This window comes from Chengkuizengella sediminis (assembly GCF_010078385.1).
Lineage (GTDB): Bacteria > Bacillota > Bacilli > Paenibacillales > KCTC-33759 > Chengkuizengella > Chengkuizengella sediminis.
Genome location: NZ_SIJC01000006.1, coordinates 1 through 57,671, shown reverse-complemented (window position 1 = coordinate 57,671; position 57,671 = coordinate 1). Strand labels below are relative to the sequence as shown.

Sequence of the window (57,671 nt, the reverse complement as noted above, 5' to 3'; positions counted from 1 at the left end):
TATTAATGGAAATTATCCTAATTTATTCCATGTTAAGTTATAAATATATTAATCAATGAATAGATTATAAGTATACAGGCAAAGTTTCCTTCGTCACGTAAAACGACAATACAAATTTTTCTAAAGATAGACCGAGTACTTTAATAAAAAAGTACGGTCTATTTTTATATGATTAAAAAAGACCTGTTGATAATAATTGGATAAGACAAATCCATACCTATTTTTTGTTTAAAATGATATTTTATCTTAATACATTCTTTATTCTATTTTGTTTTGAATATCAGTGTAGATTTGGAACATCACGCCAAATTTATCTGTTACAATACCATAAAAAGGGCTAATAGGAGTTTTTTGCAGTGGCATAATGACTTGCCCGTTATCCTGCAATGCTTCAAAAACTTGTTTAGTCTTTTCATTGTTTTCAGTCCTAATACAGATTGTAACTTGATTTCCAACTTGATGGGGTTGACCTGGATGTGAATCAGAAAGCATAAGGTTTGAATCTCCAAGTTTAAGCAAAGCGAATCCAACAGAATCCTTAGCTTCTGCTGGTATAGGATAATCGGAGTTTTCACACCTCTCTCCCAAAATTTTGTTGGAAATAATTTCAGCATTTAATGCTTTTTCATAAAATTGAATGACTTCTTTTCCATTTCCATTCATCATCAAATAAGGGGGATAGTTGCATTCTCATAAAAAAATCAGCTCCTTAAATATATTATTTTCATTTTTATAATGAAATAGCTCACCATATTTTAATTATACATTTCAGAACGTATGTTTGTAAATATGTGTTAAGAAATAATGAAGGTTCTCCCGTTAAAAATCACTTTATATCGTTATTTACCATAGTTATATATCGCTTTAACTAGGTATGGACTTCATCAACATTATCTTAGGTTATTATCGTGTCAATAGATAATGCTTCTTTCTTTTCTTCAGAAGTATTTACTGATAGAATTATTGTAAAATACATACATAAAACGGTAAATAAAATAGTGATTTTTTTAAGCATTGAATAGCCCCTTCTTGACTAAAGAGCAACAAGCAAGGATGTCTACGATTTATTTGAAAAGAGGTGTTTTACGCAGTTATGGAAATAATAAAACTAGGGTTTCTTTTCGTAATATATATACTAATAATCTCATTATTTTTTAGTTTATTTCGGGTTCTAGTTAACAAATATCTAAGTGATTTCTATCGAGAATCTTTTAAAAAATTTGGGAATCTTTTTAATTTTTTCAAAAGGATTTTTCGAGTTAAAGAATAATGTGATACTTCCATCTTCCGTACTTCTAATTTGGTATAACTTTCCTTTTTCTTTGAGGAGCCTTTAACACAAAAAGATTAAAAAAATCTTCTCGACAATTGAGCGCAATTGTTGGAGAAGATAGATAATATAATGATCAAACTTTTTTATAAAAATCAAGTAGTCAATCTCAAATCTAGAATCCATTTTGATCAATTTTTTTCAAAATGGATTCTTTTTATTTGCCAAAGAATATGGGTTTGGTCGTAGGAAAGATGATTGATGGTAATTTTGTGTCAATAGACGTTCAAGATACTTACTGAGAGAATAATATTATCTATATTCTTGAATAATCATCTTGCTAGAGCGAGCATTTTCTGGTCCAACATCCACTGCATAAATAACTTGTTTAGGTACATACATGTAAGAAGGTGCAACACCTTTAACTAGAATGTAACCACGTTCATCATTAGCATTTTTAAAATAAGTTTCATAACCATAATAATGATCTACTGTAAATTCATAGGTATCATATCCTGTGCCATTATAGTAATCTCTTCTTGAATTTGGGGAATCAGGCCCTTGAAACGTAACAGTCTTCGTATTTGTTATAGACCATGATCCCGTTTCTGTAACACTACCACCTAACGATAAATTTAAAAGCTTAAACAATTCAGCACCAATATTGAAATCAGCCTTCACAGTAGTGCTACCTGAGTTGGTTATTGTTACTGTTTTACTTATAGTTTGGCCCAGCGCTGCAGAGAAGAGAAATTGATTATTCGTTGTAGATTTGGAATTGTACTCTGTAATCCTTTTGGACAAGACAACTGGATCTTTCCAAAAGTACGGATCAGGTTTAATCAATTTCCTTTTCAATAGATCTTCATAATAACAGTCCATTTCTATTTTTGTAAAATTAAATTTACCCTGAGATAAAATGTCATCTCGAAATTCTCTTATGGTTGGTCCAACTGGACATGAAGAATCGGATGATTGAATACGATCATCTAATGAATAAGAAGGAATATCCTTCCAATAAGGATCTTCAAACCAATCGTCGGGATCACCGTCACCAGGTGGAGGTGCTTTAGCATAACCAGGATTTAAAGAAGTAAATAGTAGTATTAATGCAAACATGATTGATAAAATTTTTTTCATGAATTCTCATCTCCTAATTTAGATTTAAAACAAAAATAAGTAGTTTTGATAAAATAGAAAAAAAGTAGTTTAAATAACTTTTATTCATTGGCATAACTGATATGTATGTACTTAGTTATGCGTTTCCTATTTCAAGTTTTTCACCTCCATTTCTAGCTTATCTTTGCTCCTTGTAATTCTTTTCCCTTCTTGCTGAATTAATAACTTGTTGTTTTGTATTTATAGTTTGATCGATGACTGATATTATTGTATAAATAACCACCATAATTAAAAATGATGAGAATTCACATGATTTTAATCACTTTTATGAAATAGTATTCTTTATCTCTTTACTACTAGGGGGAGCAGAAATGAAGCTAATCGAACATTATCTTATCTTACGAGCAGCTTATAAAAATCAAAAAAATGGTGTTGATATTGAAACTACTCTTAGTGAAATTGTCGATATCCTCCATTGTAGTCAGCCAAATGCAAGGTGGGTACTCAATCAATTAAAAGAACAAGGTTGGATCCAGTGGAATTCAGGACGTGGAAGAGGTAACAGATCCACTATCAATTTCCAACTTTCCCTGATGGATGGGATCAAGAGGTATGCATCGGGAAAATTAGTACAAGATTTCAAAGTAGGGATGGAATTTCTCAACTCGTTGTCCATTCCTAAACAAATTCACAGTATCTTAGGGGAGTATCTTAAAGAATGGTTTGGTTTTCAAACGGAGGGGGATAAAGATATAAAGCACATCTTACGTATTCCTATTCATAGAGATCTCATTTCGTTGGATCCAGCGAAAATCTCTACAGCATACGAATACCATTTTGTTGGTCATATTTTTGATACATTACTTCGGATGGATTCCAACAAAAAACAGATTCATCCTCATCTCGTTCTTGATTGGGATTCATTAGACGATAAGTCTTGGATTTTTTATCTGCGTAAAGGAGTTCTCTTTCATAACGGAAGGCTGTTAACAGCAGAAGACGTGATTTATACTTTCCAGCGTCTCTTTCATTCTACTGAAAGTGTTTTTTTCTGGCTTAGTCACTACTTGAGTAAGATAGAATCATCGGGAAATCATACTGTGATTTTTCATTTCAGTCGACCTCTTCCCTTTTTTCCTAACATTCTATGCTCAAACAAAGCTTCTATCGTTCCATATGATGTGGATATGAAACAACAAATTATTGGAACTGGACCTTATTCCGTACAGTCATTTTCTAAAGAAAAATTAATCATGGAAGCTTTTGATCATTATTTTAATAAACGGGCTTGGTTAGATCGAGTAGAAATTTTTCGTTTTCCAGAGGAACTAAAAAGTAGATTTCTTTATGAGATGATGACTGAAAATGTAGATTCAATAGAGGGGCAAGACGAAACAATTACGCAGGATATGAACATTACACAATTCATTATTTTTCATACAAAAAAATTAGGTCCACAACAACATCCTGCATTTCGAAGAGCTATACGCCTTGCTTTAGATCGAAATACGATGATTGAAGAGTTAAATCTAGAGGAAGTTCAACTTGCGGACAGTTTTTTACTTGCTCATAGCAAAAAGAAAATTTTTCCATCCAATACACTTTCAGAAGCTCAAGAAGCACTTAAAGAAAGTGACTATTCTGGTGAAACATTAACGATGTTCGTTCATCCTAATCGATGGAGGGAGAATGCACTTTGGATTCAGTCCCGGTGTAATCAAATTGGCATATCTATACAACTACGACCTCTTGACTATAATAAGACCCTTCAGTATTTAGATCAGGCTCATTTGATCATGATAGATGTTGTATTTAAGGATGATTTGGAAATTAATTTAATTGAACCATTAGGCAATAACAGCATATATCGCCAAATGTTTACTTTACAAGAGAATCAACAAATGGATATATTTATGGATCGATTTATTAGTGGGAAAACAATAAATGAACGTCTTAACATCTGGAATGAAATGGTAGAATGGTTTCGCAGAGAAAATCTCATTCTTTTCCTGTTTCATTTAAAAAAACAGTATGCTTTCTCAAGCTCTCTCCAAGGGAACAATTTTGGATTAAAAGGAATGACTGATTTTTATAATATTTGGGTTAAGGATAAATTATAAGTTTAATAAAGAAACGATCTTTATGATCGTTTCTTTACGTTTTCGTATGTAACTTTTAACTCAACAAAAATTTAATTTTCTTTTCTCAATACTTTTACATTTTTACCACGTATTATATCCGTGTGCGTAAGAGTTTCATGAAGAGTTGGTATTATGATTTCACTTTTTCCCTTTATCTCCAATTGTTGAAGAGCTAGTACTTGATTCAATAGAATCACCTCCTTTTTCTACTGTATAAATATTATATTTTTATAAAATGTGATTGTAAATAGAATCTACTTCAATTAGAACTTAGATTAAAAACATACAAATTTGTATATTTTTTTACAACTTATTCTATACCATTTTTGAGTTTTCCTTCAATACCTCTATAAAAATACATAAAAAAATATTTACTTCTTCATATTCTTTCTATCATTTAGATATCTTATAGTAACTATAATTTTTTTTAATTGTACATAAATTGAAAATACCACATAATAATGTTAGATATAATCCACTAACAATCATTTTGGGATCATATTATATTAATAAATGTTGTTGCTTATGAATACCGAGTGGGCAATTTTATAAAAACAAAAATTAATGCATACATAGGATTAAAAAAATAATGAAATATTAATGAAATATTATATCAGATTTCCTCAAATAAGCCCGGTATGTTGAAAAATATATATACAGAAAAGAGATGAATTTATTTGGAGCAGTTGGTTCTATTTGGTATTGTAACTTTCATTGCACTAGGAATTACCTCTCAGTGGCTAGTAAAGATTAGGAACTTAGATTTAGGGCCTATATTGATTCAAGGCCCTTCTGATTACGCCATTCTTCATCATGCTCCCGAATAAAATTAACAAGACTATCTTTTTACCAACGGTAAGTTAATTATAAAAATTTTTATCACAGCATACTATGCGAACAATCATGAATTCTTTATTATTCGTCGTATGTTTTAATCAGAAAATTTGTTTTATCTATGAGATAGTTAAGTGTAAAATTTCCTTCCCCCAATAATGTAGTTGGTGATTCAAATGAAGGCGAAATTAATTCTATCTCATAATTTTCTCTGTCTTGATGCATTTCAAAAATCAAGTCATCGTCATGTTGTATACCTTTAATGTAGACACTATCTAAAACAAAATCAGTTGCTCTAAATATATAATGATTTCCTTCTTCAATGAAGTACCAACTAAATATTGCCTCCGAATAATTTCCAGTGTAATACTGATTAAAAAGATTCATTACTTCAACTTTAGCATCGTTTCCAATATATTTGTCAAGCAAAGCTACATATATTTCAGTTTGCCAGTTTTCTAAATCTACTAACCACTGTATGATTTTATCTTTATCTCCACTTTCTAATAGCTCTTTGGATAATAATTCAGGCTTTCCAATCGCATTTATTATGTTTTTCACTTCATCTAGTGTGTAAATCCCAAGATCATCAGCTATGAATTTTTTAAAATAATCGTCCTCAGTCAATTCTCTTATCGTGACTTCATCAAGAAGTTCATATTCCATCACGTTACCATTCTCATGAAAATAAGAGATGACCTTTTCAATAGTGCCATTATGATCCCAATATAAAAATAATTGCATCTTCATATCTCCATTTTCAAGTCCCTTAAAATCAGCCCTGTCAGTGGAGTCCGTTTTTCTTATATAACCTTCGCTCTTTATGACATCGTATCTCCAAACACCTTTTTTTATATTATAAGATTCTTGACTACTATCCGTCGGTCTACCTATTAAATCAATGATTCCATCTTGAGTCATATTAATATCAATATGGTTCTGGATATTTTCTTGTGTGATTTCTATAGACTCAACTTCTGTTTCATCTTCATTTTGAATTGGATCATTTGCACTTTTATTTGAATTAGACATTTCAAATATTGTGAATCCAGAAAGAATAACGCCTACGATTATCAAACTAGAAAGAAGTATCCATTTCCAAGAACGTTTTTTAAACATAAAAATCCTCTCTATTCTTTATTTGAATTATTCGCATTTTCTAAAATTAATTCATTCTATAACCATTCTAGAGTCATCCTAAAGATCCTCTATAAACAATCATAAAACAATATTTAATCCTCCATATTCTTTCTATCATTTTTTTATCTAATAATAGCTATAATTTTTTTTAATTGTATAATAATATAAAGTACCACATAATAATGTTAGATATAATCCACTAACAATCAATTTGGAAATCATATTACATTCCTCATTGATATAAAGAAAAGAGATGAATACTTTGGAGCAGTTAGTTCTATTTGGTATTGTAGCCTTCATTGCACTAGGAATTACCTCTCAATGGTTAGCGTGGCGTTTCCAGTTACCAGCGATTGTTATTATGTCTATTGCAGGTTTGTTGATCGGACCCTTTTTAGGCTTATTAAATCCTGAGCAAGCATTAGGAGATTATTATGTTCCAATCATTTCTTTAGCCGTAGCTCTCATCCTGTTTGAAGGAAGCTCTAGCCTTGATATTCGAGAACTAAGAGGTATATCTAAATCAGTACTTAGAATTGTGACTATAGGAGCGTTTCTTGCGTGGATTGGTGGTTCGTTAGCCGCTCACTACGTAGTAGGGCTTAATTGGGAAATCTCTTTTGTTATCGGTGGATTATTCATAGTCACAGGTCCAACGGTGATTATTCCACTATTAAGACAAGCTAAGCTAAAACCACGAACTGCCGCTGTATTAAAGTGGGAAGGTATCATCGTTGATCCATTTGGTGCTTTAGTCGCATTATTTGCTTATCAGATTGTTAAGGTAATAACCAATGATTCTATTGGCATAAGTTATATATTCTCTTTCTTTATAGGGGCTATATTTGCTGCTTTATTAGGGTATATTTTTGCATTTACGATCAGTATGATGATCGGAAAAGGAAAAATCCCTGAATATTTAAAGGCCCCTATTATTTTGTCGTACGTGTTGCTTTGCTTTGGTATTTCAGAAATGATTATGCATGAAACCGGTTTGCTAGCCGTAACGGTAATGGGACTGACTATTGCACATAAGAGTAAATATATATCCTCTTTAGGCGATATTCGTCATTTTAATGAAAATATATCTGTATTACTAACGTCAACTATTTTCATTATGTTAACAGCATCATTACCAATGACGACCATTATGGAAATATTTAGTTTTCCCATCATTAGCTTTATACTCATTATGTTGTTTTTAGTTAGACCCGCTTCAATTTGGATATCAACTATTGGTACAGAATTATCACTAGCAGAGAGAACATTAATTGGCTGGATTGCGCCTAGAGGAATAGTTGCTTTAACCGTTGCTGGTTATTTTGCTTCAATTCTTTCTGAAGATGGTTACTCAGATGCTAAGATTTTTACTACAATTACTTTTGCACTCGTTATTGTTACGGTATGTGCACATGGTTTTTCCATTGGATTCCTATCCAGGAAGCTAGGATTAGCAAACAAACATTCACCAGGTGTATTATTGGCAGGGGCTAGTAAGTTTTCCATAGAACTAGCGTTATTTTTCCGTAAAGTAGGTATTCCGACATTAATTGTTGATAGAGCTTTTGATAATATAGATGAAGTTAAAAACAGGGGTATAGATACTCACTACGGTGAAATTTTGTCTAAAAATACGCAATACGACATTGATATGAGCTCTTACGAATATCTTCTTGCGGTAAATGATTCTGTACCTTACAACGCTTTAATTCGAAATATGTACGTACCGATATTTGGACACCAAAATTGTCTGGGACTTACGATAAATGCTGAAGAACATGTCTTGGATCAACTATATTCTCCAGCTGTAAAATCATACTTATTATTCGGTGAAAAAGAAACCTACAAAGAATTAAATCGTAAAATAGAGACCGGTCATACCTTTAAAAGCATAGAAATTAAAGAAAATAAAATCATCAAACGTGAGGATAGAACTCCTCATGAGCTCATCATTTGTGTTCTCAAAAAAAGTGGGAAGATCACTTTTGCAACTTTAAAAAAAGATCTGGTTACAGAGGCAGGAGATCAGTTAGTAATATTAAGTAAAAATTAATTTTGTGGGGTCACTGCGTTTTGATATCTGGCATTAAATTCTTGTAAAAATTGATTTGCAATCTCATCGTTATGAATAATTAACATATTTTCATCATTCACGTTATTGCCATTTTCACTCCAGTTCGTTGAGCCCACAATAACTGTAGGATCACTAGTTGTATTCACGTCTATTATCATTGTTTTGCTGTGAATTTTCCTTGATTCATTGCCTTGGAATACAGGCGCAGGGTTTGCCCATCGAATATTAGGGTTACCTGCACTTGACTGTGATGATGTTCTACCTGTCATATCAACACTCGCTGACCACCATAGATTCCAAAAACTAGAATCAAAAACACCTTTTACATCAAATCCAGTTAATGTGCCTTCTAAATCAGTATATGATCCTTCCCATTTATTTTTAAGCTCATCTAACATTTGCTGATCACTCCATGCGAAAATAGTAAAATAAGTACTATGATTAGCATCATTCTTTATAATGTCTGCAACACGTCCTAACGCATTATCTCCAGATGAAAAATATACTTCTACAGTGGTTCCATTAATATCAATACTGTGAGTCGTGTTATCCGTTTTTCGAGTATTAAAGTTAGAATTCACTGGATCAGGAATAAGTGTATTACTCCCCCACATTTCTGTAAATTCAGTTTCATAGATCGATGCAAGTTCCGGACTGTTTATTTCAACTACATGCTGTTGATTCCCATCCAAAATTCCATTCATCATATTCTCATCAGATCCATATAATCCTGTGACTGTGAAGTTCCAACTTCCTGTAAACACCCATTTATCATCAATAATTGCAAATTTATTGTGCATTTGAGTGCTTGGTGAATAATAAGAAAGATCTCCTTTCTGTTCAGCATTTACAAATAAATGCCCTGTTTTATCTTTATTCCCAACTTCCACTGTGACTTCTGGAATGTCGCTATAATCAACAGGTAATCCATATTCTGTTCTTTTAGAATTGTCTTCCACTATAAACATAGGTGAATCTGAGAAAATATGAATATCATCAGATGTACCAATAACGCCGTCTAGACCTCTGACCATTTTTTCTACATATAATCTCATTAACTCGAACCGTTCTGAGTAGCTTGGATCATCAGCATCTTTAGAGTCTGCAATAAGTCGAACATCAACTCCTTCATCTGCTTTTAATATTAGCGTATCTACAATTTTAGGTAAGTTTATTTCATATGCGGCCATATCTATAGTAGTTGTAGCTTCATTCAGTCGTTGAATTAAACGATCTTCTAAATTGATGTTATAATTTGCTTGATTTTGAGAACTAGCGTCTTCTTCTAAAGCACATTTATTAAAATAAACATTCATTGCACCATCTTCATTAGAAACATTATTTAATCTTTCTTCTGATGTTATACAACCAGTAACTTTATTGTCTGAGTTTGCTTGATTAGGAGTACCATATCCCTCACTATAAGTCTTATTAGATGTATTCCAGTTGGATGCAGTTGAACCAGAATTTGAATCGATTCTCTCCATTGTTGCTTTTGTTTCATTATCACCTGCATACCAAGTGTCTACTATATCAATAACGTTATTATTTGAATCTCTTAACTGTAAAATTTCATTTGTATTATTTAAGGCACCAGTGTATATAAGATCTGCATTTACGTCAGGAACCGAGGTATCATCTGTTCGTTCTAATAAAAAGTAGTCATTAGCAGAAATGGTTCCACTTAATTGGATACTAGGTGTGCCGTCAGTAGCATCTAATGTCCATCCATTTAAAGAAATTGGTGAATTCGTATTATTATATAGTTCTATCCACTCATCGTTGCTACTTACATTTGTACCCATCCACGCTATTTCATTAATTACCACCTCCCCTTCAGCAGCATTTACTATTGTTATATGAGGAATGTACATTGATAAAATTAAGGACAGGACCAAAGGTACTGCTGTTAATTTATTAATCATATAAAAACATCTCCTTAAGTTAAAATTAAAAAGAAAACGCTTACAATTTTAGGTTATGATTTCAATGTAGTTTTGATACTTCATAAATAAAAAACAATGTAACCTATTCATTTGGAGGTGATCTTATAAGCACAATTTAATTTTTTACACACAAAAACCCGAATCTCGGACTTAATTAAAGTCTCCAAAATTCGGGTTGTTTTAAATATTTTATTAGAGAAGATAACCATCATATCTTGGACTATCAGGACCGCCTCCTCCTGAACCACAACATACATGACCATTTGGACCGTCACCTTTAAGTTCGTAACCATAATTGATTAATTCATATGAATTGAAACTACTAAAATTGAAAATAACTGAAGCAATAAATAATACCTTTAAAATTCTCTTCAACAAAAACACCTCCTTTTTTCCCTTCCTCTTTTATATAATACACTAAACAATTTAAAATTTAACAATAATGTTATAATCATGTAAAAAACACAAAAAAAGCTCTTATGTATTAAGTTCTCTCCTCCTGAGCCACAACATATCCATATATAACCATTTTAAAAAATTATTGAACCTCTTTCTATTAATAAATTTATATACTCTTTTATTTTAAAATACTAAATTATATAATTATTAACAATAACTTTTAATTAAATATTGTAACTATTATTTGTTCATTATGGATTAATACTCTCATATATTGTTTTGGAGGTTATAAAATGAAAAATGAATATATCAACATTGGTCAAAAAATAAGAGAGATCAGATTAAAGATGAATATAACTCAAAAACAAATGTGTGATGGTATTTGTACACAAGCTAATCTAAGCCGTATTGAAAACGGATTATGCTTACCTTCTAGTTATATTATTCAACAGTTCTCTGAAAGATTAGGAATAGATACTTCTTATTTATTAACGAATAATCAAGAATTACAGCAAGATTATATTGATGAGTTTTATACCGTGATCCGAAGACATTTAACAAGTAGAGATTATGAGTCTGTACTTACAATGGTTCAAAAAGAAGAGAAAAATCCAATCTTTTCAAATATTAAACATCAACAGTACTTTCTTTTATATAAAGGACTTTGTATTTATTATTTACAAAAAAAATACAATGAAGCTGTCCAATTTATTGATGATGCTCTTTCCTTAAGGAATCACAATGGATTTTATAATGAAGATGAAATCGAAATACTTATAACAAAAGCAATGATATTATATGACCATGGTGATCCAAAAGCTTCTATTTCTTTGTATAAAAAAATCATTACCATTATCAATGAAAAAAAAGAATTAAATAACAAACTAATATATAACCGAGTATACTATAACTATACAAGAGTACTTGTTGATGAAAAAGAATTCAGAGAAGGCCTAAAAATTTGCATAAGAGGTATCTCTTTTTGTAAACGTTTTTACAGCATGTATTATTTAGCAGACTTATATTTAAATAAAGCAACCATTCATTGGAATCTCAATGAAAAAGAGTTATGTAGAAAGTCATTATTAAGGGCTCGTGAATTAAGCGATATTTTAGACAACAAATTAATTTTTGATATCTGTCAACAATCTCTTTCAGAATATTTCAACTAACAGTTATCTAAAATAATATGTTATAAACAAGGATGAGTAAGCTTTGAAAACTACCCATCTTTGTTTTAAAATTAATAACTATTTCTTAATTTTTAATCGTTTGATTCGCATCATCAGCTGTTACTATCTTAGCAAACGTTCCTAATATATCAACTGCATGCTGGTGACGAGTTGTTTCATCAAATTGATCTTCGTTGTTAGCTAATGTAATCGCCACTCAACTCTATGTATTTCGTTGAAGTAATAAACATACCATTAGAATTTTTTTCATATAAGCCACATCCTTTTGTTAATTAACTAGATTTATCATTAGAAAATTTAGTTCCAATAGAGAGAAATTTATATTAGACATAATCATACAACAATTTTTTACATTCATAATCTTTGAATATAACCAATTAAATCCCAAATAACCATAATTTTATAGGAAAATCTCCTATTTTCTATTAATAATATACAAATATGTATATTATTTTACATATTATATATGAAATTTTTGGTGAATTAACTTAAGTTTTGTAACAAAGTTAGAAAATAACATATCAATAAAAATAAAATAAAAAAAAGAGTCTTTGCCTTATGCAGAGACTCTAAATACCAAGTAATTATCCATTACTTTTATATTATATTTAATGTATTAGTATACCATCGGTCAATCCAATTACTGATATTTCCTCACAAACTTTTCGATCCGTTCCAAAGCCTCATTTAATTCACTGACAGAAGTTGCATAGGAACAACGAATAAATCCTTCGCCACCCAGTCCAAATACATTTCCAGGTACTGCTGCTACTTTAAATTCCTCCAGTAATTTCTCAGCAAATTGTTCAGAGGTCAACCCAGTAGATTGAATGGATGGAAATGCATAAAATGCTCCCTTAGGCTCATGGCAATCCAATCCTATTTCTCGAAACCCTTTTACTACTAAACGACGACGCTGGTTATAAGAATCTACCATGCGATCTTTTTCTTCCAACCCGTTCGTTAATGCTTCAATTCCCGCTTGTTGAGCCATTACAGGTGCACACATGATCGTATATTGATGTATTTTTAACATCGCTGCTATGAGATCTTGATGTCCACATGCATATCCCAATCGCCACCCCGTCATTGCAAAAGCTTTGGAAAAACCACTAACAACAATCGTGCGATCTTTCATTCCAGGCATAGAAGCAAAACTAAGATGTTTTTGACCATAGGTTAACTCGGCATAAATCTCATCTGAAATTACAATCAAGTCATGCTCTTCTACAAGATTTACAATGGGCATCCAATCCTCATAAGTCATGATTCCACCAGTTGGATTACTTGGATAACATAATATTAAGACTTTAGATTGTGGAGTAATTTGTTCTGCTAATGATTCAGCAGTTAATTTAAAATCATCCTTAGCATAAGTTTCTATTCCCACCGTCTTACCTCCTACAATAGAAGAAATTGGAGAATAAGACACATAACACGGTTCTGGAATAAGAATCTCATCTCCAGGTTGGATTAGGGCGCGGAGAGCCAGATCTATCGCTTCACTGCCTCCAACAGTAATTAGAAGTTCATTAGAAGGTTCATATTTCAATGCAAATTGTTTGTATAAATATGCGGAAATAACCTCTCTTAATTCAGGCAATCCTGCGTTTTGAGTATACGTTGTTTTCCCTTTTTCAAGTGAATAAACACATGCCTCTCTTACATGCCATGGGGTAACAAAATCAGGTTCTCCTACTCCTAAAGAAATGATATCCTTCCTTCCAGAAACTAAATCAAAAAACTTCCGGATACCTGATGGTGGGATGTCCTTTACTAAAGGAGATAAATATTCTGTCATTGATCTATTCGTTTTTAACATACCGCTCTAACCCCTTATGGTGAAATGAGCATTCGATGATCATCTTCATGATCCTCTAAAATAATGCCATCTTGTTTATATTTTTTTAAAATAAAATGTGTTTTCGTTGAGAGTACAGAGTCAATCGTAGATAACTTATTGGAAACAAAGAATGCAACTTCCTTTAAAGTTTTACCCTCTATTTCAATTTGTAAATCATAAGCCCCAGACATCAAATATACCGTTTTCACTTCAGGGTATCGATATATCCGTTCCGCAATGGTATCAAAACCACGACCACGTTCAGGTGTAATTTGCACTTCAATAATACCTGTAACTTTATCATCATGCACTTTACTCCAATTAATCACAGGTGCGTATTTCACGATCACACTATCCTTTTCCATCTCTTCAATTGCTTTGTAAACTTCCCCTTCCGCTGCTCCTAATAAAGTTGCTATCACATCAGCTCCACGGCGGGCATCTTCTTGTAAAAGTTCCAACACTTTTAGTTTAAAATCATTCACTGGGGTTTCCCCTTTCCGATCTTTTTATAAAATCAACAATATACCTCATATTACAACGAAATCCAACTTATGTTAAGACCTATCCGAGATAAAATTCAGAAATTATTATTAACTTGTTTTAATTTATGTTAGAATTTCTTATAAAAATAGGGTATGATAATAATTTGATATGGTTCTCACGGATTGGGGGAAATCACATTTTGTCTATTAGAAAATTAATAACTCAAATGACACCAACTCAGTTTATCGTAACTGGTTATTTAATTTCTATTATCGTTGCAACTTTACTGCTGCTGCTCCCTATTAGCCTAAAAGATGGGGTACAACTTTCATTCGTTGATGCTCTATTTACTGCCACTAGCGGTATCAGTGTTACTGGACTTACTGTTGTCAATGTTTCAGAAACCTTCAGTGTATTTGGTTCCATCGTTTTATTACTGATGTTTCAAATTGGTGGAATTGGAATTATGGCATTAGGAACATTTTTATGGATGATTCTAGGTAGAAATATTAGCTTAACTTATCGAAAACTAATTATGATTGACCAAAATCAAAATCGCTTATCTGGACTTGTACAATTAATTCGGATAGTTCTTGGTTTAGTTTTGTTATTCGAAGCCATTGGAACTTTAATCTTCACTGTATATTTCCATTTTGCTGGATACTATGATACTTGGATAGAATCATTTTACCATGGTTTATTTCACTCCATTTCTTCTTATACAAATGCAGGTTTTGATATTTTTGGAAATTCATTAAAGGACTTTTCACATGACTATTTTGTGCAAATCATAACCATCGCATTAATAATATTAGGCGCAATCGGTTTTCCAGTGCTCATTGAAGTTAAAGAATATTTTTCTCGTAATAATAAAAACTTCCGCTTTTCTTTGTATACTAAACTGACAACTTCAATGTTTTTCATATTGTTATTCATAGGTGCAGTTGGTATCTATCTTGTCGAGAATGAATTATATTATGCTGACAAGAGCTGGCATGAAAAAATATTTTTCTCCTTATTTAATTCGGTAACAGTACGTAGTGGCGGATTATCTACGATGGATGTTTCAGAGTTTGGCGCTGCAACTCAAATGTTTTTGTCTGTATTGATGTTCATTGGCGCTAGTCCTTCTAGTGTAGGAGGCGGGATACGTACAACTACCTTTACGATTGTTATTTTGGCGTTAATTACATATGCGTTAGGCAGAAGCGAAATCAGAATTTTTAGACGCTCATTAAAACAAGATGATGTTACAAAAAGCTTCTTCATTTTCACATTAGCTTCAATGACAGTCGTAGCCAGTATCATCTTATTAATAAGTATAGAAAGTAGTCACTTTTCATTAATGGCTATCATTTTTGAAATTACTTCAGCATTTGGTACTTGTGGTTTATCGATGGGAATAACAAGTGAATTATCCACGCTTGGAAAATTCATCATCATGGTGCTTATGTTTACAGGAAGAATTGGAGTGCTATCGATGTTGTATATATTTCAAGTTAAAAAAAGAAAAGAAAACTTTCACTATCCGAAAGAAGATATTATTATTGGATAATGGAATACTAAAAGGGGACTTACTCATGCTAATAATTAGCACAGATAAGTTCCCTTTTATTTTATTAAATTAAATGGGAAGCGTACTTAAAAGAGGTTCATGCTTAGGTATCTTTCGCCGTTATCAGGCGCTATACAGCAAATCCTTTTGCCCTTTCCCCATTTTTTTGCAAGCTGCATGGCTGTCCACACGGAAGCTCCTGCTGAAGGACCCACTAATATACCTTCCTTTGCAGCTAAATCACGTATCGTTTGTATCGCATCTTGATCTGATACTTGTACAATTTCATCATACACTTCTGTATTTAAGATTTTCGGGATAAATCCTGGGCTTGTTCCTACTAATTTGTGCTTACCAGGTTTTCCACCTGAAAGAACAGGTGAGCCTTGAGGTTCAACAACAAGAATTTTAATATTTGGGATTTTTTCACGTAATACTTCCCCTGTTCCTGTAACGGTACCACCAGTTCCTGCTGTTGCTACAAAAGCGTCAATTTCACCATCCATTTGTTCAATAATCTCTAATGCTGTTGTCGTTCGATGTATTGCAGGATTTGCCTCATTTTCAAACTGCTGTGGAATATAACTATTAGGTATTTTACCTTGTAGCTCCATCGCTTTTTTTATTGCACCCGGCATACGTTCTTCTGCAGGTGTTAGTACTACTTCAGCACCATAAGCTTTTAAAATATTGATACGCTCTTTGGTCATATTATCAGGCATAATAAATATAGCTTTATAACCCTTTGCAGCTGCATTCATAGCCAATCCAATCCCTGTATTTCCACTAGTAGGTTCTATAATCGTTCCTCCAGGAGATAACAGTCCGTCTTTTTCTGCTTGTAGTATCAAATTATAGGCTGCTCTATCTTTTACACTTCGACTTGGATTAAAATATTCCAATTTCACGTATACTTCCGCATCATTTTCACTTAATAATCTATTTATTTTTACTATTGGTGTATCACCAATTAGTTCTATAATACTTGAAACTACTTTGACAGACATCATCAACCACTCCTCTTCATGTATGTAAAGTAACTTAGATCTATTTTACATATGAACTATTACTTACATATTCTAACTGAGTGGACTCGTATAAGCAAAGTCTTCAAAATGTTATTTTTGCTTACTATTCACGGTTTGGGGTCTTGTAGGCATCAGTTCTCTCATGAAATACCATGCAAGTAAAGGTGAGCTTCCAATACATAATAAAAATACATTTAAAACAATTGGTTTATTACTCCATGTAATAATAAGAATAAAAATTAAAGTCCCTAATATGCGTCCTGCATTTAAACCCGCTTCTCTTAATACGACATACTCTACCCTTTGTTGTGCGCTTTCATCATCTCTCCCTATAATATCAAACACTGTTGAGGTCATTGGAATCGTAAATAACGGTAAAAATATGGAAGTTCCAATTCCAAAGATTAGCAGTGTCATGTAACTGATATCCCAGAAGAAAGGAAATATAACCACGATCATAAATATAGTTCCAATGAACATTGCTCTATTACGATGCCAAGGTTTTAAGTATTTGCCCATGAACATATAACTGACTAAAGCTACAGCAGATACTATTAATGAATAGTTACCAAGTTTCATCTCATTTTTAGTAGCAATATATACAAGCAAACCGATTATAAAAGTAAAAACGCCTTCCCTAATTCCCTGTGCCATCAAAGCCAGAAATGCCTTTCTCCAAGGATTCCTTTTCTCCTTCAAACGTTGAAATGCAGCAAACCATTGATAAGTGCCTTTAGGCTCCCTTTTCTTTAGAAAAAAACTTACAATAACTCCAATCACAAAAACAATAAGTGATATAGAGAATATGATTTTGTATCCGCTTGTTGCTTTCATTTGTGTAATCACTAAACCAGAGATCCATGGTGCGAACATTCCAGCACCTGAACCTAATAATCCTGCGTAACCATTAAATTTGTCTCGATCATTTGGACCTGTAATTTCAAAATAAACAACATTAAATGCCAACCAAAAAAAACCCGCCGCCATCCCCTGAACTGCGCCTAACAATAACACATAATCAACGGCTTGCTTCTGAAGCAAGAGCACAAATAAATAAAACACAGCAGATAACCCAACACCCAGACGTAAACTGTTCATTTTATTATGCTCTTTAACCCATTTCCCCGCTAACCAAAATGTTAAGATATTAACAACTTGATGAGATAAAGAGAACCAACCAATTAAAGATAGATCATTGCTGACTTTCCATAGATACACATTTACAAATGTACCTGACAACGCATTTGCAGCTGCAAATAAACCATGAACTGCTAATAGTAGTATCGCTTGTTTAGTTAATTTCCCTTCTTTGTGATTTTGGTGGTTTTCTGGTTCATGATTCTGAAAATAAGAATGTTCTTGTTGATCTTTTGTTTTAATCCATCTGTTTGGAAAATAATGCTTTTCATGCGACATCGGCATATAAGTCTCACCCAATTTAATAATTTCGTATCTATCTATGTAACAACATATTTTAACTTTCCCCAAAAAGTCATTTTGGAAACAAAAAAATTGGCATTTATTTATTGACAATTAAATACCCTAATGTTAGGATATATTTATGCTAATTATAGAATATATAATATTAGGACATTGAGGGGAATAGGTGTTTTAAATATTAAAATAAGGAGAGTTCAATTATGAAATGGGTTAGTCGTATTATTCAAAGTTTGCTTGCAGTTGCTTTTACTCTTTCTGGTGTAACAAAGATATTTGGGGGAGCAGTTGATATGGCTGAAGTTCTTGGTTATCCTGTTGGATTTATGTACTTTATTGGTATATGTGAAATTCTCGGAGGTATCGGGTTATTAGTTGGATTTTGGAAGTCTAAGATCGCTTTACTTGCTTCAGGTGGATTAGGGATACTTATGGCAGGTGCCGTATTCACTCACTTAAGTCTTGGTCAAGGATTTGGAGCTGCAATGCCTTCATTCGTTCTTCTAATTTTAGGAGTAATCATATTCTTTGATAAGATAAGAAGTACTCGGAGATCATATTTAAACGTTAATTAATAATATGAGGGTACAGGTAAAGTAAATACCAAAGAGAGTGGCCATTTTTTTATGGTCACTCTCTTACTTTTTAAAATGCATTATGAATTGTCTTGTTGAGTTTTCAAAACATTCATCATACTTATCCGATCCTGCTCAGATAAAACAGCTTTCATTTCAAAACAAGATGGACAAATATATAAATTCATTTTGTAAGGTGCTTGTAAAACTCCCTGTACCTGACTAACTGGAACATACGGAATAAAATCGTCTTTTTTAACCTCATGATCTCCAACTAATAACATAAAATCATGACAGTTTGAACACTCAAAAGACTCTTCTTGTTTTCTTCGATAGTGATATACTCCTTGCTCATATTGTAATAAATCTTCTGTTTTAGGCTCTGTTTCCATTTGAGAAATGAAGGAATCTAATATAGGAGTACTTCTGTCTTCTTTTTCTTCATCTTGTTTTATGTTTTTAGTTTTATTTTTCACCTCATTCTCTTCGTCTTCTTGATCAAGTTCAACACTCATTGTACGGTAATTTCCCAATTCATTTAAACAATGAGGACATTGTTCTTCTTTTCCTATTTCCTCGTCCCAAACGATCTCTGTATCACACCATGGACATACTGTGTTGTTCTCTTCCATTTGCGTACCCTCCTATGTATTTTGTATGAAAAAGTAAATTCCAAATATAAAAAATAAAAGTGCTAAGATGAATAAACTACCCCATAAGTATTTCAATTTAAATTGAATCCTCCTATTCTCAAGTAATACAAGCACCAATCACATAAGATAAAGAAATGGAAATGATCATTGCAATGAGTCCGACAGCACGATTATCTTTCTGTATTTCTTTATCTACTTTAATATAAGGTGTTAAAAACTCGAATAAAAAATAAGCAAGGATGAGTAAAACGAATCCAAAACTAGCCATCACAAAAGATATATAAATCGATTCATGATTATTTTCAGCAAAACGAAAAATATTGCATATCGCAATGATTTTCCCTCCAATGGTTAACGCAACTGCGATATTGCCATTTAATATTTCATCCCATGAACGATAAGATGTAACAAATTCAAAAATAGCTAAAAACAATATTAATGCTAATGCAGCAACAGAAAAATAAGCAACTGTCTCCATAAATGGGTGTTCTAATAATGCATCAATTTCTTGATTCATTCTGTTCCCTCTTCTTTCTTCACCTTATTTTAACTCTGCAACGGTGACTCCAGTCCCGCCTTCTCCCATATTGCCCAAGCGATGCTGCTTGACATGTTTATGTTTCCCCAGAAATTCTTGAATCCCTGTCCTTAATACACCTGTACCCTTGCCATGAATAATGTATACTTGTCCTACATTCGCTAGAATCCCCTCATCTAAAAACCGATCAACTTCCATAATAGAATCCTCTAGGTTCATACCTCTTAAATCTAATTCGGATTTAAATTGTTGATCTTTGGAACGCTTAAGGCTCGTAATTTGCTTTTTTACTTGTTTTTCAGCACTGGATACAAGCTCAAGTTCTGTTTTTTTCACTTTCATTTTCATAATCCCTAATTGTACTACTACCTCTTTCGCATTGGCTTCCTCTACAACATAACCTTTCTGTGCAAAGCTTGCGACATAAACTTCGTCTCCAGGGTTTACTTTTTTTACACCTTTGATCTTTTTAACCGATTTGGATGGTTTATTTTTTGTTAGTTGTGGTTCCGCTTGTTCTAACTGTCGTTTTGCTTCAATTAATTTATGTTCCTTAATTGACGTTTTTTCATTCATGGCTAGTTTACGAAGGTCTGAAATAATTTGGTCTGCTTCTTTACGTGCTTTAGTAACAGCTTCTCTCGCTTCTTCTTCTGCCTTTTCCATCATCTTTTCCCGTTGTTCTTCAAATTTTATCTGTTGATCCTTCACTTTTCTTTGCAATTGCTCTACTTCTTTTCTTAGTTTTCCAGCAGCAATTCGGTCATTTTCAGCACTAATTCGATTTTCCTCCAAGGAGGCAATCATATTCTCAACCTGCTGATCCTGTTCGTTCACTTGACCCTTAGCATGTTTAAGAATAGTCATTGGTAAACCTAATCTTTCTGAGATAGCAAAAGCGTTACTGCGTCCAGGGACACCAACTAATAAACGATATGTAGGACTTAATGTTTTTACATCAAATTCCATACTTGCATTGATCACTCCCTTGCGATCATATGCAAAGGCTTTTAATTCACTATAATGTGTTGTTGCAACCAACCGACATCCTAATTGATGAATATATTCAATAATCGAAATGGCTAACGCTGATCCTTCTGTTGGGTCTGTGCCCGCTCCTAGTTCATCAAGTAAAATTAAACTTTTTGGAGTTACTTCTTTTAATATTGTAATGATATTAGTCATATGACTTGAAAATGTGCTTAAGTTTTGCTCAATACTTTGCTCATCCCCAATGTCAGCATAAATCCCATCAAATATACACATCTGACTATGGTCCTCAGCAGGTACAAATAACCCTGACATCGCCATTAGATGCAATAAACCAATCGTTTTTAATGAAACGGTTTTTCCACCCGTGTTTGGTCCAGTGACTATAATACTGTCATATTGGTCTCCTAGTTTCACATCAATAGGTACGATCTGTTCCTCTGGGATTAATGGGTGTCTTGCTTTTTTGAGATTCATAAACACACGATCGTTCAAACGAGGTAGAGTCGCTTTCATTTCATTCGCTAATCCGGCTTTGGCAAAAATAAAATCAATTTCAGCAAGTTGTTGAATATTCACAAGTAATTCTTCATGAATTTCGGTAACCTGTTCGGTTAGCATTCGAAGTATTTTTTCAATTTCTCGTTCTTCTTTTAATTTTAATTCACGAAGTTTATTATTTAAATTAACAATCGATTCAGGTTCAATAAATAAAGTTGCACCAGATGCAGATTGATCATGTGTCATCCCACCAAAAAAGGAGCGATATTCTTGTTTTACAGGCAACACATAACGGTCATTACGTAAGGTTACTATTGGATCCTGCAGCTTTTTTTGCACAGATTGTGAACGAATCATACGTTCTAACTGTTCACGAATTGAGGTTTCCCCTTTTTTAAGTTGCTGTCGGATACGGGAGAGTTCGGGGCTAGCACTATCCATCATTTCTGCTTGTTCGTTAATACACATTTTAATGGCATTTTCTACTGTTTTATGATCCGAAATTTGTTTTACTAAAAAGAATAACAGTGGCACTGAAAACTCATCATGAAATCGATGTATAAATTTCTTTAATCTTCCTGCACCATATATCGTATTTGCAATATCCAATAGCTCTTGGATATTCAACATCCCACCAATTCTTGATCGATGTATTGCTGCTGAAATATCTCTTATTCCTCCAAACGGTGCACTTCCTTTTAAGCGTTGTACTTTTACCGCTTCATCGGTAGCCTTTAGTAATTCAATGACTTCACTATATTGAGTAGAGGGTGATAATCCTTCAACTCTATTTTTTCCAAGTGTTGTCGCAGCATGCCGACTTAATTTATTTAAAATTTTATCAAATTCCATTGTTCTCAAAATTCTACTATTCAAATCCCTAGTCCTCCTGAATTAAGCTCAATCTTATTATAGCGAAATCAGATGTTTTAAGCGAATATTCACAAAATGTTGTAGTAAAACATAATTTGTCAGCATTATGTTAATAATAGGTTCACCGTTATAAATTTTTTATAAGGAGGAACAACCTGAATGAATAATTTTTTAGGACATGTAATTAGATTTATCGTCTCTGCTTTTGTTCTATTGTTTGTAGGATGGGTTACCCCTCAATTCTCAGTAGGTGGTTTTTGGAGTGCTTTATTTCTAGCCCTTGCTATTGCCGTAATTGGCTGGATTATTGAAGGCATATTTGGAAATCGAGTTACTCCATTTAGTAGAGGTATTGTGGGGTTTTTAACGAGTGCAGTAGTGATTTGGGTAGCACAGTTCTTCGTTGGAAACGTATCAGTGACAGTTATAGGTGCGATTTTAGCTGCCTTAGTCATTGGGATCATTGATTTGTTTATTCCGATTTCCAGTCCATTTGAAGCTGGAAAACGTAAAGGTAATGCTACCTAATTTATCCCAAAAAGTGTAGTCAAAAAAACAATCCATCAATTTGGATTGTTTTTTTATTTTTGATTTTTTAAATAAATAATACGTTATTCTCAAGTCCGAAAATATTATCCTGAGTTTGATCTTTGATATCAGCATCAATCGTATTGGTTGTACTTATAAAATTATTTGTTCTCGGTAAGTCCCCTGAATTACCACTACCAGAGCCTATATAATTCTTTTGATAACTTACTGGTGTGATCTGCACTGTATCTCCAGCACGTACCATCGCAGAACCTGATACATTAATGATTTTTGAAATTCCTAAAATGGATGGCATTCCTTAACATCTCCTTAACATGAACATTCAAATCATTAACTTTAAATAAAAAACACATTATCCTCGAGTCCAAAAATATTATCCTGAGTATCATCTTTTATATCAGCATCAATGGTATTGGTAGTACTTATAAAATTATTTGTTCTTGGTAAGTCCCCTGCATTAGCACTACCAGAGCCTACATAAGCCTTTACATAACTTACTGGTGTAATTTGAACAGTATCTCCTGCTTTTACCTTCGCTGAACCTGAAACATTAATAATTTTTGCAATACCTATAATAGATGGCATATCCTTCACCACTCCTCATAATATTAAAATTCACCCATTAAACAAATAAAAAAGGAAACACATTATCCTCGAGTCCAAAATTATGTTGAGTATCTTTATTTTAGCAATACCTAAAATTGAGGGCATACTTTCCACGTCTTTAAAAAAGATATAATATTTATATATGCCCAGATGAAAGAAGTGTGCCATTCGTTAACCTTTAAATTCATACGATGGAGTTCCTTTTATATTCATTTTTACTGAAAACAAACCGCCAGAATAAGGACATTGTTCCATTTCCTTTGAATCCAAACCTACATTTGCCGTTGTAATATATAAATCGTTTAAATTTTCCCCACCAAATGCACAAGAAGTAACTTGTTTTGCTGGAACACGAACCTCATCTATTTGTTTTCCTTTCTCAGGATCCCATCTTGACACCTTATAACCACCCCAGTGAGCAACCCATAACTTTCCTTCCGCATCCATCGTCATGCCATCAGGTCCACCCTCTTCTAAAGGAATAGTTACTGCTACTTTTTTATTCGTAATCTCTCCTGTTCTCATATTATAATCATAGGCAACTACTTGCTGTGTAGGTGTATCAATATAATACATGGTTTTAAAATCAGGTGACCAAGCTAATCCGTTAGAGACCGATATAGGTTCGAGCATTTTTTTTACAGTTAGGTCTGTATCTAAACAATATAAAGCAGCTTTATCATGTTTTAGATCCAACCTCATTGAACCAGCCCAAAAACGACCAGCAGGATCACATTTTCCATCATTAAAACGATTTTCTGGCAAGTGACTTTCTGGATCTACTATTTTCTCCAGCTTTTGAGTTTGTATATCATAAATGAAAAAACCATCCAACATCGCTAAAACAAGACCTCCACTGCTTCTTTTTACAACTGCTCCTGGCGCTTGATCCAATTGAATTGTTTTGTTTGATTTTTCTTTTGAATTGTATATATGTAATTTTTCTTCTAAAATATCAACCCAATATAAACATTGCTCATCTTCATCCCAACAAGGTCCCTCTCCAAGGCTTGATTTTGAATCAACAATTAATTTTACTTCTTCCATCTTTTATATTCCCCTTCTGTGTATGGCTTGTCTAATCTTCTTCTTGAGAAGATATTATTACGAAAAAGACCTTTTTGCAAACCTTATACTTAACAGGAGGGAATGCCCTAAAGGCTTGAGCATAGATCTCAAGCCTAGAAAATGAGTATGAAAGAAAATAAATATCTAACTATCTTTGATTTATAAACAAGCAAGAGTTAATCTGAGGAACTCTCATTCTCTGAGTTCATTTCTTCATCCCGATCTTTATCTGAAAACATTTCACGAACTTCCCAAGATTCAACAATTTGATGAGAGGTTCGAGCATCAAACCCACTTCCCATTAAATAACTAATTAATGCAACTTCCTCCATAGCTTGTTTATAGTTCTTATTTTCAGCTTTATCTAATCCATGTCGAATCCAGGGAGAAATTTGCATAAATACATTCGTTAAATCTGTCGGAGAGGATGTAGAACGCATATAATATGGTAAATTAGCGGCTTGCTCAGCCACTTTTTCTGGATCCATCTTAGGTAACATATAATGTGACATCATGTTTTCTGTTGGAGCAGCTACATTTGGAGGATACATATTTGGCTGCTGATAATAATTATAGCCTGGAGGTTGCATACTAGGGAAAGCAAACATTGGAGCAACGCCTATTGCATTTGGATATTGTTGCATTTCCTGAGGGTGCATTGGATACATATTTGCTGACATTTCCTTTACTTCCTTTGGATGAAGCTGCTGGTTGCCCTCTGTCATTTCTTCTACTTGTTCTGCTGTAAAAAATTCCGTACTAGGGTTTATTCCTTGTGTATCCGTTGGACTGGTAGTGGATGGAGTTAATTCCTGATTACCCATCGGATAGATGTTTGTATTCATCGCTTGTGTTCCCATAGGATACATCGAGTCCATATTTGCGTTCATTCCTTGTACACCTGTTGGATACATGGGATGCATATTTGTATTCATTCCTTGGGCTCCCATTGAATACATAGATTGTACATTTGAATTCATCTGCTGAGTGCCCATCGGATACATATAAGGTGTCATATCTTGTACTCCCATAGAGTACATTGGCATCATCATGGATTGATCAGCACATGTATTACAAGGATTAGGTTTACATCCAGAACAAGGTGACGAATAAGTTAATGGTTGTGTCATAGAAGAAGGATACTTTTTAGGAGTAGTATTTTCATTTTGTTGTTGAGCGGCTGTATTATTTGATGATGGTTCTGGTAATGATACACTTGGTTGAACCATATTTAAATTATCATTCATATGATCTTGCTCCTTTCTTTACATGTTCCTCTATATATTGTATTAGCGATACATCCTATGCATTCGCCTATCATATTGTGCTTGTTCACACGATTGTCACTAATTTCACGTGTTTGCCATGTTAAATTCAATAAATTACAATTAAAATTTGAATGGGTATAAAATTTTATTAGGGGGTTACATCAATGAAAAAAATCTTATTTCTAGTTACGATATTAGCGATAGTATTAACTGCAGCAGCGTGTGGAGCTTCAGAAGGTACAAGTGACGCAACAAATAATGCTGCTGTTGAAACATCTTCTGCAGATGCTAAGGAATTGAAGCTCACTGCATCTAACTGGGCATTTGATAAAGCAGAATATAAAGTAGCCGTTGGAGAACCTGTTAATTTTTCAATTGAAAATGCGGAAGGATTTCATGCATTTAAGATTAAGGAACTTGGTATTGAAATTGACCAAAGTACACCTAAACAATTTACAATTAATGAAGCAGGAACCTATGAAATTAAATGTTCCATTCAATGTGGTTCTGGACACAAAGACATGATATCTACGTTAGTTGTTGAATAATGTGAAGTAAGGTTTAGCTAAACAAAAAAAGCATCTTAAACCACTATGAAGTGGAATAAGATGCTTTTTTCTATTCTATTTTGAGTTCTTTTTCTGCAAGTTCGATCCACTCATTGTACTCACTCTTTAATTTATGAAAGGCATCCTGTAACTTGCTATACTTCTCTTCAATCTGATCTGATTTATCTTTTGCTTGTTCTTTTTGTTGCCAAGCATCTTTAAGATCCTCTTCTAGTTTCTGTTGGTACTTTTTCAATTGGGACATCTCTTCTATTAATCGCTCTTCTTTTTCACTTTTTTCTTGATTTTGTTTCATATACAATTCGTTTTCTGATTCAAGTTTCTGTATTCCGACATTCAGTATTTCATTTTCCTGTTGAATGTCCTTTACTTGGAAATACTCATTTGAGATATATAAAGCAGATAAAACAGATAAACGGTTTAGATCTAATTTCGTTTGTTCACCAGCTATTGTGCGCATTTTACCATCCACATAGGACGCAATTTCTTTTATATATTCAGGAGTCATATCTGGACTCCCTTTCATTTTATATTGTGTCCCGTAGATGTTGACAGTTACTCTAGTTTTTTCTTCATCAGGCTTCACAGGTCGTCCTCCCTACCAAACAAAAGATCAGTATGTTTCTATGATAACTTATTTCGATATGATTGACCTAATTCCCTGCTTTATTTCCTTAATTCTGCATGAAAAGATTTTCCAATTTCTTCAACTACTTTACCATGTAGGTCCGTAACTTCTTCATCTGTTAATGTACGTTCTAAATGTCTATAAACTAAGGATAACGCCACGCTTTTTTTATTGCTATCCACTTTTTCTCCTGTATAGATATCGAAAACTTGAACGGATTCAAGCAACTCCTTCGCTGTTTCTTTGATCGAATTTACAATTTCTCCAATTTGTAAGGATCGATCTACAACAACTGCAATATCTCTTCCAATCGCCGGATATTTTGGTAACGTAGTATAATGGATATCAAAATTAGCAAGTTTATAAACTTCTTCTAACGTGATTTCTAAAATATAGACTTCGTCTAAATCTTTTTCTTGTTGTATAGAAGGATGCAACTGTCCCAACGATCCAAGTTCAATCACTTTATCTTCCGTTTTGATTTGGATGGAAGCCGTTCTACCAGGGTGGAAACCATCCGGACTAGTCGAAACAAATTGTAAACCCGAAATTCCAATAACCTCAAATAAAGTTTCAATGTGACCTTTTAAGTCATAAAAATCTACGTTATTTTCTTGTACAGACCAATTTGCAGCTTCTCTTTTACCTGTGAGCAATATAGATAGAAGTTCTTTTTCTTCAGGTTGTCTAGATAAAGATTGTTCTTCCGTAAGAAATACATTTCCAATTTCAAAAATATGAACATCAGATTGATTTCTATTTTTATTATAAGATGCTACATCCAAAAGATGAGGTATTAAACTTGTTCTCAAAGTACTTCTATCTTCACTCATCGGCATTGCTAATGAAATGGGCTTTGTTTGAGCATACATACCTTGGAATAGTTTAATTTGACTAGGATGTGTAAAAGAATAGTTCACTGTCTCGTACAAACCTTCATCTGTTAAAATTCGACGGATTGCTCTTCTAATCTTTTGTTCTTTAGATAGTGAACCTGGTGTTGTTGTTCCAACCATTAAGCTCGTTGGAATATGATCATACCCATGTAAACGTGCTACTTCTTCAATTAAATCCACATCTCTTGTAATATCTCCACGTCGAGTTGGTATATGAACAATCACTTCATTTTCATCCGCTTCTGTATAAGAAAATTGTAATCGATCAAACACATTTAATACATCCTGCTTAGTTAAGTCTGTACCCAAATAATCATTTACTTTTTGCAAGCTTATTTGAATGTTAACTGCAGGATTTTGTGTTGAAAGTTCCTCTACAATTCCATCTGCCACTTTTCCATTCGCATATTGTGATAAAAGTGCAGCAGCTCGATTTAAGGCAACTGTAACATTTCCTGGGTTCACTTCTTTTTCAAATCGAAGACTTGATTCGGATCTTAATCCAAGTTTTTTAGAAGTGATACGAACAGCACTTCCTGAGAACTTAGCTGATTCAAGTAAGATATTTTTTGTTTGCGCTTGAACTTCTGAATTGGAACCACCCATCACACCAGCAATAGCAACAGGTTTTGTGCCATCTGTAATTAGTAACATATGATCATCTAATGTTCTTTCTTCATTATCTAAAGTGGTCATTTTTTCATCTTTTTTTGCTAAACGCACTTCAATATGACCCTCGTTTAATTGGTCTGCATCAAATGCATGTAATGGTTGACCATACTCTAACATCACATAGTTCGTAATATCCACAATATTGTTGATCGGGCGAATTCCTGCAGCCATTAATCGGTTTTGCATCCATAAAGGACTTGGCTGGATTGAAACTTCCTCAATATATCTCGCAGAATAATGATGACAATGTTCAGGGCTCAAATTTTTCACACTGATTTTTTCAGATGCTTTTGTATTAGAAGAGCTAACTTCTGTTGCAGGCAGTTTTATTTCTCGTCCTAAAATAGCCCCAACTTCATAAGCTGTACCCGCCATACTTAGACAATCAGAGCGGTTAGGTGTAAGCTCAAGCTCTAATACTTCGTCATTTAAACCAAGCACTTCTAATATATCTTCACCTACATTTGTATCTACCGGAAGGACTAAAATGCCTTCTTGAATTTCTTTAGGCAACAATCGATCGTTCATGCCTAATTCTTTAGCAGAACAGATCATACCATAAGATTCTACACCGCGAAGTTTCGCTTTTTTGATTTTAAAATTCCCTGGTAATACAGCACCTGGTACAGCAACTGGAACCTTTTGACCCGCTGCGATATTTTTCGCTCCGCAAATAATTTGAAGAGCCTCTTCTTGACCAACATCTACAGTACATAAACTTAATTTATCTGCATTCGGATGTTTTTCACACGTTTTTACATATCCGACAACTACATCTGTAATCCCTTTATTTAACTTTTCAACAACATCAACTTCTACTCCGCTGCGTGTTAATTTTTCCGCTAAATCTGAAGCCGTATATCCTGATACATCCACATATTCAGCTAACCATTGATAAGATACTTTCATCTATTTTCACTTCCTTCTCTTCTATATTCGAACAAATTGATTTAAGAAACGTAAGTCATTCGTAAAGAAATGACGGATATCATCTATGCCATATTTCAACATTGCTATTCTTTCTACACCCATTCCAAATGCAAAACCACTATATTCATTTGGATCATAACCTGCCATCTCCAATACACGAGGATGAACCATGCCTGATCCTAATATCTCGATCCAGCCTGTTTGTTTACAAATACGACACCCTTCACCTTTACAACTTGCACAAGTAATATCCACCTCTGCACTTGGTTCCGTAAATGGGAAAAAACTTGGACGTAAACGAATTTGTGTATCTTTGCCGTACATCTCTTGTACGAACTGTAACAACGTACCTTTTAGATCACTCATTCTAACGTTTTTATCAATGACTAATCCTTCGATTTGAGTGAAAACGTGAGAGTGAGTTGCATCATCATCGTCTCTTCGATACACTCGACCCGGACAAATAATTTTTACTGGAACTTCCCCTTTTTTCGCTTCCATCGTTCTGATCTGTACTGGAGAAGTATGAGTTCTCATTAAAAGCTCTTCTGTAAGATAAAAAGTATCTTGCATATCTCTAGCTGGATGGTCTTTTGGTAAGTTTAAAGCTTCAAAATTATAATAATCCTGTTCGACCTCTGGTCCTTCTTCAACGGTATATCCCATACCAACGAAAATATCTTCAATATCTTGAATCACTTTATTAAGTGGATGAATGGCTCCTTGAGATGGCTTTCTTCCTGGTAAAGTGATATCAATCGTTTCTTCTTTTAATCGATTTTCTAATTCTCTTTGTGAAATTTGATCTTGCTTCAACTGAATTCCATTCCCAATCGCTGAACGAACTTCATTGGCAACTTGCCCGATCACGGGTCTCTCCTCATTCGAGAGTTTACCCATGCCTCTTAAAATCTCAGTTAATGGTCCTTTTTTCCCTAGGTATTTCACTCTTAAATCATTTAGTGATTTACTGTCATTAACATTTTCTAGCTCCTTTAGAGCTTCCAGCTTTAACGCTTCTAATTGTTCTTTCATTATTTACCCTCCTTCAAATGTACCGACAAAATTAACTATTCCAAATCCAAAAAGTGAAAAACAACCGCAGATATCATTGCACAAAAAAGACTCCTCCATCCGTAAGGGACGAAAGAGCCGTGGTACCACCCTAATTAGAACATTCGAGATAACAAATATTCTCACTTCATTTAAATAACGGTGTATTCACCGGAATCTCTACTTCCAAAAAGTTGGTTTTTTCAAGTTTCTGCTCTGGGGCGAACTTCAGTAGTCTGTTCAAGTAGAAAGGCTCTCAATCTAGGCATTTCTTCCCTGTAATGAAGTGCTACTTACTTTTCCCCTTCAATGCATTTTTGTATTTAATTTCAATAACGGTATTATATGAAAATAAGTTATAAATTGCAAGTAAATTAAGACTTATTTGTGATTTATTTCAACTATCCCTTCTAATCTCCAGATAAAAATGCATCAATTAACTTCCAAGTAATCTGGTTATTATGATCTACTTCAAACTCATATAATCCTACACCATGAATATGTCCATCTTCAAAATGTGCGTAAACCCATTTATAGTTTATAACTGTTGCTTTGTAAAAAAACATTGTACCACCCAAGACACCATCAAAAGGAATCAATTCTGGATGTTCATATAAATCTGTTATAATGTCCTCAGAATCATCAATGCCAACCCAACTTAATTCTTGAATGGATGCAGAATCTAATATTTCCAAATTTTCAATATCAGTATTCAAATCTGTTATTTCACTTCTTAACTTGTCATTTTCTAATTTAACTTTTAATAATTCCTTTTCAGTTGCTGCTTTCTCATTCATTAATGTATTTTGCTCATCTTCACTTAATTGTAACCGTTTGTTTATATCTTCGTTCAATTCATTTATACTATTGTTCTTAGAATATTGTACAACATTTATAACTAATAATATAACGACTAAACTCACCACTGCTGTGATTTTAGTGAACCTACCTAATGTACTTCTGTCCATCAGCTTCATCCCCATTTCTTAATAATTAAAGCCTTCACAATATATAAAAATCATACATGATTCTTACATTCACTTGCAATACTATTTTAATGCTTGGTACACTTGATAATATAAAAATGTTAATATACAATATATGAATAAGTGTTCATATACAAATGTTTAGAAACAAAAAAACAGAACATTTCTATGCTCTGAATTGATAGTAATATGTAATGGAGCGGGTGATGGGAATCGAACCCACGCGACCAGCTTGGAAGGCTGGAGTTCTACCATTGAACTACACCCGCATGTAAGGTATTAATGGTCGGGACGACACGATTTGAACATGCGACCCCTTGGTCCCAAACCAAGTGCTCTACCAAGCTGAGCTACGTCCCGTTATTGTTCAATACCTTTTGTTGCGACAAGAACTAATATACCATGACTTAATATAAAACGCAAATGTTTTTTTATGGGAAGGCGGTAATTTCGTGAGTGAATCAGTAAAACTCGATGTCATAGTCATAGGAGCGGGACAAGCAGGTTTAGCTTTAGGCTATTATTTAAAGCAATCAAATCTATCTTTTTTATTATTAGATCAAAATTCACAAATAGGAGAAACATGGGTTAAACGTTACGATTCGTTAATCTTATTTTCACCTAGAAAATATAGTAGTTTACCCGGTTTCCCATTTCCAGGAGAACCTAATGGATACCCTAACAAAAATGAAACCGCAGATTATTTAAAACAATATCAAAAACAATTTTCCATCCCTGTTAAACTGAATACCAAGGTTACACAATTAACAAAGGAAACCGATCGATTTATTACTGTAACAAATGATAAAACATATCATTCAAAAATAGTTGTCATTGCAACAGGGCCATTTCAAATTCCTTTTATCCCTAAATTAAATGATTCAGGATTGGATGAACAAATCATACAATTACACTCCTCACAATATAAAAATCCAGAGCAACTTAACAAAGGGAAAACATTAATAGTAGGAGCAGGGAACTCTGGAGCACAAATTGCTGTAGAACTTCATAACACACATGATGTATATCTCTCAACTAGTCAAAAATTAAAATTTTCACCACATAAGTTTGCAGGTAAGAGTGTCTTTTGGTGGTTTGAAACACTCAAAATCTATGATGTATTTCGTTCAGGAACAAAGTTTGGAGAATGGATCAAAAAACAACCTGAACCCATCATGGGGACTGAATTAAAAGAACTTATTCAACATAATAAAGTGAAACTGACTGCAAAAACAACATCTATAAACGGAAATGAGGTTACATTTGAAGATGGAAAAACATTAACTGTAGATAATATCATTTGGGCAACAGGTTTTACACAGAACTTCGAATGGATTAAAATAAATAATGTAATTAACCAAAAAGGAAACCCACTGCACAAAAGAGGAGTTTCTTCAGTTCCAGGGTTGTTTTTTATTGGGTTACCTTGGTTACATAAAAGACCTTCTGCCCTCCTTGGAGGAGTGGGAGAAGATGCAGAATATATCGTGAGTAGTCTAAAAAGTATGTAATTATAATCTTTGTATTTAGAGGAGAGAAAATACATGAAATATCGTCGTCTTGGAAAAACGGATTTAAAAGTATCTATTGTTGGAGTAGGGACATGGCAATTTGGTGGCGAATGGGGTGAAACCTATACAGCGCAAGAAGCAGCTCAAATTTTAGAAAAAGCAAAAGAGGTTGGCATCAATCTCATTGATACAGCCGAATGTTATGGTGATCATTTATCGGAATCATTAATTGGACAATATTTAAAAAATGAAAAACGTGAAGATTGGGTTGTGGCCACTAAATTTGGACATAAGTTTAACGGTTTATTTGAACGTGATCAAGTTTGGAGTGCCGATCAGGTCATTAAACAATTGGAAGACTCTTTAAAGGCTCTTCAAACGGATTATATCGATCTGTATCAATTCCACTCTGGTACCGATGAATACTTCGATAATGATGAATTGTGGACAGCTTTAGATAAACAAGTACAAGCGGGAAAAATTCGTCATCTTGGAATTTCTATCGGTAGCAACGAAAACATACATCAAACCAAAAACGCAACGAAAGTAAACGCAAAAGCGATCCAGGTTGTATACAATCGATTAGATCGAAAACCAGAAAATGAGGTTTTCCCTTCTTGTCAAGAACAAGATCTTGGTGTATTAGCTAGAGTCCCATTAGCCAGCGGTTATTTAAGTGGAAAATATAAACCAGGTGCTGAGTTCGGTCAGACAGACGTAAGACATCGACATACAGATCGAGATGACAGGCTAAAAATCGTTGAGGAAATCAAACAATACGAAGTTCCTGAAAAGATGGATATGGCACAGTGGGCATTAGCATGGTGTCTCAAACATCCAGCAGTCACTACTGTTATCCCAGGTTGTAAAAATGTGAAACAGGTTGAGTCCAATGCAGCGGCTGTTCAATACATAAGTGATAATCATCCACAGACTTGGAAGGATGAAGAGGAAGAGAAATAAAGTAAACATTAAGGTAGACCGCTTTTTTAAATAAAGGCGGTCTATTCTTACGATTAGTCAAGTATAATTTAAAAATTAATATTATGTTTATGTTTTATTAAAATCACTCTTCCCTAATATAACTTCTCACCTTAAATTCAAAAGATATTACCCAAAACCCTTTTTCCGTACAACGTATCGAGTACCCGTAAAAGTAATAGGACCAAATAAAAAAACATCCGTACCATTTATACTAGGTGTACTTACAATCACTTGATAGGTCACATTTTTTTCTAAAGAATCAATGACATCTACAGTTTCTTGTGAAAATATTTGCCCTTCAGAATCGTCCCCCTGAGTATCAATTTCAGTTTTTGCTGTATAAATCTGTTCATTATTCTTTAATATGGCGTGAACTATGAGAAGGTTATTATCCTGATTATTAGTTAAATGAAAAATACTGTTTAACCAGACGCGATCCCCTGGTTTTAAACAGTCAAAAGTAACTTTTGCAACAGCAGTGGGGTTAGTAGAGTTACCAATCTCCGTTACTTCGGTTGGTTCTTTTTCAGGAGTAACGAATTCAAATTGTTTAATCTCTACTTTATTTAAGGGTAAACCCTTTTTCCCATCGACATATCGAGTACCCGTAAACTCAATGGGGCCCAATAAAGAAACATCTGAAGTAATTCCCCCCTCCGTAGATGCACTCACAACTACCTGATAGGTTACATTTTTTTCTAAAGAGTCAATCACATCCACGTATTGTTGTGAAAATATTTGCCCAATAGAATCTCTAGCTACACCTCCATCAATTTCGGTTCTTGCAGTATAAATAGACACATTATTTTTTAATATTCTATGATCTATGATAGGTTCATCATCCGCATTATTAGTTAAATGAAAAATACTGTTTAACCAGATGCGATCCCCTGGTTTTAAACAATCAAAAGTAATTTTTGTCACAACAGTAGGATTATCAAAATCAGTAGAAATCATATCTACTATTGGATCATCAGTCTTCACAGGAGGGGAAAATTCAAATTGTTTGACCTCTAATTTTTGAAACGAAAAACCGTCTTTCCCATCGTCCAAAAGAGTACCTGTAAACGCAATGGGACCCAATAAAGAAACATCTGAAGCAATTCCCCCCTCCGTAGATGCACTCACAACTACCTGATAGGTTACATTTATTTCTAAAGAATCAATGACATCTACAGTTTCTTGTAAAAATATTTGCCCCTCAGAATCGTCCCCCGGAGTATCAATTTCAGTTTTCGCTGTATAAATCTGTTCATTATTTTTTAATATTTTGTGATCTATGATAGGTTCGAAATTCGGACCCGTATTATTAGTTAAATGAAAAATACTGTTTAACCAGATGCGATCTCCTGGTTTTAAACAGTCAAAAGTAATCTTTGTTACTACAGTAGGTTTAGTAGGATCAGTAGAAATCATATCCACTATTATATCAGGAGTATTTACAGGAGTAACAAACTCAAATTGTTTGACCTCTACTTTATTTTTAAATGACATTTGATTATTCACCTCTTTTCTTTGTCAGACTTATTTTTGTATATATTTATATAATGCAAACAAGATTGATTTTGTATGGGTATTTAGAATAAATAGTCTGATGTAGCGTGTTATCAAGGGATTTATTTTAATAAAAACAAAAATCTTAGTTTCCATTTTTCAAAAAAACACAAATTAACCTAGGATAATTCATTTTTTTACACTAGGTTAGTTTATGTTAAAATGAAATGTATAACTATGATGAAGCTGCGAATCTGTAGTCATAGTCTACGCTGTGTGCAACAAAATAGAAGACGGTCTTCAACAATTTGTTAACACATGCGATGGACGCAACTTTATGACATTTGTGATAAGGTTGTGTTTTTAATTTATCGTAATAATCAATCAAATGATTCTGGACAAACCGCCTCAGCCTAATCATATTTTGAATCATAATATATAACAGCTCTTTCCAGATTGAAAACGACGAATGTCAATCCGTGTATACGCATTGAGTAGTAGTACGAACCAATGCCTGTGGTCTGCACTACTACTCTTAGTGTGTTTTCAAAAATAAATTTTTTATCTTTTTGTTGACTCTAACCGTACGTCATAGCTTACGATGAATTTGGAGGTGATACTTCATGTATAAAGTAAAAGAAGTTTCAAGCATTGTAGGTGTAAGTGTGCGCACACTTCACCACTATGATCGCATTGGACTGCTTGAACCTGAAACAACTACTCCGGCCAGATATCGACTTTATACTGATCAAAACCTCGAAAGACTGCAGCAAATCTTATTTTTTAAGGAAATGGATTTTAGTCTGCAGGAAATTAAAGAGATTTTAGATCGAGCTGACTTTGACAGAAAAAAGGCTCTTAAAACTCACAAAGAAGTGTTATTAAAAAAGAAAAACCGCATCGAGGAAATGATCAAAACGGTGAATAAAACGTTAGAGTCAATTGAAGGAGGAATTAAAATGGAAAACAAAGAGATGTTTAACGGGTTTGACATGAAAGAAATTGAAGAACATCAAGTAAAATATGCTGATGAAGCGAAACAAAATTACGGTGAAACCTATAAAAAAACGGCAGAGAAAACGAAAAATTATACGAAAGAAGATTGGAAAAATATCACTGAAGAAGCAAATGGTATATATAAAAAGTTAGCTTCAAGAATGGAATTTGCTCCTGAGGATGAACAAACTCAAGATACGATACACGAATGGAGACAGCATATTACTAAATATTATTACGAATGTACGGTTGACATCTTCAGAGGACTTGGAGATATGTACGTTTCAGATGAACGATTTACGAAAAACATCGATAAACACAAACAAGGTTTAGCTGAATTTATGAAACAAGCTATGTTTGTCTACTGTGACAATCAGACTAATTGATAAAACAATGAATCAGATTCATACAAACCAGTAGAACCAATCCGTGAAAACCATTCGAGAATGAACCCATTTTCGAATGGTTTTTCTTTTATATTCTAAAACTTTTTTAGAAATGTAGTAGTATTTATTATTCATATTATGTATATTAATAATATTAATAATAATTTTTAAGGGAGAAACCATATGATTCCATTCATCATCATGTTTATCAGCTTTTCTGTTTTTTTTATTTTATCTACAATAGGTCTTCTACCTAGAGCTTTAACAATTAGAGAGATAGGGAATTATTCGATGTCTATTATGCTTATTTTTATTGGTATTAGTCATTTTGTGCTAATGGATGATATGCTAAAAATGATCCCCTCTATAATCCCTTTTAAATTAGCCATTGTGTATATGACAGGTGTGTTTGAGATCCTTTTCGGAGTAGGTCTCCTTATTCCACGCTTTAAAAGAATATCGGGGATTCTACTGGTTATTTATTTTATTGCAGTTTTTCCTGCTAATCTAAACAATGCTTTATATGCCACACAATTATCTGGTGCCATTCCAAGTAATCCAACCTACTTGTGGATACGACTCGCTCTACAACCACTGCTTATGATATGGGTTTTATGGTGCACTGGAGTTGAACAGAATCAATCAACTGAATCAATAAAACAATAGATAAAGGAGAACAAAATGCAAGCAAAAGATGTGATTTTAGGATTATTAAAAACAAAGGATATGTCTGGTTATGATATTAAAAAAAAATTCGAAGAGGAGTTTTCCTTTTTTTTTGATTCCAGTTATGGCAGCGTGTATCCTACATTAAAAAAACTAGAAGAAAATGAATATATCTTTAAAAAGACCTTAATTCAAGAAGGTAAACCAAATAAGCATTTATTTTCGATCACAACAAAAGGGGAAGAACTTTTTGAGAATTATCTGCAAAGTGAAGTAAAGAGAGATAATATACGCTCTGATATTTGTATGAGACTGTATTTTGGAGAATTTATGGATAAAAACCAATTATTTAATACCATCGATAATGCCATCTCACAAAATAAAAATACGATAGAACAACTTGAACAAATGCACACTAAGTACTCCGTAAATATGTCAGATACACAAAAGATCAGTCTTGAAATCGGCATTGAATATCACAAAAGCCAGTTAAATGTTTTACTAAGTGGCATAAAAAAGTTAGAAAATAATTAAAATACACATATCTTCAAGATTGATTCATTCATAAGTTAAAAAAGCTGATATTTCATACCTTCATGTATGAATATCAGCTTTTGAGTGTTGCTTAGTTCCATATATTTTAAAATGTATACCATTTTATTTTTTGTATAACCTAAAACAACAAAAGCCCTACCTCTCTTTTGTCCTTGCGGCTCCGATGACCGCGCCAGTGTGAATCAGTAATACTTACAAACTCTATTAGGGTTATGAGAATTTGAATCATATGGTGAGGATTAATACCTAATGAGGAACAATCTGAGGTTTTAAAGCAACAACTTATACAAGTTAACATATCCATCCGTAAAAGTCAACCGATCATTTCTCTTGAAAAATATCTATACCGAATCCCTCTAATACTTCAATCGCTTTTCTCACAGGAAGCTTTGGCAAAGAATATTCTTTATGGATCACACTCTCTATTTCCTCAACGCTGCTCAACTTTATTTCAGTTTCTTTTAAATCTAAAGTTCTAATCGAAAGTTTATTATTATTTAGAGATAGTGTTCGCCCATTTTTTATTTGAAATAGATCTACACGAAGTTTGGACATAAAAAAAGCATCCGTTTTAAAAGAGTTCTTTATAACCTCATTAACATCTTGAGCAGAACAAGTGTTATCTGGATTAAAAATCCAAGCATTATTTACAAAATTGCCATGACGATATCTAGTAAAACGATAATAACCTTCTTGTTCGTCATCTGGAAGTATTTGAATTTCATCTGGTCCATAAGTTGAAGAATTTTTTCTATTTTCAAACCTAACTGGTCTAAAAATTGGCGCGGCCCCACCAAAATCCATATATAATCGTTCAGCTGGAAATTCAGGTAATTTCACTAAAATAGCTGTATGACCTGAACCCAACAGTACTAGATCACAATCATATCCTATACACGATAACAATTTTTGAGCATAAGGATTTAATACGATGCAAGTTCCTCCAAAATCATTAAATAAATTCTCTACATACTTTTCTATTGGGGGAATGTAATACTGGTTTGTTCTATAATCAGAAAAATCAAGCAATTTACTCACATTTTCAAAAGGTAATGTAGAAAGATGCCTCTTGCAAAACAATTCCAGAAACTCATATGAAGGAGATTCCGGTATTGTTAAATGCAACTTTTTTAAATATTGAGAAACCCAATCTGGTGTTTTTTGTATATTCATATCAACCACTCCATAACCAATTTATATAGAATTCAATTTCATGTCATTTCAACATTAAGTTCATTTTTAAGAATTTTAAAAAACATCTTCAAATCGTTTAATCTTTTACAGCAATTCCATGGATTACGTTGTTACCTTTGTTGGACAAGGATTTATTGTTAAAACCTTTCATATTGGCTCCTATAACCCCAACAATGATTAAAATTGTACCGATCATATGATACGTGTAAAAAGCTTCGTTTAATATGAAAACCCCTGCGACAATACTTACAATTGTTGAAAGATTCACAAAGACACCTGATCGAGATGCTCCCATTTTTGCAATCATATAGTTTGTTAAAAATGAAGAGACAACGGATGCAAAAACCCCTAGATACAAAATAGATAAAATAAAGTTTGGTTCAAGAAATAACGAAAAGTCTGCTTTATCAGGAGACACAAATAATATAATATTAAACATGACCATACCTATACCCATCATGGCATAAGTCAACTCTAAGGGGGAAAATTGCTCTGAGTATTTGCGAGCAAGAATAGAGTAAAATGCCATCGATATAACGGATAAAAGAATAAGAATGAATCCAATGAGGTTTGATCCCCCTTCTACCCCACTCATGAAACCGATATATAATACACCACCTGCTGAAAGTAAAATTGAACCTTTTTGGATCAACGACGTACTTTCCTTTAAAAATAACGAAGCAAATACCATAACAAAGATCGGAAGCAAGGCTGTGATAATACCCGCTTCACTTGATGTAGCATACTTCATGCCATAAGTTTGAAAAGAAAAAGCAAGCACAGGCTGAATGAGTGAAAATAAAATAAGCGGAAGTACAGGTTTATTTCGAAAGTTGACTTTAACTATTTTAAATAAAATAAAAACCGTCATTGCCATAAAAGCAATTGTAAAACGATAGGATAATATAGATAATGCTGAAGCTTCGTTTACAATATTTTTTAAAAATAAAAAACTTAAACCTACAATAATAGCTCCTAATAGACCAGCCATAATCGGTAATGTATTGTTTTGTCTCATACTTAATTCCTCCTAATTGATAACTTATACTTAAATCTTACTTTATGTTTGTATCTATCACATCGACTAATAGGATGAACAAAACTACAACTTTAGACTGAGAATTTCCTCTTGTAAAACAGAACATTTTGACGCACAAAAAAACCACAAATAAGTAATCCCTGAATGAAGGTGATTCAATAAATGATCATCATTTTCATATATCATTTCAGCTATGTGGGTTACAAATTTGCGGTTCAGTTAAGTTATTTTTAGTAATGTAAATTTAGATCTATATTTATGAAGGATATCCCCCACCTGGTGGTGGCCAAGCTCCAAAAATTCTACGAATTAATACGATTTCTGCTAAATGGTATGAGTTATGTGAAGCCATATTTCTCAAAATCCCTGCTTTCGGTTCTGTAGGCCATTTTTCTAAAGGTTCATCCAATTGTGTATTCATTGCAAATTCACAGGCTTGATCTACCCCTGACAGTAACTCTTCGATCATTTTATTCCATTCTTCTTCATTGGTAGGTTTATCTTCCTCAGGCCAGGATTCCATTGCAGATTTAGGTAATACTGGTTGCTCTCCTTCAAGATAACCAAGAAACCATCTTTGCCAATACAGCATATGACTTAATAATTGATAAATCGTGTAAGGTAATTCACCAATTTGTTTACCTGCAAGCTCATAATCAATATCAGATAAAGCTCTTTCTATTGGAATATGCCCACGTTCTCCCTTTAACGATTTTACTAATGTTTCTCCAAAAACTTCGTTTGCATTTGTCATGTTATCCCTTCCCTCCATGATTTATGATATCCATTTTATCAGACTAAACGTGAAAAACAAAAACAAGACTGATGCTATCCTTAGACTTTCTACTCACATCTACTGTAAAATAAACAATAAGAGGAATTTTAATTAAATCTATTTTGAATAGGAGTTCAAGATGTCAAATAAACTTTATTACTCAAATCCATTTTTAAAAATGTGGGAAACAAACATAAAAGAGATGAATGAACGAAACAATCAATACATCATACAATTAGAAGAAACTGCTTTTTATCCTGAAGGTGGTGGACAACCTGCCGATAAAGGAACGATCAATGGGATAAAAGTATTAGATGTACAGGAGAGAAACGGAGCCATTTATCATACCTTGGATGAATTACCTGAAGGAGATCTTTTAAAGTGTGAAATTGATTGGAAACGCCGTTTTGAACACATGCAGCACCATACTGGTCAGCACCTTTTATCAGCGGTATGTATTGAATTGTATGATGCACATACCGTCAGTTTCCATCTTGGAGTAGATACCGTCACGATTGACTTAAATGTTCAACATTTATCCAAAGAACAACTAGATCATATCGAACATCAAACGAATTTATACATTTATGAAAATAGACCTGTAAAAACATATATGGTTGGAAAAGAAGATCTCTCAAAACTTCCATTACGAAAAACTCCTGAGGTAGACGAAGCTATTCGAATTGTAGAAATAGATGATATTGACACGTCTGCCTGCTGTGGAACGCATGTAGAATCAACGGGACAAATAGGAATGATTAAAATCTTAAAAACTGAAAAACACCGTGGCGGAATTCGACTTTACTTTAAGTGTGGGTATAGAGCTTTGGCGGATTATGATGCAACTCATCAAGTATTAATGTCAGTAGGAGCTAAATTAAATACAAATCGAGATACGTTGTTAGCAAGACTTGAGCAAATAGAACAGGATCAAAAACAGCTTCAAAAACAACTTATAGAAACAAAAGAGAAATTATTTTCTTCATTAGCAGAACAACTTATCAATGAAAAAAATGATCATTTGATTATTCAGTCCTTTGACGAATATAACATGAAAGATTTACAACTCATTACAAAAACCATATTTTCTAAAAGTGAAAGTATTGTTCTTTTTAGATCTAATAGTGAAAAGCGATTATTACTAGCACAAAGCAGCGGGTTCTCTTTAGATTGTGGAGCTCTCTTTAAAGAGCATTTAGAACAATTTAATGGTAAGGGCGGAGGAAGTAAGGTTCAGGCGCAAGCGATGTTTGAATCTGATGAGAAATTAGTACAATTCGAGGAGTTTATTGTAAATCATTTGCTTATTCAAACTGAGGATTGAAAATCAACATAAACTGGACTACTACGTTCAGGGGTTGACATTAAATTAATTCATTCCCTTCTGATCCTAATTCTATTTCAACATGGCGATTTTCTGAAGTCACTTTTTCTAAGAGTTCATCTAAGGTTGGTTTTTTTGTCACATGAAACACCCCCTCATACAAATATTGTACTCTTCTCATTACACACCCAATCATAAAACATATATATAGTGTACATTATGATTGGGTTTATGTTTAATTACAAGAGATTAAATACATGAGATAAAACCTAACTTCTATAAACTAGATCCTCAAAAGGAAGGAAATACATTGGATAATTTGAAAGTTGCTTAAATCCGAGCTTATTAGCTATTGCAATGGAGTCTTTACGAAAATGCTCAGTCGTCCAATGAGGAATCCCACCTATATTTAGGCATTCTTCAATGAACAAACTAGCCATTACAGTAGCAAGTCCTTTACCTCTATGTTCTGGTTTATATGTGTTGATTCCAATTTCGTACTCATTATTACTCACAAAAGCAGAGATACATGTACCAACCACTTCATCTTTCTTTAGTACACAATATCCTAATCCCTTATTATAAAATGTATCTAGAGACTCCCAAAATTTCTTTATCTCATTCGAAATCATGTTCTCATTGTCTAAATAAATTACACTTGGGTCAATTTTTAATATCCGATATTCATCTGGAACACTTTTTACGTCTAAAGATGAAAAACGTTTCTTTTCAAATTTAAAAGGGACTCTCTCCCCTTTCATTAGCTGGTTTTTAAAGATATTATTTAAATTCCTTTCCCACGACTGAAAGGGGTATAACTCTAAATTTAAACAATCGTCACCAATTGCAAGTGCTTCTAGTTTTAAGCTATGGATAATAAAGCCCTCTATTTGCGAATTAAAAACAGGGTTCTCGCTATTTCCTATCAAATAAAACAATTCCATTTGAGCCCATATTAAAGCAGCAGTCGGAGAGTTTTTATGATCAACAAAAATTCTCCCTACATTGTTTCTATCAATTACACCGTTGATTACAGGATGTTTCTCTAGTCCATTTAATAGTGGTTTCATTTTAGGGTAATCTTTAGGATTTAACTCGTATATCATTTGATCTTCCTCTTTCTGTTTTAAGTTCTTATACCTTGAATTAAGACTTAAAACAGGTAAGCATTTAGGTTATTCGTACCCATTCAACACCTTCCATCGTTACATGTCTTATCAAAATAAATGAAGTGTTTCTTCTTTCCTTATGCAAATTTCATATAAACTAATTAGTTAACTTTAATAAGTAACTTCCCATCACTTGTCCGTCCTAATTTTGTGTTACATTTTGGGCATAAAAATTCATCACTTTCACCTGATGGAACTTGAATGATTTGTCCACAAGCTGGACATTTATCAATTTGCCTTGAACCTATACCTCCATTAAAAACACGCTTTATTTTTAGAGCACCTTTAACAATGTTAAAAATCAAATATAAAACTATAAATATAAACACCCATTTAATAAAAGAAATCATTTGTTATTCTCCATTCTATAATCTTATACTTCTTCATATCTTCCGAATGATTCACTCTATTTTATTGCGCTAATATGTATGCCTTCTTCTTGTAATTTCTTTCTTATCATTTTAACAAAAGTCAGTGCCTCCAATCCATCCCCATGAACACATATGGTATCTGCTTGTATTGATATTTCTTTCCCATATACGGTTTTTACTTTTTGCTGTTGAATCATTGATAATACTTGTACTGTTGCTTCTTCTGCATCCTCAATAAGTGCTTCTTTTTGATTTCGTGGTGTTAAAGCGCAATCATCTTGATAGGTTCGATCAGCAAACACCTCATTTGCGCAACGTAATCCGATCTGTTCTCCTGCTTTGACTAATTCACTTCCAGATAAACCATACAATAATAACTGATTATCAAAATCATAAACAGCTCTAGCGATAGAATCAGCTAATGATCTATTTTTAGCTGCCATATTGTATAACGCCCCATGTGGTTTAACATGATGTAATCGCCCGCCCTCTGCTTTTACGAATGCATTTAAAGCGCCAATCTGATATAACACAATTTCATAGGTTTCTTCTGGTGTAATATCTATGTTTCTACGACCAAATCCTTGTAAATCTTGTAACCCAGGATGAGCACCAATAGCCACTTTATTTTGTAAACATAATTGAACTGTTTTTCGCATTGTACTTGGATCACCTGCATGGAATCCACAAGCTATATTTGCTGAGGTCACAAACTTTAATACTTCTTCATCCATTCCGATGGAATATACACCGAAACTCTCTCCTAAATCACAGTTGATATCTACAGATAACATTTCAATCCCCCCTCCTCCAACGTTCACTAATCATCAGTTTTAAAATATGAATATCTTTTTCTTGCTGTAAATATAGAAACTCTGCTTCTTCTAAAGTAACCTCCTGAAACATTAAGGAGTCTCCTGGTTTTAGCTGAGCAATTAATGGGAGATCTACTGAAGCAACTTGTGCAATACGTGGGTAACCACCTGTAGTTTGTCTGTCAGCTAATAATATGCGAGGAAATCCATCTGGTGGTACTTGAATCGTACCCATCGTAACGGCTTCTGAAATCATATTTAAATTAGTTTTAAGTTGAATTTGAGCCCCGTTTAATCTGTAGGCCATTCTATCTGATTGAGGATGAATAGTGAAAGTCTCACTCAATAGAGAAGTTATACTTTCATCTTGAAATAATTCAAACTCTCTTCCTTTCATCACTCTAATCATCACCTGAGATTGATAAGCTGGTAAACTATATTCACTTACAAACCAAGGTAGAGGGATAAATGATTTTAAGGAAGTAGAGTAAAGTTGTAAAAAGGACTGTATTTTAGTATTCCCTATGTAATCAGATTGATGGACTGAGATTAAATCTCCTTGTTTTAAAGCTCGCCCCTCGTACCCTCCAATTGCTGCTCTTAAATATGTACTGCTACTGCCCATAACTTCTGGAACTGATATCCCACCTGCTGCAGATAGATACGCTCTACAACCTGATTTAACGTTACTAAATTGTAGGCAGCTACCTGCTTTTATGATAATAGGACGCCACATTGGCACTCTTTCCCCATCAATTATTGCTGATAGATCTCCTCCACAAATGGAGATAAGTGAGTCTTCTTGAAATTCAATAGATGGTCCGATCATTGACATCTCCATAACAGCAGCATCTTCTTCATTCCCAACTAACAAGTTGGCTATTCTAGCAGCATAAGAGTCCATTACTCCACCTGCTACTACTCCATATTTTTGATACCCAACCCTTCCCAAATCTTGAATCGTCGTGAGCATTCCTGGCTTTAATATTTTTAAGGTCATTTTTGTTTCTCCTCAAGTACAGTATACTCATCTATGGAGATGGAATAAAACTGAATGCGGTCTCCTGCTCGCAATAAAGTAGGACTCTCATTTTCAGGTTGGAATAATGTCAAAGGTGTCCTTCCAATAATTTGCCAACCACCAGGAGAATCCAATGAATAAATCCCTGTCTGTTCTCCTGCTATGCCAACACTTCCTGCTGAAACCAATACTCTAGGTTCACTCCGTCTTGGTGTGGCTATTTTACTAGACATACCACCCATATAAGGAAACCCAGGGGCAAAACCTAACATGTATACTAAATATTCTCCTTCAGAATGATTTTGAATAACTTCTTCTGTACTGAGTTGATTGTACATTGCTACGTATTCAAGATCAGGAGCGAAATCTCCTTCGTAACATACGGGGATTTTTATGGTTCGATGTTCTATAGTGATATTTTTTTTCATTTTAGCTATTCTATCTTGGATGAGAGCAAGTATTATATTATAGGATGATTGGGTAGATTTATTGATATTATTATCTTTTGATTGATATGCTCTTACTAATTCGAAAGGATCATAATATATCGTTACTGTAGTAAAGGTAGGTACAGTCTCTATTGTTCCAATGATGGGGTTTTGTTCTAAGGATCTAGAAAAATTGCAAACTTGTTCATATGTATTTTCATTTAATTCAGAGTCAAACTTCGCCACAATAGCTTGCTCACCCAGAGGATAGAATTGAATGTTGATTGTCATACTTTCACCTTGTTTCTTGGAATAAAGAATAAGATACAGAACACATCATTTATTTTATTATACTATTGAAAAAGACCCTAGTCATTGGACTAGAGCCTTTAGATAAATACATTAATTTTATTATTAGTTAATTACTAATGTAACAGATTTTGAAACATTTGAATTGTCATAAATATTCCCTGTAATTGAATCAATCTGATCTTTGATAATACCTACAGACACGCCATCGCTACCTGCATCATCCAATCCCAACAACTCTGGTACAGATATAGCAATTATTCCATCTGCATTAAAATAATATTGTTTAAAAGCATCTGGAGGATCTAAAACATCTAATAAAGGGAGTGTAACATTAACTTTTTTAGCATTATCTGCTTCAATGATAAAAGTTAAAACTTTATAGTCATTATATTTATTATCAATATCAAATGTATAAGAATCACCTGATTTCAATGCTGGGAAAGTTTCACCAAACCCTAAAGATACACTATTAAATGCTATACCACTTTCAAAATTTAATGTTGTTCCTAAAGTAAGTTTTAAACTAAAAACTTCTGTAGAATCACCATTAGTATACTTAACAGATGCATCTGTGCTTAATGTATCGAACGGAGATGGGTAATTTATTGGCCACTCTTTAATTGTATCTACTCTAACACCATCTTTATCAGAGTCTCTATCTCCCAATAATAATGATACTGGTAAAGTTAAAGCCCCATCATAAAAGTCTATAGTTTCCGTTTCTCCATCTCTTGTTAATGTAAGAGATTCAGCACCCTCTAATTCCAAAATAAATGTTGTAAGTTTATCTGAATCATCTAAATCATCCTGTGGATCAGGGTTACCTTGTAAAATAAAATCAATAGATGAGCCTGAACGATTTATAGTTTTTTCAGGGTCAATAACTTGCACATAAGCATCATTAATTACTGCTTGACTTGTAGCAGGAGGTGTTGAATCTCCACCACCACTAGTTCCAGAACCACCAGCAGCAGGTGTAGTATCTACCTCAACATTAGATTCTTCAGCTTGCTCACCTTCAACTGTTTCAACTGTTCCTTCACCTAATACTTCAGTAACAGCATCTAGAACAAGTTCTACGATAGTAGCATCTTTACCAAGATCTAATGCTACACCTTCAGCTGTTTCATCTACATTTAAGCTTTCAACAGCACCTTCAGGGATTTCGATACTTACTGTAGCTGCGAATACATCCACTGTTTCAAATTCCCCTACTAACTCAACATTAGCATCTTTAGCAATTTCAGTAGAAAGAATGACATCAGCAAAACCTGCTCCATCAATATCAGACTCTTCTAATTTCGCACCGGAGTTTAATGTTACTTCTTTTACATCTGTTTTACCTTCAGCAACGATACGTACTTTCCCATTTTTCTTATCAACGATCACTGTTACTAATACAGTGTCTTTTAAGTGAATACTATTTTCTCCACCACCAGAAATAATGGTTGTACCTTTTACAGTAACATTATTTAAATGAACGTCTCCTTCACCAATTCCTTCGGTTAAAAGAAGATCTCCTTCAATCACTAAGTTTTGTAATGTTACTCCAGAAGCTGTAACTGTAACATTGCTAAGAATGGTATCAATACCTTCCTCTGGGCCATAAGTACCTGCTTCACTGTATGTGTACAGATACTCTGTAGCACGTTGGATCATTACAATAGCCTCTGCACGTGTTGTTAAACCTTCTGGTTGAATTTTATTGTTATATCCAGATACGATACCTAAATCAACCAATGCACCGATCTCACCTTTAGCCCATTCACCAATACTAGCAGCATCATCAAAAGAATCTACTGCTTCAGGTTTCACTTCTAAATCTAGTAATCTAAAAATCATCACTGCTAATTCCTGACGAGTTATGTTTTGATCAGGTTTAAAAGTTCCATCTTCATAACCAGTCATAAAACCTGCTGCTAATGCTTTAGATACATCATTATAGAACCAGTCTGAAGATTCTACATCTGGGAAATTCACTTCTGTTGTTTCTTCATGTTCAAAAGCTCTGTTTACAAAAGCGGCTGCTTCAGATCTTGTTAACGTTTGGTTTGGTTTATACACACCTTCACCATAACCATTTAATAAACCGTTATCGATCCATTGCTTTAATTGTTTTTCTGCCCAGTGTCCATCAATATCTGATGATCCTGCGGCAAATACTGAACTAAACATGGAAAAGATCATTGTTAATGTTAACAATACTACTAATGATTTTCTACCTATTTTTCTTTTTAATTCCAACTTCTTTTCTCCTCCTAATGAACTATATTTATTTTTTATTTATTATAAATTTTAATAAATAACTTGGTAGGATAACTATGATTTATAGTTTCAGATAATGATGTAATAGAAGCTCTAAATTGAGGTTTTAAATGAATTTAATGTATTTGTTATTCTCATTGTATGTATTAAGTACTATTTTTCGCTAAAATACGATATTTTTTGCCATAATAATAATCTATTCTAGTTTTTGTGCTAAGTCAAGCGTTTTTCTAATAAATGAATGACTTAGAAACACCATTAATACACTGTTAATAAGCTAAAAAATGAATAACTTTAATACCTTAAAGTGAGGTGTTTCAATGAACCTTATTAAATACATTGATAAATTACCTATACTCCCAACTGTAAAACCCTTGTATAAAAAAGGAGACATCAATTATTTTGAAATGAAAATGAATCAATTTTACACTAAAATGCACAGTTCTTTACCAGATACACTAGTTTGGGGATTTGATGGACTTTATCCTGGCCCTACAATTGAAGTAAAGCAATATGACAAAATTCAGATAAAGTGGATGAATGAATTACCACCTAAACACCTTTTTTCAGTAGATAAAACCATTCATGGAGCAGAGGGGGATACCCCTGAAGTAAGAACGGTGATTCATGTGCATGGGGGGATCACTCATGCTCCAAGTGATGGGTATCCTGATGCATGGTTTACAAATGGGTTTAAACAAGTAGGATCTGCTTTCACACAGGAAGTCTATCATTATTTTAATACACATGAAGCGACCACACTTTGGTATCATGACCATACGATTGGTATTACTAGATTAAACATTTATGCTGGATTAGCAGGTTTTTATCTGATTCGTGACAAAAATGAGCTTTCTCTATCTCTTCCTAAAGGAAAATATGAAATCCCTCTAATGATTCAGGATCGTACTTTTAATCCTGACGGTTCTTTATATTATCCTGAACAACCACCTGATGCATTTGAACCTACACCTAAATTTTTTGGAGACACGATCGTTGTAAACGGTAAAGTATGGCCTTATTTAGATGTAGAACCCAGAAGATACCGTTTTCGTATGTTAAATGGCTCCAATTCCCGTTATTACATTTTAAAACTTGATAATGGTCAGCCCTTTATTCAAATTGGAAATGATGGGGGATTTTTAGAAAAACCAGTGATTATGAAAGAGATCCTTTTAGGGCCTGCAGAACGTGCAGATGTCATCATAGATTTTTCAGACAGTCAAGTAAATAAAATCGTTTTGTTAAATTTAGCCCCAAAAGAATATCCAAAAGAAGGAGAAATTTCAATAGATACTACAGGACAAATTATGCAATTTCGAGTAACCTTACCTCTTATGGGTAAAGATGTGAGCAAAGTACCTGCTAGGCTAAGAAATGTTCAATTTCTAAAAGAAGAAGATGCTGTAATAAACAGAGTTCTAACCTTAGTAAGGTCATTAGATGATATAGGCAGAAGAATTGTACTCATAAATAATCAGCGATGGGATGAACCCACGACAGAAAAACCTAAATTAGGAGATACTGAAATTTGGACCTTCATCAATTCGTCCGTAAGCGTTCATCCGATACATCTCCATCTAGTCAACGTACAAATATTAGATAGACAGTCATACGATCAGGATCTTTTTTTGGAAACAGGGGAAATTAAATTAACGAGTGAAAAAAGACCTCCAGCAGAAAATGAAACTGGATGGAAGGACACGGTGAATTCAAATCCTGGTGAAATTATACGAATCATAACAAAATTTGAACCCTATACAGGAAAGTATGTATTTCATTGTCATATCTTAGAGCACGAAGACTATGAAATGATGAGACCTTACGAGGTTGTTAAAAAGAGTAGATTTTTTTATAGGTTAAAATCCCTTTTGTCTATTAAAACAAATAAAGGCAATAAGCCAACCTAAGCATGAATTGACCAATCGAAAGAACATATCTATAATCATCAAATATAACTACCGTCATAAGAACATCATTGGAATTGATAACCAGTAATCTAATTGGTATATTTATTATTTACAAAATTGAGAAAGGAACCGTAATAGTGGTAAAATAAAGCCATGTACACATAAATGTTTTTTTTATGGTGAGGAGAATAAAAATACATTATGAAACGTATAAAAGTGGGAATCATAGGATTAGGAGACATTGCACAAAAAGTATACCTTCCCCTCCTTATTCATGATGAAAGAATTACAATTGCAGGGATCATGAGTAGAAATAAAACAAAAGTAAAACAACTTTGTAATAAATATCGTATTAAAAAGGGATATACAAATATAAATGAGCTTCTTCTTCAAGATCTCGATGCTGTATTTGTTCATAGTGCAACAGAAAGTCATTATCAAATTATAAAAAAATGTCTAAACAGAAATTTACATGTCTATGTTGATAAACCCCTTTCTAATCACATCAAAGAATCCATAGAATTAGTTAAATTAGCTGAGAAAAAACAACGTCTACTTTGTGTAGGTTTCAATAGAAGATTTGCCCCAAAATATATGGAAGCTAAAAAATGGATGGATGAAGTTGGTGGATTCGATACTTGCATCGCTCAAAAACACCGTACACAATTGCAAAACTTTAACGCTAGACATACAATATATGATGACCTCATTCACATTGTAGATTTGTTATTATGGTTAGGATCAGGCATAAAGGAAGTATCCTCATATACCCGCAATGTAAATAAAAAGGATCAACTATTAAATGCATCTGGTCATTTAATATTCGGGTCATCCTCTGGATTCTTCGCTATGAACCGCCAATCAGGGGCTGACTTGGAAAGTTTAGAGCTGTACGGAGGAGGTAGGTCCGTCAAAGTAACCAACATGGAATTAGCTACTTTCTATGACCTTAAATCGGATGATCAGGTTAAACCTTTTGGCAGCTGGGACACCATTTTATATAGACGCGGGTTTATTGGTGTTGTAGATCATTTTTTAAAAACCTTACATAACCCGGAAACCTGTACTGTACGTGCTGAACAAGTTTTAGAAACACATTTATTAATGGAACAATTCTCAAAATAAATATCCACAAAAATTTGACCTTAAAATGAAGAATACATGTAAGGAGGAGTTTATTATGTCTGACAATAAAAATGTAGAAAATAGAGTCCCACCAGGACAAACCAGAACAGAAGGTTTCCCAGTTCTCCATCATGGAACCGTACCTTATTATAATGATATGAGTAAATGGGACTTGAAAATAATGGGAGAGATTGAGCAAGAACTCACACTTTCATATATGGAAGTCATGAACTTACCTCGAAAAGAATATAAAAATGACATTCATTGTGTCACAACTTGGTCTAAACTAGATAACGTATGGGAAGGTATTCCTGTAAGTGAAATCATGAAGAAAATCAAACTCAAAGATTCTGCAAAATTTGTTATGTTACATGGAGAACATGGATGGAGTACGAATTTACCTATTGAAGATTTTTTATCTGAAACTTCTTTTTTAGGACTAATTCACAATGGAGAGCGTTTAACTCCTGAGCATGGATATCCACTCCGTATGGTCGTCCCTCATTTATATTTTTGGAAAAGTGCAAAATGGTTGCGCGGTATTGAATTTATGGAAAAAGATAAACCAGGATTTTGGGAAAGAAACGGATATCACATGTATGGTGATCCATTTAAAGAGCAAAGATACGACTTTGATTAATGCTTAGTTATTGCTTTTAAATAAATAGAACAGTTCCAACTAATGAATGTTTGACTCATTCACATAGGGGACTGTTAAGACCAAAGCTTTGAATTTAACGTAGAGAAAAACCTCACTACATGAAATAATAGTGAGGTGTCCATAGAGGTATAAAAATGAGCGCAATTACCTCCTATTACTAAGAGGTGATATATAATATGTTCGGAGACTTCATTTTGTATAGCCAAGTATCCTTAGACAATTACACATTTTTAAAAGTTTATTGTAGCGGTGCAACTCTCTGTAAAATACTCAGCACTATATACAACCTAATAATGAACGTAGTATATAGTATGTATTTAATGATAAAACAAGTAATATTCCACTAAAATGTCACTTATCTCAAACTGTTAGGTGCATTTTATTGATATAAAATTTCAATGGAGATAGATTCCCCATTGAAATTAATTATAGAATACTTATAGAATATTAATATTTAGAACCAGCTGCAATTAAAATAATAACTAAAAGAATGAATAGTACTAAAACAATACCAACACTTCTACTTGAACCGCCACCGTAACAACTCATTAATATCCCCTCCTTTTTATTTGGGATAGTATATAGTATGTAATTAATATTTATCTGGTATAGACAAATTACATGGTTGTTAAAAAATGTGTATTTTCCTATATTTAGAATAAACACCCAATCAAAACCTCAATAAAATTTACCCTTTACTCCTTTAATAAATTGTTTAGATGCGGCCATAATTTCTTTTGTCTAGCCTCAGGATCATTCATTTCATTACCTTTAGTAGATTGCAACCCTGATTCCACAACCATAGGATCATCCATAACTGCCTCATCACTATTAGATGATAGAACCTCTGTAACACATAAAACTTCTTTTGCATTTAAAAAGTTATTTTCTCCTGAGATGTTGTTATTTGATTTTGTTTCATCAAATAAAAAAAAACTTCCAAATATAATTATCTCCTTTCCATTTTTAAATGTGACTAGATATTCCTTCATTCTTTGTTCCTCCTCAAAATAAAATAATTAGATTCCAATACATATCCCCTGATTGTAAATCAATTCTTGAGTTACATGGGGCAGGATTAATTTCATATATTTCTATGGTTTGAATATCCGTGTTTATCAATTCTATTTCATAATTAAAAGCACTACTATGAGTGGGCTATTTACATATTTTACCTATGTGTAGTTTGTTCTAAAAAGAATCTGTTTTTTTAGAATACAAAAAGCACCCAATTAGAAGATAAGGTGCTTAGTAGTTAACAAATTATTAAGTAACTGGAAAAAATTTAAAGTTGATAAGTGCATCTTTTCAATTGGATACTTATTACTAATCATTTCAGTTTCTTAAAGTTTAGCACACCACTTCTACTGTCTATGGATGCTGCGTATATTTCAAGATGCGAATATAGGTTAGAATAAATTACATTTATAAATAAATACTGACACCAGCAACACAATGTCATCTATCATAACATGCATATTTTTTAAAGTCCATCAGCATTTTTTTCCTTTTTTAGGATGATTTTAACTCATCTCATAAATTTATTATTATTGAATCGGTCATAGATAAACCTCACTACATAAAATTATAGTGAGGTTACCGTAGAGTAGATAAATAAACGCATAGTGTTTGATAATTACCTCCAATTATTAAGAGGTGATATATACTATGTTCACACACTTCATTTTGTATAGACAAGTATCTTTAGACGAGTACACATTTTTAATAGTTTTTGTAGAGGTATAGCTCAAATCTCCTACCATTTGTCATCCTGCTACCGCCCAGTTACTTTAAGACTTCGCGATGTGGCAAAAATATTCCTTACGCCTGTTCCTGATTCAAATGTACATCTGAGATCATACTTATTAATTCCAGCTCTTGGGTTATTATCTACTATAGGGAAGTTTGGAAAGTTTGTATGTCTAAAATCTTCTAAACCACCAGGTTTTGCATAATCCATTTCATCATTAATCGTTGCAATGACCTCACCATTACGCAATATTTCATAAGTCACTTCAAAAGTTACAGATAGCTGATCTGTCGAACGTACAGCAATTTGAGTCATTGATTCTAGGGATACTTGTGTTCTCTTTGGTTGTTTAACACACATCAACGGTATTTTATGAACAATCTAATGAAGTTGCTTGGACTCTTATCTATGGGCGTAAATAAAAAGAGCGCTTATGTGCGCCCTTTCTGTTACAGTTTAACAATAAAATTTTATTTTAAAACTATACCTTATAATGTAAATATTGTAAACTTCCCTCCCAACTTCTTAAATTAAAATACCATTTCACAATATCTTATGAAGAATCTAACGTATTTGCTTGGACTGGTATCCCTAGACATTCGCACAAAAAACCAAGGAACTTAAATGAACAGCTCCTTGGTCTTTTGTGACTGCATCCAGAAGTCTAAAAGCAACAGTATTTACATCACAGTTTGAAAGTTAAATTCCCCTCTCATCCATATACTTTATGCTATTCAATCTCCTTCTGATTGTGTGAATGTAGATACGTGAAATGCTGTTTATTGAGACAACCAACAAGGATTTTGATGGCTTTATGATGAGTGATGTAAAATCACTTCTTATTTTTAATCATTGTTTCTAAAAGTTGCTCACAGCTGGACTCAATCAGATCATATACTTCATTAAAATTACCAGTAAAATAAGGATCAGGAACGTTCTTTATCTCATTTGAAGGTAAAAACTCTAACATTCTATAAATCTGAGTTTCTTTATTTCTTGAAAGAATTTTTAAATCCTTCAAGTTTTTTTCATCCATCGCAATAATGTAATCAAAATCATCCATATCTCCAGCTACTACTTGTCTTGCTTTTAAACCAGCATGATCCACTTCATATTCATCTAAAATAGCCCTAGTTCCTTCATGTGGTGGATTCCCAATATGCCAATCCCCAGTACCTGCAGAATCAACTTGTATTAAGTTATGCAATCCCCTCTGTTTCACTTTATGTCTAAAAACAGCCTCTGCCATTGGAGATCGACAAATATTTCCTAAGCAAACAAATAAAACTCGAATCACTATCTAATCACCTATACTTTCGTTATATCATTCGCCCAATTATAACTTGTATAAAAGCAGATCTCAACAAAAAATGGACAAATAACTAGGGGCATTCGTTTGATTTTCATGTAAATTGGTGAATTCGTCCAGTCAAATAATATGAAACATCATACTATGTATTATGAAATAAGAATCTAGAAATTAAAGGTAATGAAATGTCTAATTCAACAGTTTATCCAATACTAGGCTACCCAGTCACTCATAAATTGGATACACGGATATACAGTCTAAGAAAAAGAAGGTAATAATATAGAGTTTCACGGAATAGATGGGCATATCTATTCCGTGAAATGATCATTCTTTTTCAACTAGTTTAAAACAGAAGTCCTCTGCTGAGAATAATAACAAGAAGGATAAACAATACAAGGACTATAACTGCCCCATGCCATCCTCCTCTTCTTGGATGACATTTAGCTGGTGCTAAGTTCTCATTCGCAGCATAGGTAGCCGGTGCCAAATTTTCATACTCAGCTGGAGACTCATACGCTGGTTGATTCATATCATATGCCGGCATTACATTTGATGCTGGCATTACGCTTGCAGGAGCATAAGGATTAATATTGTTCATATTCCATCTTCCTCTCTACGGTTTATTTGAAATGTTTTCCTTACTAGTTTATTGCGGATAGACGTTTGTGGACTGGGTATTTAACCATTCTTTCATTTTTTGTGCTCCTGCGGAGTTTGTACTTCGTCTATAAAAAATACCTTTATAGTACTTAATAGGATATTTTTCTTACATATATTGTGGTGAGTACATCAAAGTATACTGATACAGTTTTTTGTAATCTGGTCTTGTAGCTTGTTCTAATAAAAAAGCGGACCGCATACTTCCTGGATAGCGAAATGAATTCAACTCTTCAATCATTCCTTCTCTTGGTTTAATTCCAACACCGTGACCAAAATAAAGTCCATTTCCCATATAAACAACATTTTCCCCCTGCCATTGAGGAGTACTTGGGTCTACATCTGGATTATCGAAATATAGAATATCACCCGGGAAATAGTCGAATCTTCGGGTAGTAATAAGATTTAGATCTTTATCATATTGCCATGCCCATAGGTATAAATTCTGAAACAAATAATTAAATCTCTCTTCTCCTAATGACTGCATCACTGCTTTGTATAACACAATGACCATACCAGTAGCACATTCAAATCCATACTCAGAGCCATTAATAAAAATGTCGTTAATTGCAACAGAAGGTTTTACTCCTGGTAGTAACCTTAAAGCACCATTACTTTCTGTAGACCAATATCTTGGATTTGCTCGTGAGTATCGAAACGTAGCAAACGAAGCATCACTATTATTTAATAATTTTGCAGCTTCGGTGATATTCTGTCTCATCTGTAGTTCAAAATTTAATTCGTTCATAGATGAGTATGAATATATTGCCTGACTATTGATCATTTGTAGCAAAATATTCCTTTCAAATTCCGATAACATCATTTGTGATTCAAGCTGTGGGAATGTTACATATCTATTGTTGATTTGTATCATTGTCGTACCGTCTCCCCTCTATATATTTGCTTATACAACAGCTTATGAAATTATATAGCGGAGGTGCCTAAAGAAAACTCGCTGATTGGCAAGCTTTTTAAGGCGAAGACAGAAGAAAATAAAAAAACCGTCCATTTGGTGAACTGCCCCCTGTCAAATAGACAGTGGAAATAATATAAAGATGTATGTAGCGTCAATCGACAGATTGGCGCTATTTTATGCAACTGTTGCAGTTAAATAGTGACGATATTCCATTGGTG

Annotated in this window: 54 protein-coding genes, 2 tRNA genes, 1 pseudogene and 1 other annotated feature; of the genes and pseudogenes, 16 read left to right on the top strand and 41 right to left on the bottom strand. The window is 33.4% G+C overall.

The features are described from left to right. Nucleotides 1–258 precede the first annotated feature (258 nt). Both EPK97_RS13275 and EPK97_RS13270 read right to left on the bottom strand, forming a co-directional pair. Nucleotides 259–666: a VOC family protein gene (locus EPK97_RS13275; RefSeq protein WP_162037299.1), complete on the bottom strand. Its 408-nt coding sequence runs from the start codon at nt 664–666 to the stop codon at nt 259–261. A 916-nt stretch (nt 667–1,582) separates the two neighbouring features. After that, a complete protein-coding gene (locus tag EPK97_RS13270; RefSeq protein WP_162037113.1) occupies nt 1,583–2,410 on the bottom strand; it encodes a hypothetical protein in 828 nt (275 codons plus the stop codon). Nucleotides 2,411–2,760: 350 nt separating this feature from the next. On the opposite strand from EPK97_RS13270, the gene EPK97_RS13265 reads away from it, so the two are divergent. Next, nucleotides 2,761–4,509 carry an ABC transporter substrate-binding protein gene (locus EPK97_RS13265; protein WP_162037112.1) on the top strand — a complete coding sequence of 583 codons (1,749 nt, stop codon included), beginning with the start codon at nt 2,761–2,763 and terminating at the stop codon, nt 4,507–4,509. Nucleotides 4,510–4,580: 71 nt separating this feature from the next. Here the strand turns inward: EPK97_RS13265 and EPK97_RS13260 are convergent, their stop codons facing one another. Together EPK97_RS13260 and EPK97_RS13255 are read right to left on the bottom strand one after the other, a co-directional pair. Then, nucleotides 4,581–4,718: a hypothetical protein gene (locus EPK97_RS13260; RefSeq protein ID WP_162037111.1), complete on the bottom strand. Its 138-nt coding sequence runs from the start codon at nt 4,716–4,718 to the stop codon at nt 4,581–4,583. A 727-nt stretch (nt 4,719–5,445) separates the two neighbouring features. Next, a complete protein-coding gene (locus EPK97_RS13255; RefSeq protein WP_162037110.1) occupies nt 5,446–6,483 on the bottom strand; it encodes a hypothetical protein in 1,038 nt (345 codons plus the stop codon). Nucleotides 6,484–6,766: 283 nt separating this feature from the next. On the opposite strand from EPK97_RS13255, the gene EPK97_RS13250 reads away from it, so the two are divergent. After that, nucleotides 6,767–8,557: a cation:proton antiporter gene (locus tag EPK97_RS13250; RefSeq protein ID WP_162037109.1), complete on the top strand. Its 1,791-nt coding sequence runs from the start codon at nt 6,767–6,769 to the stop codon at nt 8,555–8,557. On the opposite strand, the gene EPK97_RS13245 is transcribed toward EPK97_RS13250, so the two are convergent. Beyond that, a complete protein-coding gene (locus EPK97_RS13245; protein WP_162037108.1) occupies nt 8,554–10,503 on the bottom strand; it encodes a phospholipase D-like domain-containing protein in 1,950 nt (649 codons plus the stop codon). The two genes, EPK97_RS13250 and EPK97_RS13245, sit on opposite strands and share 4 nt — an antisense overlap. Nucleotides 10,504–10,716: 213 nt before the next feature. Next, nucleotides 10,717–10,899: a hypothetical protein gene (locus EPK97_RS13240; RefSeq protein WP_162037107.1), complete on the bottom strand. Its 183-nt coding sequence runs from the start codon at nt 10,897–10,899 to the stop codon at nt 10,717–10,719. A gap of 317 nt (nt 10,900–11,216) precedes the next feature. Between EPK97_RS13240 and EPK97_RS13235 the strand changes: the two genes are divergently transcribed. Then, complete coding sequence (locus EPK97_RS13235; RefSeq protein WP_162037106.1) at nt 11,217–12,095, top strand: helix-turn-helix domain-containing protein; 879 nt, start codon at nt 11,217–11,219, stop codon at nt 12,093–12,095. 85 nt (nt 12,096–12,180) lie between these two features. On the opposite strand, the gene EPK97_RS22230 is transcribed toward EPK97_RS13235, so the two are convergent. From EPK97_RS22230 to EPK97_RS13225, 3 genes are all read right to left on the bottom strand, one after another. Further along, a complete protein-coding gene (locus tag EPK97_RS22230; protein WP_276609502.1) occupies nt 12,181–12,312 on the bottom strand; it encodes a hypothetical protein in 132 nt (43 codons plus the stop codon). Between the two features lie 444 nt (nt 12,313–12,756). Continuing rightward, a complete protein-coding gene (locus EPK97_RS13230) occupies nt 12,757–13,938 on the bottom strand; it encodes an aminotransferase class I/II-fold pyridoxal phosphate-dependent enzyme (RefSeq protein WP_162037105.1) in 1,182 nt (393 codons plus the stop codon). A gap of 14 nt (nt 13,939–13,952) precedes the next feature. Further along, nucleotides 13,953–14,444: an Lrp/AsnC ligand binding domain-containing protein gene (locus EPK97_RS13225; RefSeq protein ID WP_162037104.1), complete on the bottom strand. Its 492-nt coding sequence runs from the start codon at nt 14,442–14,444 to the stop codon at nt 13,953–13,955. Between the two features lie 227 nt (nt 14,445–14,671). On the opposite strand from EPK97_RS13225, the gene EPK97_RS13220 reads away from it, so the two are divergent. Then, a complete protein-coding gene (locus tag EPK97_RS13220) occupies nt 14,672–16,000 on the top strand; it encodes a TrkH family potassium uptake protein (RefSeq protein WP_162037298.1) in 1,329 nt (442 codons plus the stop codon). Nucleotides 16,001–16,086: 86 nt separating this feature from the next. On the opposite strand, the gene cysK is transcribed toward EPK97_RS13220, so the two are convergent. Beyond that, nucleotides 16,087–17,007 carry a cysteine synthase A gene (gene cysK, locus EPK97_RS13215; protein ID WP_162037103.1) on the bottom strand — a complete coding sequence of 307 codons (921 nt, stop codon included), beginning with the start codon at nt 17,005–17,007 and terminating at the stop codon, nt 16,087–16,089. Nucleotides 17,008–17,118: 111 nt separating this feature from the next. Continuing rightward, nucleotides 17,119–18,450 carry an MFS transporter gene (locus tag EPK97_RS13210; RefSeq protein WP_162037102.1) on the bottom strand — a complete coding sequence of 444 codons (1,332 nt, stop codon included), beginning with the start codon at nt 18,448–18,450 and terminating at the stop codon, nt 17,119–17,121. 218 nt (nt 18,451–18,668) lie between these two features. Between EPK97_RS13210 and EPK97_RS13205 the strand changes: the two genes are divergently transcribed. Further along, nucleotides 18,669–19,040, top strand: a complete 372-nt coding sequence (locus EPK97_RS13205) for a DoxX family protein (RefSeq protein WP_162037101.1) — start codon at nt 18,669–18,671, stop codon at nt 19,038–19,040. A gap of 80 nt (nt 19,041–19,120) precedes the next feature. Here the strand turns inward: EPK97_RS13205 and EPK97_RS13200 are convergent, their stop codons facing one another. The 3 genes from EPK97_RS13200 to EPK97_RS13190 all read right to left on the bottom strand — a co-directional run bounded on the left by EPK97_RS13200 (nt 19,121) and on the right by EPK97_RS13190 (nt 22,598). Beyond that, on the bottom strand, nt 19,121–19,672 hold the full coding sequence (locus tag EPK97_RS13200) for a hypothetical protein (RefSeq protein WP_162037100.1): 552 nt from the start codon (nt 19,670–19,672) through the stop codon (nt 19,121–19,123). 118 nt (nt 19,673–19,790) lie between these two features. Further along, entirely contained in the window at nt 19,791–20,210 is a 420-nt protein-coding gene (locus tag EPK97_RS13195) for a DUF350 domain-containing protein (RefSeq protein WP_162037099.1), read from the bottom strand. Between the two features lie 24 nt (nt 20,211–20,234). Continuing rightward, the gene (locus EPK97_RS13190) at nt 20,235–22,598 is read right to left on the bottom strand and encodes an endonuclease MutS2 (protein ID WP_276609501.1); all 2,364 of its coding nucleotides are present in this window, start codon (nt 22,596–22,598) and stop codon (nt 20,235–20,237) included. Nucleotides 22,599–22,754: 156 nt separating this feature from the next. Between EPK97_RS13190 and EPK97_RS13185 the strand changes: the two genes are divergently transcribed. Further along, the gene (locus tag EPK97_RS13185) at nt 22,755–23,123 is read left to right on the top strand and encodes a phage holin family protein (RefSeq protein WP_162037098.1); all 369 of its coding nucleotides are present in this window, start codon (nt 22,755–22,757) and stop codon (nt 23,121–23,123) included. A gap of 67 nt (nt 23,124–23,190) precedes the next feature. Here the strand turns inward: EPK97_RS13185 and EPK97_RS13180 are convergent, their stop codons facing one another. From EPK97_RS13180 to EPK97_RS21905, 4 genes are all read right to left on the bottom strand, one after another. After that, on the bottom strand, nt 23,191–23,439 hold the full coding sequence (locus tag EPK97_RS13180; RefSeq protein ID WP_162037097.1) for a spore germination protein: 249 nt from the start codon (nt 23,437–23,439) through the stop codon (nt 23,191–23,193). Between the two features lie 41 nt (nt 23,440–23,480). Then, nucleotides 23,481–23,729 carry a spore germination protein gene (locus EPK97_RS13175; RefSeq protein WP_162037096.1) on the bottom strand — a complete coding sequence of 83 codons (249 nt, stop codon included), beginning with the start codon at nt 23,727–23,729 and terminating at the stop codon, nt 23,481–23,483. A 192-nt stretch (nt 23,730–23,921) separates the two neighbouring features. Next, a complete protein-coding gene (locus EPK97_RS13170; RefSeq protein WP_162037095.1) occupies nt 23,922–24,797 on the bottom strand; it encodes an SMP-30/gluconolactonase/LRE family protein in 876 nt (291 codons plus the stop codon). 197 nt (nt 24,798–24,994) lie between these two features. Continuing rightward, nucleotides 24,995–26,065 carry a hypothetical protein gene (locus EPK97_RS21905; protein ID WP_240903817.1) on the bottom strand — a complete coding sequence of 357 codons (1,071 nt, stop codon included), beginning with the start codon at nt 26,063–26,065 and terminating at the stop codon, nt 24,995–24,997. 185 nt (nt 26,066–26,250) lie between these two features. Between EPK97_RS21905 and EPK97_RS13160 the strand changes: the two genes are divergently transcribed. Continuing rightward, complete coding sequence (locus tag EPK97_RS13160; protein WP_162037094.1) at nt 26,251–26,634, top strand: cupredoxin domain-containing protein; 384 nt, start codon at nt 26,251–26,253, stop codon at nt 26,632–26,634. A 70-nt stretch (nt 26,635–26,704) separates the two neighbouring features. Here EPK97_RS13160 and EPK97_RS13155 read toward each other — a convergent pair whose 3' ends face one another. The 6 genes from EPK97_RS13155 to EPK97_RS13130 all read right to left on the bottom strand — a co-directional run bounded on the left by EPK97_RS13155 (nt 26,705) and on the right by EPK97_RS13130 (nt 32,180). After that, entirely contained in the window at nt 26,705–27,241 is a 537-nt protein-coding gene (locus tag EPK97_RS13155; RefSeq protein WP_162037093.1) for a cell division protein ZapA, read from the bottom strand. A gap of 80 nt (nt 27,242–27,321) precedes the next feature. Next, entirely contained in the window at nt 27,322–29,760 is a 2,439-nt protein-coding gene (gene pheT / locus EPK97_RS13150) for a phenylalanine--tRNA ligase subunit beta (protein WP_162037092.1), read from the bottom strand. Between the two features lie 21 nt (nt 29,761–29,781). Then, a complete protein-coding gene (gene pheS / locus EPK97_RS13145) occupies nt 29,782–30,816 on the bottom strand; it encodes a phenylalanine--tRNA ligase subunit alpha (RefSeq protein ID WP_162037091.1) in 1,035 nt (344 codons plus the stop codon). Nucleotides 30,817–30,917: 101 nt separating this feature from the next. Further along, nucleotides 30,918–31,153: a binding site (T-box leader), on the bottom strand. A gap of 91 nt (nt 31,154–31,244) precedes the next feature. Further along, entirely contained in the window at nt 31,245–31,802 is a 558-nt protein-coding gene (locus EPK97_RS13140; protein WP_162037090.1) for a hypothetical protein, read from the bottom strand. A gap of 213 nt (nt 31,803–32,015) precedes the next feature. Continuing rightward, nucleotides 32,016–32,089, bottom strand: a tRNA-Gly gene (locus EPK97_RS13135). Nucleotides 32,090–32,103: 14 nt separating this feature from the next. Next, a tRNA-Pro gene (locus EPK97_RS13130) sits at nt 32,104–32,180 on the bottom strand. A 92-nt stretch (nt 32,181–32,272) separates the two neighbouring features. Between EPK97_RS13130 and EPK97_RS13125 the strand changes: the two genes are divergently transcribed. Further along, complete coding sequence (locus EPK97_RS13125) at nt 32,273–33,331, top strand: NAD(P)-binding domain-containing protein (RefSeq protein WP_162037089.1); 1,059 nt, start codon at nt 32,273–32,275, stop codon at nt 33,329–33,331. Between the two features lie 33 nt (nt 33,332–33,364). Further along, on the top strand, nt 33,365–34,294 hold the full coding sequence (locus EPK97_RS13120; protein WP_162037088.1) for an aldo/keto reductase: 930 nt from the start codon (nt 33,365–33,367) through the stop codon (nt 34,292–34,294). Between the two features lie 147 nt (nt 34,295–34,441). On the opposite strand, the gene EPK97_RS13115 is transcribed toward EPK97_RS13120, so the two are convergent. Both EPK97_RS13115 and EPK97_RS21900 read right to left on the bottom strand, forming a co-directional pair. Continuing rightward, a complete protein-coding gene (locus tag EPK97_RS13115; RefSeq protein ID WP_162037087.1) occupies nt 34,442–35,809 on the bottom strand; it encodes a hypothetical protein in 1,368 nt (455 codons plus the stop codon). A gap of 235 nt (nt 35,810–36,044) precedes the next feature. Beyond that, nucleotides 36,045–36,304 (bottom strand): annotated as a pseudogene (locus EPK97_RS21900) (IS110 family RNA-guided transposase); the annotation flags it as partial. A 128-nt stretch (nt 36,305–36,432) separates the two neighbouring features. Between EPK97_RS21900 and EPK97_RS13110 the strand changes: the two are divergent. From EPK97_RS13110 to EPK97_RS13100, 3 genes are all read left to right on the top strand, one after another. Beyond that, complete coding sequence (locus EPK97_RS13110; protein WP_162037086.1) at nt 36,433–37,191, top strand: MerR family transcriptional regulator; 759 nt, start codon at nt 36,433–36,435, stop codon at nt 37,189–37,191. A gap of 183 nt (nt 37,192–37,374) precedes the next feature. Next, a complete protein-coding gene (locus EPK97_RS13105; RefSeq protein WP_162037085.1) occupies nt 37,375–37,857 on the top strand; it encodes a DoxX family protein in 483 nt (160 codons plus the stop codon). A gap of 15 nt (nt 37,858–37,872) precedes the next feature. Further along, nucleotides 37,873–38,391, top strand: a complete 519-nt coding sequence (locus EPK97_RS13100; protein ID WP_162037084.1) for a PadR family transcriptional regulator — start codon at nt 37,873–37,875, stop codon at nt 38,389–38,391. Between the two features lie 342 nt (nt 38,392–38,733). Here EPK97_RS13100 and EPK97_RS13095 read toward each other — a convergent pair whose 3' ends face one another. The 3 genes from EPK97_RS13095 to EPK97_RS13085 form a co-directional block, all read right to left on the bottom strand. After that, a complete protein-coding gene (locus tag EPK97_RS13095) occupies nt 38,734–39,585 on the bottom strand; it encodes an arylamine N-acetyltransferase (RefSeq protein WP_162037083.1) in 852 nt (283 codons plus the stop codon). A gap of 97 nt (nt 39,586–39,682) precedes the next feature. Next, nucleotides 39,683–40,624 carry a DMT family transporter gene (locus tag EPK97_RS13090; protein WP_162037082.1) on the bottom strand — a complete coding sequence of 314 codons (942 nt, stop codon included), beginning with the start codon at nt 40,622–40,624 and terminating at the stop codon, nt 39,683–39,685. 277 nt (nt 40,625–40,901) lie between these two features. Continuing rightward, nucleotides 40,902–41,399 carry a DinB family protein gene (locus tag EPK97_RS13085; protein WP_162037081.1) on the bottom strand — a complete coding sequence of 166 codons (498 nt, stop codon included), beginning with the start codon at nt 41,397–41,399 and terminating at the stop codon, nt 40,902–40,904. Between the two features lie 160 nt (nt 41,400–41,559). Between EPK97_RS13085 and EPK97_RS13080 the strand changes: the two genes are divergently transcribed. Continuing rightward, nucleotides 41,560–42,744 carry an alanyl-tRNA editing protein gene (locus EPK97_RS13080; RefSeq protein WP_162037080.1) on the top strand — a complete coding sequence of 395 codons (1,185 nt, stop codon included), beginning with the start codon at nt 41,560–41,562 and terminating at the stop codon, nt 42,742–42,744. 269 nt (nt 42,745–43,013) lie between these two features. Here EPK97_RS13080 and EPK97_RS13070 read toward each other — a convergent pair whose 3' ends face one another. The 6 genes from EPK97_RS13070 to EPK97_RS13045 form a co-directional block, all read right to left on the bottom strand. Continuing rightward, a complete protein-coding gene (locus tag EPK97_RS13070) occupies nt 43,014–43,850 on the bottom strand; it encodes a GNAT family N-acetyltransferase (RefSeq protein ID WP_162037079.1) in 837 nt (278 codons plus the stop codon). 164 nt (nt 43,851–44,014) lie between these two features. After that, complete coding sequence (locus EPK97_RS13065; protein WP_162037078.1) at nt 44,015–44,263, bottom strand: hypothetical protein; 249 nt, start codon at nt 44,261–44,263, stop codon at nt 44,015–44,017. 56 nt (nt 44,264–44,319) lie between these two features. Further along, nucleotides 44,320–45,078: a LamB/YcsF family protein gene (locus tag EPK97_RS13060; protein WP_162037077.1), complete on the bottom strand. Its 759-nt coding sequence runs from the start codon at nt 45,076–45,078 to the stop codon at nt 44,320–44,322. Nucleotide 45,079: 1 nt separating this feature from the next. Next, nucleotides 45,080–46,099 (bottom strand): 5-oxoprolinase subunit C family protein, encoded by a 1,020-nt coding sequence (locus EPK97_RS13055; RefSeq protein ID WP_162037076.1) that lies wholly within the window; start codon nt 46,097–46,099, stop codon nt 45,080–45,082. Then, nucleotides 46,096–46,839, bottom strand: a complete 744-nt coding sequence (gene pxpB / locus EPK97_RS13050) for a 5-oxoprolinase subunit PxpB (RefSeq protein WP_162037075.1) — start codon at nt 46,837–46,839, stop codon at nt 46,096–46,098. The genes EPK97_RS13055 and pxpB overlap by 4 nt, the downstream gene beginning before the upstream one ends. A 123-nt stretch (nt 46,840–46,962) precedes the next feature. Next, nucleotides 46,963–49,104, bottom strand: coding sequence for an S-layer homology domain-containing protein (locus tag EPK97_RS13045; RefSeq protein WP_162037074.1), 2,142 nt, complete (start codon nt 49,102–49,104; stop codon nt 46,963–46,965). A gap of 341 nt (nt 49,105–49,445) precedes the next feature. On the opposite strand from EPK97_RS13045, the gene EPK97_RS13040 reads away from it, so the two are divergent. The 3 genes from EPK97_RS13040 to EPK97_RS13030 all read left to right on the top strand — a co-directional run bounded on the left by EPK97_RS13040 (nt 49,446) and on the right by EPK97_RS13030 (nt 52,800). Continuing rightward, nucleotides 49,446–51,035 (top strand): multicopper oxidase family protein, encoded by a 1,590-nt coding sequence (locus EPK97_RS13040; protein ID WP_162037073.1) that lies wholly within the window; start codon nt 49,446–49,448, stop codon nt 51,033–51,035. Nucleotides 51,036–51,236: 201 nt separating this feature from the next. Beyond that, nucleotides 51,237–52,160, top strand: a complete 924-nt coding sequence (locus tag EPK97_RS13035; RefSeq protein WP_162037072.1) for a Gfo/Idh/MocA family protein — start codon at nt 51,237–51,239, stop codon at nt 52,158–52,160. Nucleotides 52,161–52,215: 55 nt separating this feature from the next. After that, the gene (locus EPK97_RS13030; RefSeq protein ID WP_240903816.1) at nt 52,216–52,800 is read left to right on the top strand and encodes a sulfite oxidase-like oxidoreductase; all 585 of its coding nucleotides are present in this window, start codon (nt 52,216–52,218) and stop codon (nt 52,798–52,800) included. 468 nt (nt 52,801–53,268) lie between these two features. On the opposite strand, the gene EPK97_RS13025 is transcribed toward EPK97_RS13030, so the two are convergent. The 6 genes from EPK97_RS13025 to EPK97_RS13000 form a co-directional block, all read right to left on the bottom strand. Then, nucleotides 53,269–53,370, bottom strand: a complete 102-nt coding sequence (locus EPK97_RS13025) for a sporulation protein YjcZ (protein ID WP_162037071.1) — start codon at nt 53,368–53,370, stop codon at nt 53,269–53,271. 146 nt (nt 53,371–53,516) lie between these two features. Continuing rightward, a complete protein-coding gene (locus tag EPK97_RS13020; RefSeq protein WP_162037070.1) occupies nt 53,517–53,813 on the bottom strand; it encodes a hypothetical protein in 297 nt (98 codons plus the stop codon). Between the two features lie 782 nt (nt 53,814–54,595). Further along, nucleotides 54,596–54,931 carry a hypothetical protein gene (locus EPK97_RS13015; RefSeq protein ID WP_162037069.1) on the bottom strand — a complete coding sequence of 112 codons (336 nt, stop codon included), beginning with the start codon at nt 54,929–54,931 and terminating at the stop codon, nt 54,596–54,598. A 472-nt stretch (nt 54,932–55,403) separates the two neighbouring features. After that, the gene (locus tag EPK97_RS13010; protein ID WP_162037068.1) at nt 55,404–55,868 is read right to left on the bottom strand and encodes an arsenate reductase/protein-tyrosine-phosphatase family protein; all 465 of its coding nucleotides are present in this window, start codon (nt 55,866–55,868) and stop codon (nt 55,404–55,406) included. Nucleotides 55,869–56,223: 355 nt separating this feature from the next. Continuing rightward, a complete protein-coding gene (locus EPK97_RS13005; protein WP_162037067.1) occupies nt 56,224–56,478 on the bottom strand; it encodes a hypothetical protein in 255 nt (84 codons plus the stop codon). A 168-nt stretch (nt 56,479–56,646) separates the two neighbouring features. Then, a complete protein-coding gene (locus tag EPK97_RS13000; RefSeq protein WP_162037066.1) occupies nt 56,647–57,411 on the bottom strand; it encodes a protein-glutamine gamma-glutamyltransferase in 765 nt (254 codons plus the stop codon). Nucleotides 57,412–57,671: the final 260 nt, after the last annotated feature.

What these genes read in the sequence shown, in the direction of transcription:
- pheT (WP_162037092.1), bottom strand. Translation starts at nt 29,760, where the DNA reads ATGAAAGTATCTTATCAATGGTTAGCTGAATATGTGGATGTATCAGGA.
- EPK97_RS13255 (WP_162037110.1), bottom strand. Translation starts at nt 6,483, where the DNA reads ATGTTTAAAAAACGTTCTTGGAAATGGATACTTCTTTCTAGTTTGATA.
- EPK97_RS13120 (WP_162037088.1), top strand. Translation starts at nt 33,365, where the DNA reads ATGAAATATCGTCGTCTTGGAAAAACGGATTTAAAAGTATCTATTGTT.
- EPK97_RS13265 (WP_162037112.1), top strand. Translation starts at nt 2,761, where the DNA reads ATGAAGCTAATCGAACATTATCTTATCTTACGAGCAGCTTATAAAAAT.
- EPK97_RS13185 (WP_162037098.1), top strand. Translation starts at nt 22,755, where the DNA reads ATGAATAATTTTTTAGGACATGTAATTAGATTTATCGTCTCTGCTTTT.
- EPK97_RS13015 (WP_162037069.1), bottom strand. Translation starts at nt 54,931, where the DNA reads ATGTGTGTTAAACAACCAAAGAGAACACAAGTATCCCTAGAATCAATG.
- EPK97_RS13000 (WP_162037066.1), bottom strand. Translation starts at nt 57,411, where the DNA reads ATGATACAAATCAACAATAGATATGTAACATTCCCACAGCTTGAATCA.
- EPK97_RS13035 (WP_162037072.1), top strand. Translation starts at nt 51,237, where the DNA reads ATGAAACGTATAAAAGTGGGAATCATAGGATTAGGAGACATTGCACAA.
- EPK97_RS13105 (WP_162037085.1), top strand. Translation starts at nt 37,375, where the DNA reads ATGATTCCATTCATCATCATGTTTATCAGCTTTTCTGTTTTTTTTATT.
- EPK97_RS13095 (WP_162037083.1), bottom strand. Translation starts at nt 39,585, where the DNA reads ATGAATATACAAAAAACACCAGATTGGGTTTCTCAATATTTAAAAAAG.
- EPK97_RS13060 (WP_162037077.1), bottom strand. Translation starts at nt 45,078, where the DNA reads ATGTTATCTGTAGATATCAACTGTGATTTAGGAGAGAGTTTCGGTGTA.
- EPK97_RS13235 (WP_162037106.1), top strand. Translation starts at nt 11,217, where the DNA reads ATGAAAAATGAATATATCAACATTGGTCAAAAAATAAGAGAGATCAGA.
- EPK97_RS13100 (WP_162037084.1), top strand. Translation starts at nt 37,873, where the DNA reads ATGCAAGCAAAAGATGTGATTTTAGGATTATTAAAAACAAAGGATATG.
- pheS (WP_162037091.1), bottom strand. Translation starts at nt 30,816, where the DNA reads ATGAAAGAACAATTAGAAGCGTTAAAGCTGGAAGCTCTAAAGGAGCTA.
- EPK97_RS13025 (WP_162037071.1), bottom strand. Translation starts at nt 53,370, where the DNA reads ATGAGTTGTTACGGTGGCGGTTCAAGTAGAAGTGTTGGTATTGTTTTA.
- EPK97_RS13085 (WP_162037081.1), bottom strand. Translation starts at nt 41,399, where the DNA reads ATGACAAATGCAAACGAAGTTTTTGGAGAAACATTAGTAAAATCGTTA.
- EPK97_RS13220 (WP_162037298.1), top strand. Translation starts at nt 14,672, where the DNA reads ATGACACCAACTCAGTTTATCGTAACTGGTTATTTAATTTCTATTATC.
- EPK97_RS13080 (WP_162037080.1), top strand. Translation starts at nt 41,560, where the DNA reads ATGTCAAATAAACTTTATTACTCAAATCCATTTTTAAAAATGTGGGAA.
- EPK97_RS13090 (WP_162037082.1), bottom strand. Translation starts at nt 40,624, where the DNA reads ATGAGACAAAACAATACATTACCGATTATGGCTGGTCTATTAGGAGCT.
- EPK97_RS13030 (WP_240903816.1), top strand. Translation starts at nt 52,216, where the DNA reads ATGTCTGACAATAAAAATGTAGAAAATAGAGTCCCACCAGGACAAACC.
- EPK97_RS13230 (WP_162037105.1), bottom strand. Translation starts at nt 13,938, where the DNA reads ATGTTAAAAACGAATAGATCAATGACAGAATATTTATCTCCTTTAGTA.
- pxpB (WP_162037075.1), bottom strand. Translation starts at nt 46,839, where the DNA reads ATGACAATCAACATTCAATTCTATCCTCTGGGTGAGCAAGCTATTGTG.
- EPK97_RS13070 (WP_162037079.1), bottom strand. Translation starts at nt 43,850, where the DNA reads ATGATATACGAGTTAAATCCTAAAGATTACCCTAAAATGAAACCACTA.
- EPK97_RS13180 (WP_162037097.1), bottom strand. Translation starts at nt 23,439, where the DNA reads ATGCCATCCATTTTAGGAATTTCAAAAATCATTAATGTATCAGGTTCT.
- EPK97_RS21905 (WP_240903817.1), bottom strand. Translation starts at nt 26,065, where the DNA reads ATGAATGATAATTTAAATATGGTTCAACCAAGTGTATCATTACCAGAA.
- EPK97_RS13275 (WP_162037299.1), bottom strand. Translation starts at nt 666, where the DNA reads ATGATGAATGGAAATGGAAAAGAAGTCATTCAATTTTATGAAAAAGCA.
- EPK97_RS13245 (WP_162037108.1), bottom strand. Translation starts at nt 10,503, where the DNA reads ATGATTAATAAATTAACAGCAGTACCTTTGGTCCTGTCCTTAATTTTA.
- EPK97_RS13005 (WP_162037067.1), bottom strand. Translation starts at nt 56,478, where the DNA reads ATGAACAATATTAATCCTTATGCTCCTGCAAGCGTAATGCCAGCATCA.
- EPK97_RS13065 (WP_162037078.1), bottom strand. Translation starts at nt 44,263, where the DNA reads ATGATTTCTTTTATTAAATGGGTGTTTATATTTATAGTTTTATATTTG.
- EPK97_RS13210 (WP_162037102.1), bottom strand. Translation starts at nt 18,450, where the DNA reads ATGCCGATGTCGCATGAAAAGCATTATTTTCCAAACAGATGGATTAAA.
- EPK97_RS13200 (WP_162037100.1), bottom strand. Translation starts at nt 19,672, where the DNA reads ATGGAAGAGAACAACACAGTATGTCCATGGTGTGATACAGAGATCGTT.
- EPK97_RS13195 (WP_162037099.1), bottom strand. Translation starts at nt 20,210, where the DNA reads ATGAATCAAGAAATTGATGCATTATTAGAACACCCATTTATGGAGACA.
- EPK97_RS13270 (WP_162037113.1), bottom strand. Translation starts at nt 2,410, where the DNA reads ATGAAAAAAATTTTATCAATCATGTTTGCATTAATACTACTATTTACT.
- EPK97_RS13205 (WP_162037101.1), top strand. Translation starts at nt 18,669, where the DNA reads ATGAAATGGGTTAGTCGTATTATTCAAAGTTTGCTTGCAGTTGCTTTT.
- EPK97_RS13175 (WP_162037096.1), bottom strand. Translation starts at nt 23,729, where the DNA reads ATGCCATCTATTATAGGTATTGCAAAAATTATTAATGTTTCAGGTTCA.
- EPK97_RS13170 (WP_162037095.1), bottom strand. Translation starts at nt 24,797, where the DNA reads ATGGAAGAAGTAAAATTAATTGTTGATTCAAAATCAAGCCTTGGAGAG.
- EPK97_RS13115 (WP_162037087.1), bottom strand. Translation starts at nt 35,809, where the DNA reads ATGTCATTTAAAAATAAAGTAGAGGTCAAACAATTTGAGTTTGTTACT.
- EPK97_RS13020 (WP_162037070.1), bottom strand. Translation starts at nt 53,813, where the DNA reads ATGAAGGAATATCTAGTCACATTTAAAAATGGAAAGGAGATAATTATA.
- EPK97_RS13040 (WP_162037073.1), top strand. Translation starts at nt 49,446, where the DNA reads ATGAACCTTATTAAATACATTGATAAATTACCTATACTCCCAACTGTA.
- cysK (WP_162037103.1), bottom strand. Translation starts at nt 17,007, where the DNA reads ATGTCTGTCAAAGTAGTTTCAAGTATTATAGAACTAATTGGTGATACA.
- EPK97_RS13160 (WP_162037094.1), top strand. Translation starts at nt 26,251, where the DNA reads ATGAAAAAAATCTTATTTCTAGTTACGATATTAGCGATAGTATTAACT.
- EPK97_RS13140 (WP_162037090.1), bottom strand. Translation starts at nt 31,802, where the DNA reads ATGGACAGAAGTACATTAGGTAGGTTCACTAAAATCACAGCAGTGGTG.
- EPK97_RS13110 (WP_162037086.1), top strand. Translation starts at nt 36,433, where the DNA reads ATGTATAAAGTAAAAGAAGTTTCAAGCATTGTAGGTGTAAGTGTGCGC.
- EPK97_RS13055 (WP_162037076.1), bottom strand. Translation starts at nt 46,099, where the DNA reads ATGACCTTAAAAATATTAAAGCCAGGAATGCTCACGACGATTCAAGAT.